This window comes from Bradyrhizobium sp. USDA 4510, assembly GCF_054059095.1.
In genome coordinates, this window is the sequence record NZ_JBSSBT010000001.1 from 9,275,096 (window position 1) to 9,319,514 (window position 44,419).

At 65.1% G+C, this 44,419-nt stretch carries 41 protein-coding genes and 1 pseudogene; 28 read left to right on the top strand and 14 right to left on the bottom strand.

Features of this window, described 5'->3' with window-relative positions; genetic code table 11:
- Positions 1 to 373 precede the first annotated feature (373 nt).
- The 8 genes from ACVMDN_RS43175 to ACVMDN_RS43210 all read left to right on the top strand — a co-directional run bounded on the left by ACVMDN_RS43175 (position 374) and on the right by ACVMDN_RS43210 (position 5,654).
- Entirely contained in the window at positions 374 to 1,039 is a 666-nt protein-coding gene (locus tag ACVMDN_RS43175) for a glutathione S-transferase family protein (protein WP_076827721.1), read from the top strand.
- Positions 1,040 to 1,183: 144 nt separating this feature from the next.
- Positions 1,184 to 1,555: a nuclear transport factor 2 family protein gene (locus tag ACVMDN_RS43180; protein WP_076827720.1), complete on the top strand. Its 372-nt coding sequence runs from the start codon at positions 1,184 to 1,186 to the stop codon at positions 1,553 to 1,555.
- A gap of 136 nt (positions 1,556 to 1,691) precedes the next feature.
- A complete protein-coding gene (locus ACVMDN_RS43185; protein ID WP_057016223.1) occupies positions 1,692 to 2,108 on the top strand; it encodes a YciI family protein in 417 nt (138 codons plus the stop codon).
- Between the two features lie 155 nt (positions 2,109 to 2,263).
- Positions 2,264 to 2,689, top strand: a complete 426-nt coding sequence (locus ACVMDN_RS43190; protein ID WP_028332843.1) for a YciI family protein — start codon at positions 2,264 to 2,266, stop codon at positions 2,687 to 2,689.
- A gap of 87 nt (positions 2,690 to 2,776) precedes the next feature.
- The gene (locus ACVMDN_RS43195) at positions 2,777 to 3,142 is read left to right on the top strand and encodes a YciI family protein (protein WP_057016224.1); all 366 of its coding nucleotides are present in this window, start codon (positions 2,777 to 2,779) and stop codon (positions 3,140 to 3,142) included.
- Positions 3,143 to 3,400: 258 nt separating this feature from the next.
- Entirely contained in the window at positions 3,401 to 4,114 is a 714-nt protein-coding gene (locus ACVMDN_RS43200; RefSeq protein WP_050385230.1) for a TetR/AcrR family transcriptional regulator, read from the top strand.
- A 130-nt stretch (positions 4,115 to 4,244) separates the two neighbouring features.
- Positions 4,245 to 4,736, top strand: a complete 492-nt coding sequence (locus ACVMDN_RS43205) for a DUF2852 domain-containing protein (RefSeq protein WP_076827785.1) — start codon at positions 4,245 to 4,247, stop codon at positions 4,734 to 4,736.
- Positions 4,737 to 4,889: 153 nt separating this feature from the next.
- Positions 4,890 to 5,654 carry a serine O-acetyltransferase gene (locus tag ACVMDN_RS43210; RefSeq protein ID WP_057016225.1) on the top strand — a complete coding sequence of 255 codons (765 nt, stop codon included), beginning with the start codon at positions 4,890 to 4,892 and terminating at the stop codon, positions 5,652 to 5,654.
- Positions 5,655 to 5,892: 238 nt separating this feature from the next.
- On the opposite strand, the gene ACVMDN_RS43215 is transcribed toward ACVMDN_RS43210, so the two are convergent.
- Positions 5,893 to 6,966, bottom strand: a complete 1,074-nt coding sequence (locus tag ACVMDN_RS43215) for a tartrate dehydrogenase (RefSeq protein ID WP_076827718.1) — start codon at positions 6,964 to 6,966, stop codon at positions 5,893 to 5,895.
- A gap of 21 nt (positions 6,967 to 6,987) precedes the next feature.
- On the bottom strand, positions 6,988 to 8,301 hold the full coding sequence (locus ACVMDN_RS43220; protein WP_076827716.1) for an MFS transporter: 1,314 nt from the start codon (positions 8,299 to 8,301) through the stop codon (positions 6,988 to 6,990).
- A 252-nt stretch (positions 8,302 to 8,553) separates the two neighbouring features.
- Between ACVMDN_RS43220 and ACVMDN_RS43225 the strand changes: the two genes are divergently transcribed.
- The 11 genes and pseudogenes from ACVMDN_RS43225 to ACVMDN_RS43275 all read left to right on the top strand — a co-directional run bounded on the left by ACVMDN_RS43225 (position 8,554) and on the right by ACVMDN_RS43275 (position 20,144).
- The gene (locus ACVMDN_RS43225) at positions 8,554 to 9,471 is read left to right on the top strand and encodes a LysR family transcriptional regulator (protein ID WP_076827714.1); all 918 of its coding nucleotides are present in this window, start codon (positions 8,554 to 8,556) and stop codon (positions 9,469 to 9,471) included.
- Between the two features lie 446 nt (positions 9,472 to 9,917).
- Positions 9,918 to 11,405 carry a glycoside hydrolase family 71/99 protein gene (locus tag ACVMDN_RS43230; protein WP_141343173.1) on the top strand — a complete coding sequence of 496 codons (1,488 nt, stop codon included), beginning with the start codon at positions 9,918 to 9,920 and terminating at the stop codon, positions 11,403 to 11,405.
- A 69-nt stretch (positions 11,406 to 11,474) separates the two neighbouring features.
- Complete coding sequence (locus ACVMDN_RS43235) at positions 11,475 to 12,170, top strand: class I SAM-dependent methyltransferase (RefSeq protein ID WP_456828479.1); 696 nt, start codon at positions 11,475 to 11,477, stop codon at positions 12,168 to 12,170.
- Between the two features lie 174 nt (positions 12,171 to 12,344).
- Positions 12,345 to 13,128 (top strand): annotated as a pseudogene (locus tag ACVMDN_RS43240) (LysR family transcriptional regulator).
- Positions 13,129 to 14,436: 1,308 nt separating this feature from the next.
- Positions 14,437 to 14,628: a hypothetical protein gene (locus ACVMDN_RS43245; protein WP_057016232.1), complete on the top strand. Its 192-nt coding sequence runs from the start codon at positions 14,437 to 14,439 to the stop codon at positions 14,626 to 14,628.
- Positions 14,629 to 14,633: 5 nt separating this feature from the next.
- On the top strand, positions 14,634 to 15,389 hold the full coding sequence (locus tag ACVMDN_RS43250; protein WP_028332852.1) for a metal ABC transporter ATP-binding protein: 756 nt from the start codon (positions 14,634 to 14,636) through the stop codon (positions 15,387 to 15,389).
- A gap of 5 nt (positions 15,390 to 15,394) precedes the next feature.
- The gene (locus ACVMDN_RS43255; protein WP_016842589.1) at positions 15,395 to 16,264 is read left to right on the top strand and encodes a metal ABC transporter permease; all 870 of its coding nucleotides are present in this window, start codon (positions 15,395 to 15,397) and stop codon (positions 16,262 to 16,264) included.
- A gap of 5 nt (positions 16,265 to 16,269) precedes the next feature.
- On the top strand, positions 16,270 to 17,142 hold the full coding sequence (locus tag ACVMDN_RS43260) for a metal ABC transporter substrate-binding protein (RefSeq protein WP_076827710.1): 873 nt from the start codon (positions 16,270 to 16,272) through the stop codon (positions 17,140 to 17,142).
- A gap of 109 nt (positions 17,143 to 17,251) precedes the next feature.
- Positions 17,252 to 18,310 carry a CobW family GTP-binding protein gene (locus ACVMDN_RS43265; RefSeq protein ID WP_076827709.1) on the top strand — a complete coding sequence of 353 codons (1,059 nt, stop codon included), beginning with the start codon at positions 17,252 to 17,254 and terminating at the stop codon, positions 18,308 to 18,310.
- A complete protein-coding gene (locus ACVMDN_RS43270; protein ID WP_076827707.1) occupies positions 18,310 to 19,329 on the top strand; it encodes a WD40 repeat domain-containing protein in 1,020 nt (339 codons plus the stop codon). The genes ACVMDN_RS43265 and ACVMDN_RS43270 overlap by 1 nt, the downstream gene beginning before the upstream one ends.
- Before the next feature lie 98 nt (positions 19,330 to 19,427).
- Positions 19,428 to 20,144, top strand: a complete 717-nt coding sequence (locus ACVMDN_RS43275) for an MgtC/SapB family protein (RefSeq protein WP_038384367.1) — start codon at positions 19,428 to 19,430, stop codon at positions 20,142 to 20,144.
- Between the two features lie 181 nt (positions 20,145 to 20,325).
- On the opposite strand, the gene ACVMDN_RS43280 is transcribed toward ACVMDN_RS43275, so the two are convergent.
- The gene (locus ACVMDN_RS43280) at positions 20,326 to 20,502 is read right to left on the bottom strand and encodes a hypothetical protein (RefSeq protein WP_456843681.1); all 177 of its coding nucleotides are present in this window, start codon (positions 20,500 to 20,502) and stop codon (positions 20,326 to 20,328) included.
- 177 nt (positions 20,503 to 20,679) lie between these two features.
- On the opposite strand from ACVMDN_RS43280, the gene ACVMDN_RS43285 reads away from it, so the two are divergent.
- A complete protein-coding gene (locus tag ACVMDN_RS43285) occupies positions 20,680 to 21,420 on the top strand; it encodes an acetoacetate decarboxylase (RefSeq protein WP_076827705.1) in 741 nt (246 codons plus the stop codon).
- Positions 21,421 to 21,546: 126 nt separating this feature from the next.
- On the opposite strand, the gene ACVMDN_RS43290 is transcribed toward ACVMDN_RS43285, so the two are convergent.
- The 6 genes from ACVMDN_RS43290 to ACVMDN_RS43315 all read right to left on the bottom strand — a co-directional run bounded on the left by ACVMDN_RS43290 (position 21,547) and on the right by ACVMDN_RS43315 (position 26,512).
- Positions 21,547 to 22,989: a homospermidine synthase gene (locus tag ACVMDN_RS43290; RefSeq protein ID WP_028341360.1), complete on the bottom strand. Its 1,443-nt coding sequence runs from the start codon at positions 22,987 to 22,989 to the stop codon at positions 21,547 to 21,549.
- Positions 22,990 to 23,029: 40 nt separating this feature from the next.
- Entirely contained in the window at positions 23,030 to 23,419 is a 390-nt protein-coding gene (locus tag ACVMDN_RS43295) for a RidA family protein (protein WP_076827703.1), read from the bottom strand.
- A gap of 91 nt (positions 23,420 to 23,510) precedes the next feature.
- Positions 23,511 to 23,678: a hypothetical protein gene (locus ACVMDN_RS43300; RefSeq protein WP_194295351.1), complete on the bottom strand. Its 168-nt coding sequence runs from the start codon at positions 23,676 to 23,678 to the stop codon at positions 23,511 to 23,513.
- A gap of 11 nt (positions 23,679 to 23,689) precedes the next feature.
- Positions 23,690 to 24,307 carry a GNAT family N-acetyltransferase gene (locus ACVMDN_RS43305; protein ID WP_076827701.1) on the bottom strand — a complete coding sequence of 206 codons (618 nt, stop codon included), beginning with the start codon at positions 24,305 to 24,307 and terminating at the stop codon, positions 23,690 to 23,692.
- A 130-nt stretch (positions 24,308 to 24,437) separates the two neighbouring features.
- Positions 24,438 to 25,580, bottom strand: coding sequence for a type III PLP-dependent enzyme (locus ACVMDN_RS43310; protein ID WP_057016239.1), 1,143 nt, complete (start codon positions 25,578 to 25,580; stop codon positions 24,438 to 24,440).
- 671 nt (positions 25,581 to 26,251) lie between these two features.
- On the bottom strand, positions 26,252 to 26,512 hold the full coding sequence (locus ACVMDN_RS43315; protein ID WP_028332864.1) for a hypothetical protein: 261 nt from the start codon (positions 26,510 to 26,512) through the stop codon (positions 26,252 to 26,254).
- Between the two features lie 130 nt (positions 26,513 to 26,642).
- Here ACVMDN_RS43315 and ACVMDN_RS43320 point away from each other — a divergent pair, with 130 nt between their 5' ends.
- From ACVMDN_RS43320 to ACVMDN_RS43330, 3 genes are read left to right on the top strand one after another with little or no spacing between them, the layout of a single operon-like run.
- Positions 26,643 to 28,730, top strand: coding sequence for a M3 family metallopeptidase (locus ACVMDN_RS43320; protein WP_076827699.1), 2,088 nt, complete (start codon positions 26,643 to 26,645; stop codon positions 28,728 to 28,730).
- Positions 28,731 to 28,743: 13 nt separating this feature from the next.
- Entirely contained in the window at positions 28,744 to 29,382 is a 639-nt protein-coding gene (locus ACVMDN_RS43325) for a DUF1007 family protein (protein ID WP_076827781.1), read from the top strand.
- Positions 29,379 to 30,494, top strand: coding sequence for a nickel/cobalt transporter (locus ACVMDN_RS43330; protein ID WP_194295350.1), 1,116 nt, complete (start codon positions 29,379 to 29,381; stop codon positions 30,492 to 30,494). The genes ACVMDN_RS43325 and ACVMDN_RS43330 overlap by 4 nt, the downstream gene beginning before the upstream one ends.
- A gap of 158 nt (positions 30,495 to 30,652) precedes the next feature.
- Here ACVMDN_RS43330 and ACVMDN_RS43335 read toward each other — a convergent pair whose 3' ends face one another.
- Positions 30,653 to 31,051 (bottom strand): MAPEG family protein, encoded by a 399-nt coding sequence (locus ACVMDN_RS43335; RefSeq protein ID WP_016842609.1) that lies wholly within the window; start codon positions 31,049 to 31,051, stop codon positions 30,653 to 30,655.
- A 114-nt stretch (positions 31,052 to 31,165) separates the two neighbouring features.
- Here ACVMDN_RS43335 and hemH point away from each other — a divergent pair, with 114 nt between their 5' ends.
- The 3 genes from hemH to ACVMDN_RS43350 all read left to right on the top strand — a co-directional run bounded on the left by hemH (position 31,166) and on the right by ACVMDN_RS43350 (position 33,894).
- On the top strand, positions 31,166 to 32,203 hold the full coding sequence (hemH, locus tag ACVMDN_RS43340) for a ferrochelatase (protein WP_057016241.1): 1,038 nt from the start codon (positions 31,166 to 31,168) through the stop codon (positions 32,201 to 32,203).
- Positions 32,204 to 32,401: 198 nt separating this feature from the next.
- Positions 32,402 to 33,406 (top strand): SPFH domain-containing protein, encoded by a 1,005-nt coding sequence (locus ACVMDN_RS43345; RefSeq protein ID WP_076827695.1) that lies wholly within the window; start codon positions 32,402 to 32,404, stop codon positions 33,404 to 33,406.
- A 41-nt stretch (positions 33,407 to 33,447) separates the two neighbouring features.
- The gene (locus tag ACVMDN_RS43350; RefSeq protein WP_057016243.1) at positions 33,448 to 33,894 is read left to right on the top strand and encodes an NfeD family protein; all 447 of its coding nucleotides are present in this window, start codon (positions 33,448 to 33,450) and stop codon (positions 33,892 to 33,894) included.
- Positions 33,895 to 34,083: 189 nt separating this feature from the next.
- On the opposite strand, the gene ACVMDN_RS43355 is transcribed toward ACVMDN_RS43350, so the two are convergent.
- Entirely contained in the window at positions 34,084 to 34,419 is a 336-nt protein-coding gene (locus ACVMDN_RS43355; protein ID WP_076827694.1) for a winged helix-turn-helix transcriptional regulator, read from the bottom strand.
- Positions 34,420 to 34,506: 87 nt separating this feature from the next.
- Between ACVMDN_RS43355 and ACVMDN_RS43360 the strand changes: the two genes are divergently transcribed.
- Positions 34,507 to 35,046 (top strand): carboxymuconolactone decarboxylase family protein, encoded by a 540-nt coding sequence (locus ACVMDN_RS43360; RefSeq protein WP_076827692.1) that lies wholly within the window; start codon positions 34,507 to 34,509, stop codon positions 35,044 to 35,046.
- Between the two features lie 100 nt (positions 35,047 to 35,146).
- Here ACVMDN_RS43360 and ACVMDN_RS43365 read toward each other — a convergent pair whose 3' ends face one another.
- Positions 35,147 to 36,154 (bottom strand): KpsF/GutQ family sugar-phosphate isomerase, encoded by a 1,008-nt coding sequence (locus ACVMDN_RS43365; protein ID WP_057016246.1) that lies wholly within the window; start codon positions 36,152 to 36,154, stop codon positions 35,147 to 35,149.
- Between the two features lie 260 nt (positions 36,155 to 36,414).
- Between ACVMDN_RS43365 and ACVMDN_RS43370 the strand changes: the two genes are divergently transcribed.
- A complete protein-coding gene (locus ACVMDN_RS43370) occupies positions 36,415 to 38,103 on the top strand; it encodes an outer membrane beta-barrel protein (protein ID WP_141342901.1) in 1,689 nt (562 codons plus the stop codon).
- Positions 38,104 to 38,279: 176 nt separating this feature from the next.
- Here the strand turns inward: ACVMDN_RS43370 and ACVMDN_RS43375 are convergent, their stop codons facing one another.
- Positions 38,280 to 39,737 carry a glutamate synthase subunit beta gene (locus tag ACVMDN_RS43375; RefSeq protein WP_076827688.1) on the bottom strand — a complete coding sequence of 486 codons (1,458 nt, stop codon included), beginning with the start codon at positions 39,735 to 39,737 and terminating at the stop codon, positions 38,280 to 38,282.
- A gap of 136 nt (positions 39,738 to 39,873) precedes the next feature.
- Positions 39,874 to 44,419: glutamate synthase large subunit (gltB, locus tag ACVMDN_RS43380; protein ID WP_456843682.1), on the bottom strand; the 4,546-nt coding region annotated here is incomplete at its 5' end.

Genomic DNA, 44,419 nt, shown 5'->3' on the forward strand with positions numbered 1-44,419 from the left:
TCCGCGCATGCATCCGCCTCAATTCGCAAAGGTTTTTTTCAGAGTGCACGTTATCATCCACGGGCAGCACGCGATGTTCACCGTAATCATACGGACGAAAATCGATGATGACTTTCGTCTGATGCGGGGTGATTGAAACGCGGCTAGTTCAGCGATGCTGATGGACCTATTACGAAGCCTGATATCGCCGGCCGCTTTTCACCGATCGATGCAGCGACGTGATTCGCGTGCTCGATGAATGTGCGTCGCGTTCGATGCTTGGTCCACGCCCGCCGACCGCAATAAGTATCGCCATAAAAATATCACGGCAAGAGATGTCGGAAGGGCGGTCCCGGCCTCGTCCTCCGGTCACTCATTCCATGATGGAGTTCCGATGTCGCTTACCCTGCATTACCATCCGCTGTCCTCGTTCTGCTGGAAGGCGCTGATTGCGCTCTACGAGAACGGCACGCCATTCACGCCGAACGTGGTCAATCTCGGCGATCCTGCCGAGCGCGCGGCGCTGCTCGCGCTGTCGCCGATCGGCCGCTTTCCCGTGCTCCGCGACGAGACGCGGGATGAGACGGTGCCGGAATCGAGCATCGTCATCGAATATCTCGACCGGCATTATCCCGGTGCCGTCAGGCTGATCCCCGAGGACCCGGACCTCGCGCTGCAAATCCGGCTGCGCGATCGCTTCCTCGATCTCTATGTCCACCTGCCGATGCAGAAGGTCGTCGGCGACCGGCTGCGGCCTGCGGACAGCAAGGATCCGCATGGCGTCGCCGAGGCGCGGGCGCAACTCCGCACCTCCTATGCGATCCTGGATCAGCAGCTCGATCCGCAACGCGCGCGTGGCGGCTGGATGATGGGCGAGCATTTCTCGTTGGCCGATTGCGCGGCCGCGCCGACGATGTTCTACGGCAACAAGGTCGAGCCGTTCGGAGATGGCCATCGGCATCTGGCCGCCTATCTCGAGCGGCTGATGGCGCGGCCGTCCTTCGCGCGCGTGCTGAGGGAGGCCGAGCCCTATTTCGGCATGTTCCCGCGGGAAACCTGACGCAAGCCGGCCTCCGACCCGGTTCCAAAAATAAATCGTGGCGGGATGTCGCTTTCGCGCCGCCCCGTTCGTCATCTCGCTGAGGCCCGGGTTTCCGGAGCGCCGGCCGCTCCGGGGCCCCGGGCGATACGTGTGGGAGACGACATGGCTGCAGCTGGCAACAGGGCGGAGATCATCCGCTCCCTCTTCGCCGCCTACCTCGCCAATGACCGCGCGAGCGTGGAGGCGGCGTTCGCCGAGGATTTCCGCTTCTCGACGCCCTATGGCGAGAACATCGACAAGCCGACCTATTTCGCCAAGTGCTGGCGCGACTCCGGCTGGATCGGCCGCCACGAGATCGAGCGCATCATGGTCGACGGCGTCGAGGCCTTCGTCACCTATCGCTGCGTCGCCCGCGACGGCAAGAGCTTTCGCAACACCGAGTTCTTCGTGTTCGACGGCGACAAGGTGTCGCGCATCGACGTCTATTTCGGCCCGTCGCACCAGGACGGCGAACTTGTCAGGCAAGACCGCTGAGGGCTGTGGCGAGCGATGCAATGACCTCCCAAATAATTTCGCTTGGCCTGTCGGCGTGGCAAGCCCCGCGTCGTCCTTGAGACGAGCACCGGAGATACCGGCAAAGCAGCTGAATACAAGACAACGGAGCAGGACGATGAAGTTCATGGTGATCGTGAAGGCGAACAGGGACACCGAGGCCGGCGTGATGCCGAGCACCGAGCTGCTCGCGGCGATGGGCAAGTTCAACGAGGAGATGGTCAAGGCCGGCGTTATGCAGGCCGGCGAGGGGCTGCATCCGACCAGCAAGGGTGCCCGCGTCAAATATGCCGGCGGGCAGAGCACGGTGTCGCGCGGCCCGTTCGGCCTGAGCAGCGATCTGGTCGCCGGCTTCTGGCTGATCGAGACCAAGTCGCTCGATGAAGCGATCGACTGGATGAAGCGCGCGCCGTTCGACGGCGGCTCCGAGATCGAAATCCGCCAGGTGTTTGCCGCGGAGGATTTCGGCGAGGCGCTGACGCCCGAGCTGCGCGAGCGGGGAGAGCGCCTGCGTGCGCAGGTGGGCAAGAAATGACACCCGACGTCATTCCGCGATATCGCACCGGCGATGCGCCCGGAATACATGATCATCGTCGCAAGTCGTGGATTCCGGGCCGGCGCCGCGTGGGGCTTCCCGGCATGACGAGGGTGAAGATTGCGAGTTACTCAACAGGCAAGGAAGTCCGACCAATGCGTTTCATGATGCTGATGATCCCGCTCGGCTACGAGTCCGCGCCGGCCAAGCTCGAGCTCGACCCCGAACGGGTCGCCGCGATGATGCGGTACAATCAGGCGCTGAAGGACGCCGGCGTGCTGATCACGCTGGAAGGCCTGCATCCGCCGGCCGCCGGCGCGCGCGTCAAGTTCGACACCGGCGTGCCGGTCGTGATCGACGGCCCGTTCACCGAGGCCAAGGAAGTGATCGGCGGCTTCTGGATGATCGAGGTCGCCTCGCGCGCCGAGGCAATCGAATGGGCCAGGAAGTGCCCGGCCACCGCGAACGAGATGATCGAGATCCGCCAGGTGCAGGAGATGGCCGATTTCTCCGAAGAGGTGCAGCAGGCGGCCGCCACCTTCGAGCATCCGCAGGGCGGCTGGGGCAAGGCGCTGCGCTGAACATTCAACGAGAAACGATGCCGCTTCAAAGCGTCACCGTATCACCGAACCATCGTCCACCAACAACGACCACAACGGAGACGCAACATGAGCACCAACACCTTCCTCGCCGTCTATCTCGGCGGCGGTAAAACCGGCTCGCGGATGGCAGCCTGGAACGCGCTGCCCGAGGCCGAACGCCGTGCCAAGGAGCAGCAGGGCATGGCGGCCTGGGGCGCCTGGGTCGAGAAGCATCATGACGTGATCGTCGAGATGGGCGGACCGCTCGGCAAGACCAAGCAGGTCGGGCAGGGCGGCGTCACCGACATCGCCAATCTGATGACCGGTTTCACCGTGGTGCGCGCGCCCTCGCATGAAGCGGCGGCAAAGCTGTTCGAGAACCACCCGCATTTCTCGATCTTCCCGGGCGAGGCCGTGGAGATCATGCCGGTGCTACCGATCCCGGGCCGCTAAGGCGGGAGAATTCACCTCCCCTTGAAAAGGGGGTCGCTTTGCTCGCCAGAGCAAAGCGGGTGGGATCTGCTCTCCCCGCATACAGCGTCGACTGCGGCTGACCCCCTTTCAGGGGGAAGGAGAAGATCGAGCCATGCTTGAGCCGGGCTACTGCCGTCAAGCGCGTGCAGCGAGGCCGCGTCACACCCGTTAATCTTGATTGACGCGGCGCCGCCCCGCTAGTGACCTTTACCGCGGGCTCATGTAAAAGCCGTTCACATGAGCTGGCGCAAGGACCAAGGCCGCGCCGAGCGCGGCTATCATCACGGCAATCTCAAAGAGGCGTTGCTGCAGGCCGCCCTCGACCTGATCTCGAAGAAGGGGCCGGCCGGCTTCACCTTCGCCGATGCCGCGCGGATGGCCGGCGTCAGCCCGGCCGCGCCGTACCGCCACTTCCGCGACCGCGACGAGTTGATCGCCAGCATCGCGCAGCGCGGCTTCGAGCAGTTCGAATCGCTGCTGACGCAGGCCTGGGACGACGGCCGCCCCGATACCGTCACGGCGTTCGAGCGGGTCGGCAAGGCCTATCTCGCCTTCGCCCGCGAGGAGCCCGCGTTCTATTCCGCGATGTTCGAATCCGGCCTGCCGGTCGATTCCAATCCGACCTTGATGGCCGCAAGCGAGCGCGCCTTCGCGATCATCCGCGCCGCCGCCGAGCGGCTCGCGGCACTGGCGCCGCCCGGCATGCCGCGTCCGCCGGCGATGATGATGGCGCTACACATCTGGGCGATGTCGCACGGCGTCGCTTCGCTGTTCGGCCGCGGCGATGCCGCGCGGCGCAAGCTGCCGATGTCGCCGGAGGATCTGCTCGAGGCCGAAGTGCTGATCTATCTGCGCGGCCTCGGCTTCCCGACCGACCGCCGGCCTGGAACCGCGGCCGCCGACGACAAGCCGGCCGGCGAAAGGTCTGGTCCCTGGGGCAAGCCGAAATAAGGTTCAACGGCCAAGCCAAAAATAATCCGAGGGGTGCGTCACCCGCGCTGCTTGACTTTCCCAAGGGATCGGCTACCTATGTAAATGTTATTTACATTCACAACGGCGTGATGCCGTGATGGAGAAGGAAATGGCCTACACCGCTGATGTCAATCGCTGGCGCGGCCCCGTCGAAGAGCCCTACCGTCCCTACTTCTACGCGACGCCGTGGCATCCCCTGAAGATCGCCGGGATCATCCTCGGCTTCATGATCTGGTGGCCGATCGGCCTCGCCCTTCTCTTTTTCACACTCGGGAGCAGAAAGATGGCCTGTTGGAGTCACAACGACATGGATCGCTGGCAGAACAAGATGGAGCGGATGCAGGACAAGATGGAGCGGATGAAGAGCCGCATGGAGCGCCGCGGCTTCCCGTTCGGCGGCTTCGGTCCGCCCTCCAGCGGCAACCGTGCCTTCGACGAGTACCGCCAGGACACGCTGCGCCGTCTCGAGGAGGAGCAGGTCGAGTTCAAGAACTTCCTCGATCGCCTGCGCCACGCCAAGGACAAGGAAGAGTTCGACGCCTTCATGGCGCAGCACAAGACCCGTCCGACCCCGCCGACCGACCAGCCGCCGCAGAGCTGATCGCGCGAGGCAAGCGCTAGCCTTCAGGCGATGTGCCCCCATAGAACCTGATGGCCCTGAGCCGCCCGTTTGCGATGAGCAAGCGGGCGGTTTGCATTTTGGGATGGTGACGCCCACTCTATCGTTTGGGATCCGGACGATGAGGTGAAGACTATGGCGGGATCAGCGACAGTGACGGCCGGCGAGCTCTGGCTTGCGATCCGGCGCGAGGCGGAGGCGGCGATCGCTGCCGATCCATTCCTCGAGGCGTCGGCCGCCTTCATTCTCGATCAGGGCGACCTCGGCGGGGCGCTCGCTTTTCTGATCGGCCGGCATATCAGCCGCGCGGAAGAGGATCGCGCACAGTTCGCGCGGACCGCCCGCGAAGCCTATGCGGCCGAGCCCGTGCTGGTCGATGCCGCGGCCACCGATCTCACGGCCATCGTGCGCCGTGATCCCGCGATCACGGGCTTCCTGCCGCCGCTGCTCAACTTCAAGGGCTTCGTCGCGCTGCAGGCCTGGCGGGTGTCGAACTGGCTGTGGCGCCAGGACCGCCCCGACCTTGCGCTCATGATGCAAAGCGCGACGGCGGACCAATTGCAGATCAGCATTCACCCGTCGGCCCGGATTGGAACGGCGGTTTTCCTCGATCACGGCACCGGCATCATCATCGGCGCGCTGGCCTCGGTCGGCGACGAGGTCACGATTTTGCAGAACGTCACCATCGCGCGGCATCAGGATGATCCGCGCCGCGCGCCGAAGATCGGCCACGGCGTGCTGCTCAGCGCCGGCGCCACGGTGATCGGACATCTCTCGATCGGCGATTTCGCCAGGATCGGCGCCGGCGCGCTGGTGACGACGGATGTGCCCGCCGGCTGCACCGCCATCGGCGTGCCCGCGCGGCTGACCAATTGCGCGGAGGCGGGCACGCTTTCGTGAGGTGAGCACCCCTCTCAGGCACCCTCTCCCCTTGTGGGAGAGGGTGGGGTGAGGGGTGGCCCCGGGCGAGACGGCGAGAGATAGGGCAATCGTTGATCAGCGTGCGCAGCGGGCGTCGCTAATCCTCATGGAGAGCGGAGCAAGCGGTACCCCTCTCCCCAACCCTCCCCCACAAGGGGGAAGGGAGTCCGACTAGCGCGCTCGCCTCACTGCGTGATGCGACGGGACCGTCGCCGCCTTACATATTCGACCCATGGATCGCGTCAGTCACCGCATCGGTGACTTCCTTCGTCGTCGCCTTGCCGCCGACGTCGGGCGTCAGCACGCCGGCCGCGCACACCTTCTCGACCGCGGCCATCAGGCGCGCCGCGGCGTCCTTCTCGCCGAGATGCTCCAGCATCTGTGCACCGGTCCAGAACGTCGCGACCGGGTTGGCGATGCCCTTGCCGGTGATGTCGAAGGCCGAGCCGTGGATCGGCTCGAACATCGAGGGATAGCGGCGCTGCGGGTCGATGTTGCCGGTCGGCGCCACGCCGAGGCTACCGGCCAGCGCGCCGGCGAGGTCGGAGAGGATATCGGCGTGCAGATTGGTTGCGACGATGGTGTCGAGGCTCTTCGGATTGAGCGTCATCCGCACCGTCATGGCGTCGACCAGCATCTTGTCCCAGGTGACGTCGGGGAAGTCCTTCGCTACCTCGGCCGCGATCTCGTCCCACATCACCATGCCGTGGCGCTGCGCGTTCGACTTGGTCACCACGGTGAGGAATTTGCGCGGCCGCGACTGCGCGAGCTGGAACGCATAGCGCATGATCCGCGTCACGCCGACCCGGGTGAAGACAGCGACTTCGGTGCCGACCTCTTCCGGCAGGCCCTTGTGCGCGCGGCCGCCCATGCCGGCATATTCGCCTTCGGAATTCTCGCGCACGATCACCCAGTCGAGATCGCCGACGCCGACATTGCGCAGCGGCGAGGCGACGCCGGGCAGGATCTTGGTCGGCCGCACATTGGCGTATTGGTCAAAGCCCTGGCAGATCGGCAGCCGCAGGCCCCACAGCGTGATGTGGTCGGGCACATCGGGTGCGCCGACCGCGCCGAAATAGATCGCGTCGAATTTCTTCAGCTCCGCGAGCCCGTCGGCCGGCATCATCACGCCGTGCTTCTTGTAATAGTCCGAGCCCCAGTCGAAGGTCTTGACGTTGAAGCTGATGTCGCCGCTGCGTTTTGCGAGAGCCTCCAGCACGCGGACGCCCGCGGAGATCACTTCGGGGCCGATGCCGTCGGCGGGGATGGCGGCGATGGAATGGGTACGCATGGGTTGTCTCCGGATGAGTGGTTAGCGGGTTCGCATGGGATTTGGTTGCGGTTCGGATTGTGCCGGCGCGCTCTGCGCGCGCGACAGCAGCAGCGTGAGCACGGCCGAGAGCACCAGGAGGCCGGCGACGAAATAAAGACCGCCGTCGAAACTGCCGGTGCGTTCCTTGATCCAGCCGATCATCGCCGGCCCGACGAAGCCGCCGAGATTGCCGATCGAGTTGATGGTGGCGATCCCGGCCGCGGCGGCCGAGCCGGACAAGAACATGGTCGGCATGCTCCATAGCGGCGGCTTCGACGAGGAGATGCCGATATTGACCAGGGTCAGCGCCGCGATCACGGCGGCAAGGCCGGTCCACAGCCCGGCGAGCGCAAGTCCCGCCGCGGCCATCAGGCAGGCCAGCACCACGTGCCAGGTGCGCTCGCCGGTGCGGTCGGAATGTCGCGCCCATAGCACCATTGCGATGACGGCAACCGTCGCCGGTACGGCGTTGAGGAAGCCGACCTGGATCGACGACAGGCCGAACGCCTTGATGATCTGCGGCGCCCACACCCCAAGTGTGTAGAGCCCGGCCGAGGTGCCGAAATAGACCAGAGCCAGCGCCAGCACCCGCGGGTCGGCGAGGCCGCGCCAGATGCTGTGGCTTGCGGTCGTGGCCTTGCCGTCGTTCTCGACCTTCATGGTCTTGACCAGCCAGGCGCGCTCGTCGTCGGCCAGCCATCTGGCCTGCTCCGGCCGGTCGGTCAGGAAGCCCAGCACGACGAAGCCGAGCAGCACGGCGGGCACGGCCTCCAGCACGAACAGCCATTGCCAGCCCTTGAAGCCGAGCAGTCCGTCCATCTCCAGCAGCGCACCGGAGAGCGGCGAGCCGAGCACGGTCGACAGCGGCGCCGCCGCCATGAACAGCGCGGTGACGGCGGCGCGCTGCCGCGCCGGGAACCAGTAGGAGAGATAGAGGATGATGCCGGGGAAGAAGCCTGCTTCGGCGGCGCCGAGCAGGAAGCGCAGCACGTAGAAGCTAGTCGCGCCCTGCACCAGCGCCATCGCCGCCGAGACCAGGCCCCAGGTGATCATCACCCGCGCGATCCAGATCCGCGCGCCGATCTTGTGCAGGATGATGTTGGAGGGCACTTCGAACAGGAAGTAGCCCCAGAAGAAGATACCGGCGCCGAAGCCATAGACGGTCGGCGACAGGCCGATGTCCTTGTTCATGGTCAGCGAGGCGAAGCCGATATTGACGCGGTCGATGAACGCCACGAAGTACAGCAGCATGATGAACGGCACGATGCGCAGTGAGATCTTGCGCAATACGCGCGCGCCAAGCTGGCTTTCCATGGGCTTCTTCCCCCGGGTTCGTCTTGTTTGTTGGGACGGCGCCTGTCGCGCGCCATCGGAAAGCCTAGAAGCTCGCGCCCTTCCGCTTCAACCCACGCCGGTTTATACAAAAAAATGATATAATCGGACCCGGTCTCACTTGGCGTCGTGCCCGGCCATGTGCGGGGCATCCACGTCTTGGCGGCAAAGAAAGACGTGGATGGCCGGGACAAGCCCGGCCATGACGAACGCGGGGCATAAGGAAGCGACATCTTGGAACTGCACCAGCTTCGCTGCTTCGTTGCGGCTGCCGAGGAACTGCATTTCGGCCGCGCGGCGCAGCGCCTGCAGATGATGCCGTCGGCGCTGGGCCGCCACATCAAGCTGCTGGAAGAGGATCTCGGGGTGCGGCTGTTCGCGCGCACCACGCGCGCGGTGTCGCTGACCGAGGACGGCGCTGTGCTGCTGCGCGAGGGCCGCGCGCTGCTCGGCCGCGCTGAGGCGATCGAGAACGGCTTTCGCCGTCGGCTGCGCAAGCCGCAGGCGCGCCGCTTCCGGATCGGCGCGATCGACAGCGCGGCGGCCGGCCTGCTGCCGCCGCTGCTGCGCGACCTCCGCGCCGCCCATCCTGATGTTGCCGTGCAACTGCTCGAGGAGAAGACCATCCGGTTGCTGCCGAAGCTGCTGTCGGGCGCGCTCGACCTTGCGTTCGTGCGCCCGCCGGAGCGGCCCGACCGCCGCATCGAGTTTGTCCCGCTGCTGCAGGAGACCGCCGTGGTGGCGCTGTCGCACAAGCACGCGCTGGCGCGGCGCAAGCAGATCGTGCTGCCCGACATCGCGGATCAGCCCCTGATCGTGCCGGAACGCCGCTCGCGGCCGCACAGCCACGATCTGACGACAAAACTGTTCGCCGAGGCCGGGCTGACGCCGCGTATCCAGGAGATCGCCGACGAGAAGCAGACCATCGTCAACATGGTCGCAGCAAGGCTCGGCGTTGCCATCGTGCCGCGCTGGACCGCACGGATGGCGATATCAGGCGTCCGCTTTGTGCCGCTCCGCCTGAAGCGCGGCAGCAGCGCCGGCCGCCTGCCGCTCGCCGCCGCCTGGCTGAAAGGCTCCCGCGATCCGGTACGCGACCAGGTGATCGCGGTGCTTGAGGCAAGGTTGAAGAGTTACGCGCGCGAGGCGTGAACACGTCTCTCTCTCTCTCTCTTCATTCCGGGGCGTGCGAAGCGCGAGCTCGGAATCCATTCCACCACGCGTTTTGCGGATCGATGGATTCGGGACCTGTGTTGCAAAACGCGGAGCCTCTGTCTTCAACCAATGGAAGGATCATTCGATTTTTCAACCGTGTCGTCGCGAGGCGTGGAGCGCGGTAGTGCCTGTGCCCATTTCGGCGGCAGAAAGTTCCTCGATCAACTGAAACGCATGGTGCGGAAAGTTCCACCACGATCCCGTTCTGTTTCGACCTAATGTGAATCGCGGCGCGATGCTTGCAAGAACCAAAGCAGTTTGATCTCACGCTGTTGCATCGATGTTCCGCTTCAACGGATACGATTGCAGTGCGCCGCCACATAAGCGCCCTTTGTTACTTCTTGAATGCATGTCGAGTAACAACCGAAATCCCGAGCCGCATCATGGCGGCTTTGGACCAAGGGAAAGTGATGATGTGGACAGCCCGACACTGCTCGATCCGTCTGCTTGTTGTGCTTGCGACGGCAGTCTCCTCACTCCCAGCCATGGCTCAGGTGAGCAAGGGCAGTCCTTCCGCCGTGGCACCCGCAGCGCCCGCCGCACCAACTGCGGCACCGGCCTCGTCGAGCAAGGTCTCATTAGGTGCCATTCGGTGGGACAATTGGAGTCTCGACAGTCCCTATGGGCAGGTCCTAGCCGACCCTGGATTGCGCGCGCGCGCTCCGTATTACACAGAGCGTCTGCCGAACGGAAATCTCGGTTTTCCCGGAAACACCGAACGAGCACTGAATGCGGACGTGCATTACGCGAAGTCCGCAGGCTTGGATTATTTCATCTTCGGCTACTACCTGGAGAGTTCGTCCTGGGGACGCGATCCCAGTCGAGCCGTGGCGCTCAATCGGGCGTTGGGAAATTTTCTTCGGCTTCCAGACAAGCTCGGCATCAAATACGCGCTGAATTTCAACCTGTCATTCCCCCCTCGTGATGTGCCGATGGTGAGTGATGCAATCAGCAAAGCGGTAGCCGGGCCGGATTACATGCGGGCGAGCGACGGCTCGGCGCCTGTGTTCTTCCTGCTTGGTACGATGACCCCGTGGATAAAGGGGCTTGGGGGTGAAGAGGGTACAAAGGCGGCCCTGAAGGATATGAGGGATCGGGTCAAGGCCGCGACCGGCCGAGATCTCTACCTGGTTGCCTTGCTCTTCAACCTGTCCGAGACGGAGCCCGTTGCTCACAGGATAGGATTTGATGCGGCGAGTACATATGCGACCGCCCTTGGGTCGAATGGAAAATCCCTGCCGTACGCCAGTTGCGCGGCTCTTGCACAGAAAGCCTGGCAAGCCGAAGCCCAGAATGGTTCTGGAGGCTTCCTGCCAACCGTGACGCTTGGCTGGGATTATCGACCGGCTTTGCGCGATCCTCAGGAACTGAAAACTCGCAAGCCGAATCCGGACTGGTGTCAACCTGCCACCGATGAGGAATGGACACGGCAAATCCGTGCTGCAATCAGTCAGGCGGCCAACAATCCGCGCAACGGTCGCTTCAAGAGCGTTGTGATCTATGCCTGGAACGAGAGCTCCGAAGGCGGCTGGATTCAGCCGACGCTGTCTGAAGGCGTGCGGCGTCTCAAAGTGATCGCCAACGCGGCGGGCCGACGCCCGACACTTCCGCCGTTCAAGCTGGTGTGGCCGACGCGGATCGATCCGAAGGCGTGTGCCGTCGGTTCGTCATCGATCTCAACTACAACGGCTGGCGCCGGATGCAAATCGGCCAGTGATTCGATGACAACTGCGTGGCCATGTCCGCCAGGCATGCAGATTGCAGGCGAGGAATTGCGCCAAGCACCGTCGGAGGATGGAGAAAAAATACCGCTTATCTGGCAGGAGAGGCTCTGCACGCCACAGGGCAAACAGCAGCGATCAGTTAATTGAGTCAATATCGACAGGGGGTTCCCAATGGATGAAGTCTGGAGTGATGAGAATACCTTCGTGATCAACAACATGAAGTTTGGCCTGATCAGGCAGAACTTCAATGATGCCAGGACGACGAAGGATTCCATCGCGATCATCAAGAACCGCGGGATGATTGATCGCTACAAAAGCCTCATTCGCGAGAACGGGGTTACCAATATCCTGGAATTCGGCATCTTCGAAGGTGGTTCGGCTTTGCTTCTTGCCGCGATCGAGGAACGTATCAAGTTCGTCGGGATCGATATCAGACCTGCGAGCCCAGCGGTGCTTGGCCTGATCCGCGACCACGGTCTGACGGACCGCGTCAAATTATACTACAATACGTCGCAAGGCGACACCGCGCGCGTCCAGACCATCATCAGGACGGAATTCCCCGGCCAGCGAATAGATATGATTATCGACGACGCCTCGCATCAATACGAGCTCTCGCGAGCAAGCTTCGAGGCGTCCTTCCATTATCTCAAGAGCGATGGTCTCTATCTGATCGAAGATTGGGCCTGGGCTCATTGGGAGGAGCCCTATCAGACGCAGCAATGGACCGATATGCCCGCCCTCACCAATCTGATCTTCGAGCTCGTCATGCTCTGTGGGAGCCGGCCCGATATCATTTCGGAAATGAGCGTTCAGAAGGCGATAGCCATTTTCCGCAAGGGCGAACAAGAGGTCGGAAACTTCAGCCTGTCAAAGCTCTACCGTCATCGCAACAGGTGGACCCCCGCACTGTGACGATGCGCCCGGCTCTTGCCGGAGAGCACACGAGCTCGATCGCTTCCCCCACAACGCGTTATGCCCGGCCTTGCGCCGGGCATTCACGTCTTGGCTGCATAAAAGGAAGACCTGGACGGCCGCCGGGACGAGCCCGGCCATGACGATGACTGAGCCGAAAGGAATCCCCGCGTCTTGGAACTGCACCAGCTTCGCTGCTTCGTGGCGGCTGCTGAGAACTGCGTTTCGGGCGCGCGGCGCTGCGCCTGCAGACGATGCCGTCGGCGCTCGGCCGCCACATCAAGCTGCTGGCGATCGAGAACGGCTTTCGCCGTCGGCTGCGCAAGCCACAGGCGCGCCGCTTCCGGATCGGCGCGATCGACAGCGCGGCGGCCGGCCTGCTGCCGCCGCTGCTGCGCGACCTCCGCGCCGCCCATCCTGATGTTGCCGTGCAACTGCTCGAGGAGAAGACCATCCGCCTGCTGCCGAAGCTGCTGTCTGGCGCGCTCGACCTCGCCTTCGTGCGCCCGCCGGAGCGGCCCGACCGCCGCATCGAGTTTGTCCCGCTGTTGCAGGAGACCGCCGTGGTGGCGCTGTCGCACCAGCACGCGCTGGCGCGGCGCAAGCAGATCGTGCTGCCCGACATCGCGGATCAGCCCCTGATCGTGCCGGAGCGCCGCTCGCGGCCGCACAGCCACGATCTGACGACAAAGCTGTTCGACGAGGCCGGGCTGACGCCGCGTATCCAGGAGATCGCCGACGAGAAGCAGACCATCGTCAACATGGTCGCAGCAAGGCTCGGCGTCGCCATCGTGCCGCGCTGGACCGCACGGATGGCGATCCCCGGCGTCCGCTTTGTGCCGCTCCGCCTGAAGCGCGGCAGCAGCGCCGGCCGCCTGCCGCTCGCCGCCGCCTGGCTGAAAGGCTCCCGATCGCTGTGCTCCAGGCACGGTTGAAGAGTTACGCGCGCGAGGCGTGAGGGCGCTTCGTTGCGTGATGCCTCGACGGCCGATGAATGATTTTGGCCGGTTGACCTAGGTCAACACGACCTGCGCTGGCCAGGGTGAGCGTGCCCGGCATGGCGAAGCGTCAGGACTGGGTCATGATCGCAGGGTGCGTCGCTACCGCTTTGGCGGTGGTGGCGCTCGTCGCCCTTTTCTCTGCCTGAGCTGTGTCGCCCCCGTAGTGTTACGGGGATGTCCAGCTAGGTCCCGGAGATAACTGGGTAATTCCCAAAGCTCGAACACCGCTGGCACAAACTGCACTGGCTTGCCGAGTTCCTCCCGGCATAGCTTCCCCTTCCAACGTAGGGCGGCGTTATGGGCAACCTACTTTACAGCGTGTTTGTCGTACTGATGGGGCTAAGCCCGGTCATCCTCGTGGCGATTGCCATGTTCATAAATTGAGGGCCAGGGCTGTGTCTTTCGGCGTGCCAACCACTGATCCATTCCGCTGGCGTGCTTAGTTAATAAATCCGCGATGCTTTAACCTGGTGAAAGGTTGGCGTCAGCGCGGGCGTGTACGCTCGCGCCCATGAATTGGGACCTGCTGTATTTCCGCCTCTCGCTCGTCTGGATGGCGATCACCGCTGCCATGCTGGTCTATGTGCTGGTCGCATAGGGCTGCCTCTTCGCATAGGGCAGCCTCTCCGTCGCCGAAGGCGTTCCGCCGGTATTTTCCCCACGCCAATCGGTGATTTGCCGACGGACAACTCAGCAAAACGTGTCAAGTCCCCGCACGGAGCCCATGGGGGCGATCGACACCCGGCTTTCCCGCGCCCTCAGTTCAAGAGAGGGCGGATTGAAAAGTCAAAGCTCGGGCAATTCATATCGCGAGAGCGCAGAAGTTCGTCTTACTCGCGGCTCCACACACTCAGTGTCGTCCCGGCGAAAGCCGGGACCCATAACCACAAATGCCGATTGTTACGCACCGTTGGAATAACGAGTCCCGTCAACAACACCCGCCGCGGCGCATGGGTCCCGGCCTGCGCCGGGACGACACTGAATTTGAGGCGCGCAGGCGGGCCTCGCAATCTGCACCACGGATTCGCCGTTGTCTCGGCCTTCGCCAGGACGACGCGGAGAGAACTGCGCACGGGTCTGCCTTCGCTCCGGCGCAGGTAGCCAACGGTTCCCATCCAGGCAGGTTTCCGGCAAAGCTGTTTCCGGCAAAGCTGTCGACCGGGACGTCACTCTGCCGGCGCGGCTCAAATCTCCCCGGTTTTGCGGGTCCGCCATGAGTTCCTCCTTTGTAGACTCGCGTTATGTTATAATATAACAGTCGTTCCATGGCGCATACGCATACCCACGAGGACCACCATCACGGCCACGCCCCCCACGGGCACAGCCACGCCCCGCACGCGCATCCGGCGCAGGCCGCGCACTGGTCGATCCTGCGCATGCCCGTGCCGGGCCGACTGCTCGCGGCGCTCGCGGTCAGTGCCTGCCTGTGGGCTGTCGTCTGGCTGGCGATGAGGTGAGACCGGTGGCTGCTCTTGTTACCTTCCGTGACGTCACGCTCGGCTATGACCGCCACCCGGCGGTGCATCATCTCAATGGCGCCGTCGAGGCCGGTGCGCTGCTCGCCGTGATCGGCCCGAACGGCGCCGGCAAGTCGACCCTGCTGCGCGGCATCGCCGGCGTGCTCAAGCCGCTGTCCGGCGTGATCGATCTCGACGGGCTGGATCATCGCGACATCGCCTATCTGCCGCAGTCTGCCGACATCGACCGCAGCTTCCCGATCTCGGTGTTCGATTTCGTCGGCACCGGGCTGTGGCGCTCCACCGGGTTCTTCGGCGGCATCGGCAAGGCCGCGCGCGAGAAGATTTTGGCGGCGCTCGCCGCCGTCGGCCTCAACGGATTCGAGAACCGCCCGATCGGCACGCTGTCCGGCGGCCAGACCCAGCGCATGCTGTTCGCGCGCGTGCTGTTGCAGGACGCCCGGCTGATCGTGCTCGACGAGCCGTTCAACGCCATCGACGCCAAGACCACCGCCGACCTGCTGGCGCTGGTGAAGCGGTGGAACGGCGAGGGGCGCACCGTGCTGGCGGCGCTGCATGACCTCGACATGGTGCGCAACAATTTCCCGGAGACGCTGCTGCTGGCGCGCGGCCCGGTCGAATGGGGACCGACCGCCGAGGCGCTGACGGCGGACAATCTGATGGTCGCGATGCGGATGTGCGAGGCGTTCGACGATAGCGCCGCGGCCTGCGCCGCTGATCCACGCTCGCGGGCCGCCTGACGCCGATGCTATCCGACGCGCTGGTCACGCCCTTCACCGAATTCGAATTCATGCGCCGCGCGCTGGCGGCGGTGATCGCGCTGTCGCTCGGCGGTGCGCCGATCGGCGTGTTCCTGATGCTGCGGCGGATGAGCCTGGTCGGCGACGCCATGGCGCATGCGATCCTGCCGGGGGCGGCGATCGGCTTCCTGCTGTCCGGGCTCAACCTGTTCGCGATGACGACCGGCGGCCTGATCGCGGGCTTTGCCGTGGCGCTGCTCGCCGGCCTCGTCGCCCGCACCACCGAATTGAAGGAGGACGCCTCGCTTGCGACCTTCTATCTGGTCTCGCTCGCGCTCGGCGTCACCATCGTGTCCATCAAGGGCACCAATATCGACCTGCTGCACGTGCTGTTCGGCAACATCCTGGCGATGGACGACCAGACGCTGCTGGTGATCGCGTTCAACGCCACCCTCACGCTCCTGGTGCTCGCGGTGATCTATCGCCCGCTGGTGATCGAATGCGTCGATCCGGTGTTTTTGCGCACCGTGAGCCGGGCCGGCGCGCCGGCGCATCTCGCCTTCCTCGCGCTGGTCGTGGTCAACCTCGTCAACGGCTTCCACGCGCTCGGCACGCTGCTCGGCGTCGGACTGATGATCCTGCCCGCGGGCATTGCGCGGTTCTGGTCGCGCGACATCACCACCATGATCTGCATCGCGGTGGCGAGCGCGATGCTGTCGGGCTATGCCGGACTCGTGCTGTCGTACCAGACCCGGATTCCCTCAGGCCCCGCGATCATCCTGGTTGCGGCGGGGCTCTATATTGTGTCGCTGCTGTTCGGCAATGTCAGCGGCCTGGTGCGGCAGCTGTTTCCCGGCCGCCATCTCGAGGCGTGAGTACGATGCGGCGATTGTTCGGTTTGATTGGTCTGGCGCTGCTGCTGGCGAGTGGACCGGCGCGCGCCGCCGAACGCATCAATGTCGTCGCGAGCTTCTCGATCCTCGCCGACATGGTGCGCAATGTCGGCGGCAATAATGTCGACGTGACGGCGCTGGTCGGGCCCGACGGCGACGCGCATGTCTACGCGCCGACGCCGGCGGATGCCAAGAAGGTCGCCGACGCCAAGCTCGTGGTGATTAATGGTCTCGGCTTCGAGGGCTGGATGCCGCGGCTGCTGCAGGCCTCGGGCAGCAAGGCACCGGTCGCGGTGGCGACCAAGGGGATCATGCCACGGAAGATGGGCGGCCATGACGATCCGCATGCCTGGCAATCCGTGGCCAATGCGAAGATCTACGTCGTCAATATTCGCGACGGGCTGATCGCCGCGGCCCCCGACCAGACAGCCATCTTCAAGGCCAATGCCGACGCCTATCTGGCCAAGCTCGAGGCGCTCGACCGCGAGGTGCATGAGGCGGTGGCGAAAGTGCCGGAGGCGCGGCGCAAGGTGATCTCGACCCATGGCGCCTTCGGCTATTTCGCTGACGCCTACGGCGTCACGTTCTTCTCGCCGCTCAGCGTGTCCACGGATTCCGAGCCCAGCGCGCGCGATATCGCCGCCATCATCGCCCAGATCAAGGTTGCGAAAATTCCGGCAGTTTTTCTCGAAAATATCAGCGATCCCCGCCTGATCGAGCGGATCGCGGCCGAGACCGGCGCCCGGGTCGGCGGCACCCTGTATTCGGACGGTTTGACGGCCGAAAAGGGCGATGCACCCACTTACATTGATATGGTCAGGCACAATATAAAGGCCCTGACCAGCGCGCTCGCCGAGTAGGGCAGGGGCCTCCCTGTCTGGGTTGAGCGCGGACCAGCATGATCCGGAAAAGTGGGGTCCGGTTTTCCGATAAGATCATGTTCAAACAAAGAGTTCCTTCGGAGTTGTTATGGCTGAAGCTTCGCAAAAAATTCCTGTGACCGTGCTGACGGGCTATCTCGGCGCCGGCAAGACCACGCTGTTGAACCGCATCCTGTCGGAAAACCACGGCAAGAAATACGCCGTCATCGTCAACGAATTCGGCGAGATCGGCATCGACAACGACCTCATCATCGGCGCCGATGAGGAAGTGTTCGAGATGAACAATGGCTGCGTGTGCTGCACGGTGCGCGGCGACCTCGTCCGCATCATGGACGGCCTGATGAAGCGCAAGGGCAAGTTCGACGCCATCATCGTCGAGACCACCGGCCTTGCCGATCCGGCGCCGGTCGCGCAGACCTTCTTCGTCGACGAGGACGTGCAGAAGAACGCCCGGCTCGACGCGGTCGTGACCGTCGCCGATGCCAAATGGCTGAGCGACCGCCTCAAGGACGCGCCGGAAGCCAAGAACCAGATCGCGTTCGCCGACGTCATCGTGCTGAACAAGACCGACCTGGTCTCAAAGCCCGAACTCGCCGAGGTCGAAGCCCGCATCCGCGGCATCAATCCCTATGCCAAGCTGCACCGCACCGAGCGTTGCCAGGTCGGGCTGACCGACGTGCTGGAGCGCGGCGCGTTCGATCTCGACCGCATCCTGGAGATCGAGCCCGATTTCCTCGAGGCCGGCGACGATCACGACCATGATCACGATCATCATCAGCATGACCATGATCACCACCACCATCATGATCACGACCATGGCCATGGCGGGTTGAAGCATTATCACGACGAGGACATGCAATCGCTGTCGCTGCGTTCCGAGAAGCCGCTCGACCCGACCAAGTTCATGCCCTGGCTGCAGCAGCTCGTCGCCACCGAGGGCCAGAAGATCCTGCGCTCGAAGGGCATCCTCGCCTTCACCGGCGATGACGACCGCTACGTGTTCCAGGGCGTCCACATGATGCTGGAGGGCGACCATCAGCGGAAATGGAAGGACGGCGAGAAGCGCGAGAGCCGCGTCGTGTTCATCGGTCGTGAACTGCCCGAGCAGGTGATCCGCGACGGCTTCGAGCAGTGCATCACCACGTGATGAAAGAGTTCGATCCGGGCGAGGCCCCTTCTTCCATCGTTTCGATCACCGACCGCGTCAAGCCGCTGCCGCTCGGCGCGGCGGTGAGCTCGGTACATTTCCTCGGCGACCGCGCGTTCTTCGTCGGCGCCGAGGAGGGTGTTGCGATCGCGACCGCCGAAGGCGAGATCACACGGACGCAGACGCATTTCGGCGCCATCCTGTGCGCCGCCTCCGACGGCAAGCGGCTCGTCACCGGCGGTGACGACGGCAAGCTGGTCGCGATCGACGCCAAGGGCGAGACCGCTGTCATTGCGACCGACGCCAAGCGGCGCTGGATCGACAACGTCGCCCTGCACAGCGAGGGCACGCTGGCATGGTCGGCGGGCAAGACCGCGTTCGTGCGCAATCCCAAGGGCGAGGAGAAAACCTTCGAGGTACCGTCGACCGTCGGCGGGCTTGCTTTTGCGCCGAAGGGCCTGCGGCTTGCGATCGCGCATTACAACGGCGTGACCTTGTGGTTTCCCAACATGGCGGCCAATCCGGAGTTTCTGGAATGGGCCGGCTCGCATCTCGCCGTCATGTTCAGCCCGGACAACAAATTCCTCGTCACCGCGATGCACGAGCCCGCGATGCATGGCTGGCGGCTCGCCGACAACCGGCATATGCGGATGAGCGGCTATCCTGGCCGGGTGCGCTCGATGTCATGGAGTGTCGGCGGCAAGGGGCTCGCGACCTCGGGCGCCGATACCGTGATCGTCTGGCCGTTCACCAGCAAGGACGGCCCGATGGGCAAGGAGCCGGCGATGCTGGCGCCGATGCCGGCGCGGGTCGCCGTGGTCGCCTGCCATCCGAAGAACGACATCATGGCGGTCGGCTATGCCGACGGCACCGTGCTGATGGTCCGGCTCGAGGACGGCGCCGAGATCCTGGTGCGCCGGAACGCCGGCACGGCGGTGTCGGCGCTCGGATGGAATGCCAAGGGCACGCTGCTCGCCTTCGGCACGGAAGATGGTGACGCGGGCATCGTGGAAATGTAAGAGATCGCGGCAGACGAAGCGTTTTCGAGCGAAGTGAGTACCGGATCGCATGAAGAAAACGCGTCAAAAGACGAAGCTCGCGCCGGGGCCGCAGCGTCATGCGATTTCTCACCACGTTCCAGCTCGCCGACTTCATCGACACGCTGGTCAGCCTGACCACGGCCTTTGTATTCGGCACCCTGATCGGCGCTGAGCGGCAGTACCGGCAGCGCACCGCGGGTCTGCGCACCAATGTGCTGGTCGCGGTCGGCGCTGCCGCCTTCGTCGACCTCGCGATGCATCTGGCCGGCGCCGACGGCGCGGTGCGGGTGATCGCCTATGTGGTGTCGGGAATCGGTTTCCTCGGCGCCGGCGTCATCATGAAGCAGGGCATGGATGTGCGCGGCCTCAACACCGCGGCCACGCTGTGGGCCTCGGCCGCGGTCGGCTCCTGCGCCGGTGCCGACCTCGTGGCGCAGGCGGCGGCGCTGACCGTGTTCGTGATCGCCGGCAACACGCTGCTGCGTCCGCTGGTCAACGCCATCAACCGCATCCCGCTGAACGAGAAGGCCTCGGAGGCGACCTACTACTTCAAGCTCGCGGTTACCCCGGAAGCGCTGCCAGACATGCGCGATCGCCTGGTCGAGAAGCTGGAGGCCGCGAACTACCCTGTTGCCGATGTCGACGTGGTCGAGGCCGGCGACGACTTCCTCGAGATCGTGGCGACGCTGGTCTCGACCGCGGTCGAGCCCAACGAGCTGAATGCCGTGGTGGTCGACCTGCAGCATCAGCCCGGCGTGCGGCACGCGACCTGGGAAGTCAGCACCACGGATTGAGCCGAGGTTCCCGCAGGCACCGCTTCGGAACCATGCCGTGGCGGGATCGTTGACCCCGTGGACAAGGCGCAGGTGAACGAGATGGCTGTGGATCGGACCAGGTTGCGAATCGACATGCTGATCGCCTCGACGCTGGTGGCAGCGGGCGTTGCGATCGCGGTGCTTTCGCGCTGCACGCGATCTATGCCGCTCCGCCGCAGGAGATCGCGCAGGCGACCCAGCCGCTGCAACCGACGCCGACGCCGGAGCCGCAGCAGACGGCGCCGCCGGCCGAGTCGAAGCCGGGCGGCGAGCGGCCGACCACGCCGGCGCCGCAGCCGGCGCGTCCCGACGATGAGGCACGGAAGGCCGGCGCCAAGCCGGTGCTGCCGCCCGCGCCCGCGGAGAAGACCGCGCCGCCGATCGAGAAAAAGTAAGCGCGCCGCGGCCCGCATTGTGACGCGGATTTGACGGACGCTGCCGATTATACGGTCTCGCCTCCGCCACCGGCACACTCCATAATCTGTCGTCTCGCCAACGACAGATGGGGCCTGCCATGAAGATCGAGGACGTCCGGCGCACCGCCTATTCGATGCCGCTCACCAACCCGTCGTTTCCGCCGGGGCCCTACCGGTTCTTCGACCGCGAATATTTCATCATCACCTACAAGACCGACCCGGAAGCGCTCGCCGCCGTGGTGCCGGAGCCGCTCGAGGTCGCCGAGCCGGTGGTGAAGTACGAGTTCATCCGCATGCCGGACTCGACCGGTTTCGGCGACTACACCGAGACCGGGCAGGTGATCCCGGTTCGCTTCAGGGGCGAGGAGGGCGCCTACACCCACGCGATGTATCTCGACGATGAAGGCCCGATCGCCGGCGGCCGCGAGCTGTGGGGATTTCCGAAGAAGCTGGCAAAGCCCAGGATCGAGGTCGAGAGCGACGTGCTGGTCGGCTCGCTGCATTACGGCTCGGTGCTCTGCGCCTCCGCCACCATGGGCTACAAGCATCGCAAGGTCGACCACGACACCGTCTTGAAGTCGATGACGGCGCCGAACTTCATTCTGAAGATCATCCCGCATGTCGACGGCAGCCCGCGGATCTGCGAGCTGGTGCGGTTTCATCTGGAAGACATCACGCTGAAGGAGGCCTGGACCGGCCCCGCCGCGCTCGGCCTGTTTCCGCACGCGCTATGCGATGTCGCCCGCCTGCCGGTGCGCGAGGTGGTCTCGGCGCTGCATTTCAAGGCAGACCTGACCCTCGGCCTTGGCTCGGTCGCGTTCGACTACATGGCGAGATGACGAAGTCATTCCGGGGCATCGCGTCGGCGATGGACCATGGTGCGCACTCGCGCACCTGCGAATCTCGCGCCACGATTTCGAGATCCCGGGTCTGCGCGCCTAAGCGCGCATCCCGGGATGACCCTGTCAGCGCACCAGAATATTCTTGAACTGCCAGGGATCGCTGGTGTCGATATCTTCCGGAAACAGTCCCGGACGATCCGTCAGCGGGGTCCAGTCGGTGTAGAAACCCTTCACGGGGCCGAGATAGGGTAGCTGGATTTCCAGCAGACGATCGAAGTCCATCTCGTCGGCCTCGACGATGCCTTCGTTCGGGTTTTCCAGCGCCCACACCATGCCGCCGAGCACGGCGGAGGTCACTTGCAGGCCGGTGGCGTTCTGATAGGGCGCGAGCTTGCGGGTCTCCTCGATGGAGAGCTGCGAGCCGTACCAGTAGGCATTGTTGTCATGGCCGAACAGCAGCACGCCGAGCTCGTCGATGCCGTCGACGATCTCGTTCTCGTCGAGGATGTGATGCTTTTCCTGCATCTTCGCTGCGCGGCCGAACATTTCATGCAGCGACAGCACGGCGTCGTCGGCCGGGTGATAGGCATAGTGGCAGGTCGGCCGATAGATCGCCGTGCCCGATGCGTCACGCACCGTGAAGTAATCGGCGATCGAGATCGACTCGTTGTGGGTGACGAGGAAGCCATACTGCGCGCCGCGGGTCGGGCACCAGGTGCGTACGCGCGTGTTGGCGCCGGGCTGCATCAGATAGATGGCGGCGCCGCAGCCGGCTTCGTGGGTATGCGCATTCTCGGGCATCCATTTCTCATGGGTGCCCCAGCCGAGTTCGGACGGCTGCACGCCTTCCGACAGGAAACCTTCCACCGACCAGGTGTTGACGAAGACGTCAGGCTCTTTCGGCGACTTGGAGCGCTGGGTGTCGCGTTCGGCGATGTGGATGCCCTTCACGCCGGCCTGCCGCATCAAGTCCGCCCATTCGGCCTTGGTCTTCGGCTTCGGGGCATTGAGCTTCAGATCGGCGGCGACGTTGAGCAGCGCCTGCTTGACGAAGAACGAGACCATGCCGGGATTGGCGCCACAGCAGGAGACGGCCGTCGTCGAGCCCGCGGGGCGCGCCTTCTTGGCGGCCAGCGTCACTTCGCGAAGGGCGTAGTTGGAGCGCGCTTCCGGGCCCTTCGAGGAATCGAAATAGAAGCCGAGCCAGGGCTCGTTGACGGTGTCGATGTAGAGAGCGCCGAGTTCGTTGCACAGCTCCATGATGTCGGTCGAGCCGGTATCGACCGACAGATTGACGCAAAAGCCCTGGCCGCCGCCTTCAGTGAGCAGCGGGCTCAGCAGGTCGCGATAATTGTCCTTGGTCACGGCCTTCTGGATGAATTTGACGTTGTGCTTCTCGCAATGCGCCTTGCGGCCCTCGTCCTTGGGGTCGATCACGGTGACGCGCGACTTGTCGTAATCGAGATGCCGCTCGATCAAAGGCAGCGTGCCTTTGCCGATCGAGCCGAAGCCGATCATAACAATGGGACCTGTGATCTTCGCGTAGATCTGCGAGGCGGGGCTCATCATTTTCTCCAGGAGAGTGCCTAGCGGCGGATAGGGTGGATCAGGGGTTGCGACGCTTCGCGGTGACTTCGATCTCGACCTTCATCTCGGGCTTGTAGAGCCCCGCGACGATCAGCATCGTTGCGGCCGGGCGGATGTCGCCGAGGACCTCGCCGCAGACCGCGAAATGGGCATCCACGTCACGGGCGTCGGTGAGGTAGTAGGTCGCGCGGACGATGTCGGCCATCGCAAAGCCTCCCTCTTTGAGGGCGGCCTCGATGGTCTTGAAGCAGTTCCGTGACTGGCTCGTGACATCTGCCGGCATGGTCATCGTGGCGTAGTCATAGCCGGTGGTTCCTGCGACGAAGGCGAAGTCGCCATCGATCACGGCACGGCTGTAGCCGGCGGTCTTCTCAAAGGGCGAGCCGGTAGAAATCAGGCGGCGGGACATGTTGGACCTCGACTGAAAATGGCTTTGGCGGGGTTTACGGACATTTTTGGCGCCCGCGCAACCCCTTGGTTCAGGCCTGGTGCGGCCGGCACTAGTGGGACTGCAGCGTGCTGTCCGGCGGCGATGGCGGCGTGCCGGTCCAGCGCCGGCCCAGGATATCCCTGACGATCATCACCGAGATCAGAATCAGCATGACCGTGGTGACGAGGCCGCGCCAACGCGGGCGCGCGCCATCGGTGATGGGAAGGTGCTCCGACATGGCGGCCCGCCTTACGCCGCGTGCGGCACGGCGAGCGGTGCCTTCCGGGTCCGGGATCGCGTCCGCGGTGCCTTGGCCTCGGGCAGCGGCGCGCCGGTCGGCGTGATCATGCCCCAGGCGCCATCCAACGCGCCTGCGACAAGCTCGACGCCGAGCAGCCGCTCGCGCTCGAACGTGCCCGGCAGCGACAGCTCGCCGGTCTTGGCCACCGTGAAGCCGAAGCGGGCGTAGTAGGGCGCATCGCCAAGCAGGATCACGGCGCCGTGGCCGCGCGCCTTGGCCACCGCCAGCGCACGCCGCATCAGCGCGGCGCCGACGCCGAGGCCGCGGCAGTCGTCATCGACTGCCAGCGGCCCCAGCATCAGCGCGCTGCGGCCCCCCGCGCTGACGTGCCACAACCGCACGGTTCCAACCAGCCGGCCGTCCTGGCGCACGGCCGCAAGGCTCAGGCCTTCGGCGGGCGCGCGTCCGTCGCGCAGGCGCTGGCAGGTGCGCGTATGGCGATTACAGCCAAAGCAGGCATCCAGCAGCGCTTCGCGTGCGACGACGTCCGAGCCACGCTCCGCACGGATCGCGAACGGGGCGGCATCTCGGATGAGGGCAACGGGGGTGTTCCGTTTTGCAGTCATGGCACGTCAGTCCCCGCTTGCAACGGCATGTCGTACGCCGCGGCAAGCGTCGTTCAGGAAAATCAAAAATGATCGGGGAGGAGCCGGCGGGGCCGGCTCCCGGTTTATCGGGCCTCGAAAACGAGGCGGGTCAGATGTGGTAGGTCTTCAGCGGCGGAATGCCGTTGAACGCCACCGACGAGTAGGTCGACGTATAGGCGCCGGTGCCTTCGATCAGCAGCTTGTCGCCGATCTCGAGCGTCACCGGGAGCGGATACGGCAGCTTCTCGTACAGCACGTCGGCGCTGTCGCAGGTCGGGCCCGCGAGCACGCACGGCGTCATGTCCGCCCCGTCATGCGGGGTGCGGATGGCGTAGCGGATCGACTCGTCCATCGTCTCGGCGAGACCGCCGAACTTGCCGATGTCGAGATAGACCCAGCGCACCTCGTCCTCGTCGCTCTTCTTCGAGATCAGAACGACTTCGGTCTCGATGATTCCAGCATTGCCGACCATGCCGCGGCCCGGCTCGATGATCGTCTCCGGAATCTGGTTGCCGAAATGCTTGCGCAGCGCGCGGAAGATCGACCGGCCATATTGCAGGACCGGAGGAACGTCCTTGAGGTACTTGGTCGGAAAGCCGCCGCCCATGTTGACCATGGTGAGGTTGATCCCGCGCTCGGCGCAGTCACGGAACACGGTCGACGCCATCGCGAGCGCGCGGTCCCACGCCTTCACCTTGCGCTGCTGCGAGCCGACATGGAACGAGATGCCGCACGGCTCCAGGCCCAGGCGCTTGGCGAGGTCGAGCACGTCGACCGCCATCTCCGGGTCGCAGCCGAACTTGCGCGACAGCGGCCACTCGGCGCCGGCGCAGTCATAGAGGATGCGGCAGAACACCTTGGCGCCGGGGGCGGCGCGGGCGATCTTCTCGACCTCGGCGGCGCAATCGACCGCGAACAGGCGAATGCCGAGCGCGAAGGCACGCGCGATGTCGCGCTCCTTCTTGATCGTGTTGCCATAGGAGATGCGGTCCGGCGTCGCACCGGCGGCCAGCGCCATCTCGATTTCCGCAACCGTCGCGGTGTCGAAGCAGGAGCCGAGCGAGGCCAGCAGCGACAGCACTTCGGGCGCCGGGTTGGCTTTCACCGCGTAGAACACGCGGCTGTCCGGCAGCACCTTCGCGAAGGTCTGGTAGTTGTCGCGCACGACTTCGAGGTCGACGACGAGGCACGGCTCGGTGTCGAGACCATCCTGGCGGCGGTGGCGCAGGAATTCCTGGATACGTTCAGTCATGGCACTCTCCAACGGCCCCAGCGACGGGATCCGCATCAACGTGACGTCGGGTAAGAGCGCTTCGGCCACATCGCGCGATGGAGGCGCGTTGAGGCCAAGAGACTCAAACCAGACTGTGCTGCCGTGGATTGGTTGGGAGAGTTTCCCGCCCGATCACCTGGCAATGAAGGACAAGCCTTTTCAGTAGCCCGGGCCGGCGTTGGACCGCCGGTAGAGACCAAAAAAGCCCGATCCGTCGTTGCTTTAAGTCGCGTCCCCCGTTGAGAGCGGGGTGCGCCGGTTCGCCTCCGGCTGCCAGTCACGGTTGCAAAGAGTGGTGAGACCTTCAACGGCATCCCTGGAGAGAGATGCTGGCCGCCTCGTGTCCTGATGGACGTAAGCGACCCTCGGTTCTTCCACCCCTTGGCGGCTGTCCGGCCTCTTGTCCGGATACCTACCGACTGACACACGACCACAGGCACGTGCGAAATTGGGCAAGGCAGGAAATAAGTCTTTTGACTTCGTGGCGCAAGATTTTTTTTGCGATAGCGGCAAATTTCCCTAACGCGTGCTTGCGATGTCGCGCGCAGCACGCGTCGGACGCGCTGAAGATGAACGGCTGTTAAGAATGACTAACGAAGCGTGTGTGCGTTTTAGCCTTGTGCCGCAGTGCTTTCTTGAATCGCTCAAACTCACGCGCGACGCGTGAACGGCTCGACGCGCTGAGCTGCGCGGATGAAGGCGATCATGATCAGCACGCCGATGCCGAACAGCACCGCCTGCAGGATGTGTGCGGCGACGTCGTCGAGCCCGAGCAGAATCGCGAGCGCCCAGCCGCCGGCGAACGCCGCGCCGAACACTTCCGCGCCGATCAGGATCGCCGCCGAGATCACGGTGATGACGCTTGGCCAGGCGATGGTGCGGTTGCCTGAGGTGGAGGGCTGCATGGTCATGAAATAGGTCCTGTTCAGGGGGCGCAATCTCTCCGAAAAGTGCCCATCTATCAAGCGCAAAAGGCCCAAAAATGCCGTATCGCGTGATATAGATTGGGCAGCATTTTCAAGGCGAAAAACGGGACATTCGATGTCAGAAACCAGCGCAGACGCCAAGGCTCAGGCTCTTGCCAACCCCCTCCTGAAGGCATGGCGGACGCCGCTCGAGACGCCGCCGTTCGCCGAGATCAAGCCGGAGCATTTCCTGCCCGCCTTCGAGCAGGCCTTCGCCGATCATTCCGCGGAAGTGACTGCGATCACCCACGATCCGGCGCTGCCCGACTTCGACAACACCATCACCGCGCTGGAGCGCTCCGGCAAACTGCTGTCGAAGGTCTCGGCGGTGTTCTACGACCTGGTCTCGGCGCATTCGAGCCCGGCGATCCTGGAGATCGACAAGGAGGTGTCGCCCCGGATGGCGCGGCACTGGAATCCGATCATGATGAACGCTGTGCTGTTTGGCCGCATCGCCATGCTGCACGAGAAGCGCGCCTCCCTCGGCCTGACTGGCGAGCAGATGCGGCTGCTGGAACGCACCTACACCCGCTTCCGCCGCTCCGGCGCCGGCCTCGACGATGCGGCAAAGGCCCGCATGGCCGAGATTAACGAGCGCCTCGCCCATCTCGGCACCTCGTTCAGCCACCATCTGCTCGGCGACGAGCAGGAGTGGTTCATGGAGCTCGGCGAGGACGACCGCGCCGGCCTCTCCGACACATTTGTGGCGGCCGCCACGGCTGCGGCGGAAGAGCGCGGCATGCCGGGCAAGGCGATCGTGACGCTGTCGCGCTCCTCGGTCGAGCCGTTCCTGCAAAGCTCGTCGCGGCGCGACCTGCGCGAGAAGGTCTACAAGGCCTTCACGGCGCGCGGCGACAATGGCAACGCCAACGACAACAACGCCACCATCGTGGAGATCCTCAGGCTCCGCGAGGAGACCGCCAAGATCCTGGGCTTCCCGACCTACGCCGCCTACCGCCTCGAGGATTCCATGGCCAAGACGCCGGAGGCCGTACGCGGCCTCCTAGAGCGGGTCTGGAAGCCGGCGCGAGCGCGGGCGCTCGCCGACCGCGACGCGCTGCAGGCGCTGATCGCGGAGGAGGGCGGCAATTTCACCCTCGCGTCCTGGGACTGGCGCTACTACGCCGAGAAGCTGCGCCAGCGCCGCGCCAATTTCGACGATTCCGCGATCAAGCCCTATCTGGTGCTCGACCACATGATCGAGGCCGCGTTCGACTGCGCCACCCGCCTGTTCGGCGTCACCTTCGAGGAGCGCAAGGATATCCCGGTGTGGCATCCGGACGTCCGGGTCTGGGAGGTCAAGGGCCGCGATGGCCAGCACAAGGCGCTGTTCTACGGCGACTACTTCGCGCGACCCTCGAAGCGCTCCGGCGCCTGGATGACCTCGCTGCGCGACCAGCAGAAGCTCGACGGTGCCGTCGCGCCGCTGGTCATCAATGTCTGCAACTTCGCCAAGGGCGCCGATGGCGCGCCGTCGCTGCTGTCGCCCGACGACGCGCGGACCCTGTTCCACGAGTTTGGCCATGGCCTGCACGGCATGCTGTCCAACGTGACCTATCCGTCACTGTCCGGAACCAGCGTGTTCACCGACTTCGTCGAGCTGCCCTCGCAGCTCTATGAGCACTGGCAGGAGCGGCCCGAGGTGCTGCAGCGCTTCGCCCGCCACTACCAGACCGGGGAGGCACTGCCGGACGACCTGCTCAAGCGCTTCCTCGCCGCGCGCAAGTTCAACCAGGGCTTTGCCACCGTGGAGTTCGTCTCCTCGGCGCTGGTCGACCTCGAATTCCACACCCAGCCGGCAGCGGCGAGCTGGGATGTCCGCGCCTTCGAACAGAAGGAGCTGGAGAAGATCGGCATGCCCGCCGAGATATCGCTGCGGCACCGGCCGACCCAGTTCGGCCACATCTTCTCCGGCGACCACTATGCCTCCGGCTACTACAGCTACATGTGGTCGGAGGTGATGGATGCTGACGCCTTCGGCGCCTTCGAGGAGGCCGGCGACATCTTCGATCCCGCGACCGCCAAGCGGCTGCATGACGACATCTATTCGTCGGGCGGCTCGCGCGATCCGGAGGAGGCCTATGTCGCCTTCCGCGGCCGCGAGCCCGAGCCGGACGCGCTGCTGCGCCGTCGCGGCCTGCTCGAAACGCCCGAGGCGGCCTGAGGTGCGGCCGTCGTTGAACCGGCTGATCGGCTGGCTCGTGCTTGCGGCGTCCGTCGTGCTCGGCACGGCGGCCGCCGAGGCTCATCCGCATGTCTGGATCGTCGCCAGGAGCGAGCTGATCTACGCGCCCGACGGCACCATCACCGGAGTCCGCCACGCCTGGACGTTTGACGACATGTTCTCGACCTACGCGCTGCAGGGCATCGAGACCAAGGTGAAGGGCGCCTACAGCCGCGAGGAGCTGGCGCCGCTGGCGCAGACCAATGTCGAGTCGCTGAAGGAATACGCCTACTTCACCTTCGCCAAGGGCGACGGCAAGAAGCAGAAGTTCACCGAACCGGTCGACTACTTCCTCGAATACAAGGATTCGGCGCTGACGCTGCACTTCACCTTGCCGGTGAAGACGCCGTTCAAGGCCCGGCAGCTCGCGCTCGAAGTGTTCGACCCGACCTATTTCATCGACTTTCAGTATGCCGAGAAGGAGCCGGTCAAGCTGGTCGGCGCCGCGGCGGGCTGCAAGATGCAGTTCGAGCGGCCGAATAGCGACGGCACCGCCGCCGCGCAGAAGCTCGGCGAGCAGACCTTTCTCGACGGCGGCAACGGCAATTTCGGCATGATGTTCGCCAACAAGGTCTCGGTGGAGTGCCCATGACGCCAATCGTCTCGCGCGTGACGCGCGGCCTCGCCGTGGCCGCGGCCGTGCTGGCGGCGTTTGCGCTGCTCGATGGCGCCGTTCATGCGCTGCTGGCGCAAAATCCGTTCGGTGCGCCGCGCGCGGCGGAGTCGCAGGGCGGGCTGGTCGGCTGGCTGTTGGCGAAACAGTCGGAGTTCTATCGCGAGATTTCGCAGGCGATCCGCGCCGCGAAATCCGACGGTTCGGCGGTCTGGACCCTGCTTGCGATCTCCTTTGCCTACGGAATCTTCCATGCCGCCGGCCCCGGCCACGGCAAGGCGGTGATCTCGTCCTACATGGTCGCCAATCGCGAGACCGCGCGGCGCGGCATCGTGCTGTCGTTCGCCTCGGCGCTGATGCAGTCGGTGGTCGCCGTTCTCATCGTGGGCATCTGTGCCTGGCTGCTCAACGCGACCGCGAAGACGATGTGCGGGGCGGAGAAGGCGATCGAGATCGCAAGCTACGCGCTGATCGCGGCGTTTGGCGCCCGGCTGGTCTGGGTCAAGGGCGGCAGCTTCTTCCGCGCCCTGCAGGCGCCGCGGCCGGCGCTGGCGATGGCCGGCGCGCATCATCACGACCACCATGATCACGATCACCACGACCACCGCCATGATCACCATCACCGTCACGCGCATGACGATCACGGGCATCATCATGATCACGGTCACGATCACGGGCATGACGCGCAGCACGTCCATGACGAGCATTGCGGCCATTCGCACGGGCCGACGCCGGCCGAGCTCGCCGGTCCTGGCGGCTGGCGGCGGGGGCTCGGCGCGATCCTCACGGTCGGGATCCGGCCCTGCTCGGGCGCGATCCTGGTGCTGGTGTTCGCGCTGGCGCAGGGCCTGTTCTGGGCCGGCATTGCCGCGACCTTCGTGATGGGGCTCGGCACCGCCATCACGGTGGCGGCGATCGCGCTGGTCGCGGTGTCGGCGCGCGGCGTGGCGGAGCGGCTGAGCGCGGCGCGCGACGGCGGCGGCATGGTCATCATGCGCGGCCTGGAGTTCGCCGCCGCGGGCCTTGTGCTGCTGTTCGGGCTCGGGCTGCTGTTCGGCTACATCGCGGCCGAGCGCGCGACGTGCCTTTGAAGTCACCTCGCCCCGCTTGCGGGGAGAGGTCGAAATTCGCGTGCGCGAATTTCGGGTGAGGGGGAGTCTCCGCACGCTCGCTTCCATCGAATTTGCGGAGACGGTCCCTCACCCCAGCCCTCTCCCCGTAAGAACGGGGAGAGGGAGAAGAAACAGGCTCAACTCGTCAGATAGCCCCTGATCGCCGGCAGCAGGAAGATCGCGATGTTGATCGCGAAACCGATGCTCCAGAGGATCGAGCGCAGCGTCGGGCGATTGCCGATATAGGTGAAGACGTAGGCGATCCGCACGATCAGGAACAGCACGGCGAGCTCGTCGATCAGCCGCAGCGGGCCGACGCGGAATTCGGCGAGCAGCACGGCGAAGGCGAAGAACGGGAAGGCCTCGATGCCGTTCTGGTGCGCGCCGAGCGCCCGCGAGCGGATCGGGTCGTCGTAGAAGTCGGGATCGCGCGGCCTGGCATTGTCGAAGCTGCGGAAGCCGGTCCACTTCACCGACACGATCGTCAGCAGCGAGAGCATCAGCGTCCCGAAGACGCACCATTCGGCGATCGTCATGGTTCCCCCTTATTCCGCAGGGGAACGTAGCCAACCCGCACTCGGCTTGACAAGGTTGGAGCAACGCGCGAAGCCCAAAGCTCCCAGGCGAAGGATATCAAGCGCAAGGCCATCATGAGCACGGTGATCCCCTTCGAGAGCGCGAAGTCTGCCGCGGCGCCGAAGCCGGAACGCGTCGGCGTGCTGCTGGTCAATCTCGGCACGCCCGATACGGCGGATGCCGCCGGCGTGCGGGTCTATCTCAAGGAATTTCTGTCCGATCCGCGGGTGATCGAGGATCAGGGCCTGCTCTGGAAGCTGATCCTCAACGGCATCATCCTGCGGGTCCGTCCGGCCCGCAAGGCGCGCGACTATCTGAAGATCTGGAACACCGAGAAGAACGAGTCGCCGCTGAAGACCATCACGCGCTCGCAGGCCGACAAGCTGGCGGAGGCGATCGCCGATCACGACCACGTCGTGGTCGACTGGGCGATGCGCTACGGCAACCCCTCGATCAAGCAGCGCATCGAGGCGCTGGCGGCGCAGGGCTGCGGCCGGCTGCTGGTGGTGCCGCTCTATCCGCAATATTCCGCCGCGACGTCGGCGACGGTCTGCGATGAGGCGTTTCGCGTGCTGGCCGGCATGCGCGCGCAGCCGATCCTGCGGGTGACGCCGCCTTACTACGACGATCCCGACTACATCGAGGCGCTTGCGGTCTCGATCAATGCGCACCTCGCGACATTGCCGTTCCACCCCGAGATCATCGTCGCGTCGTTCCACGGCATGCCGAAGGAGTATGTCGACAAGGGCGATCCGTATCAGGCGCAATGCATCGCCACGACCAATGCGCTGCGCAAGCGGCTCGGGCTCGATGCCAACCGGCTGATCCTCACCTTCCAGTCGCGCTTCGGCAAGGCCGAGTGGCTGCAGCCCTATACCGACAAGACGGTCGAGAAACTCGCCAAGGACGGCGTGCGGCGCATTGCCGTGGTCACGCCCGGCTTCTCCGCCGATTGCCTGGAGACGCTGGAGGAGATCGCGCAGGAGAATGCCGAGATCTTCCGGCACAATGGCGGCGAGCAATTCGCGGCGATCCCCTGCCTCAACGACAGCGACGGCGGCATGGACGTGATCCGCCAGCTCGTGCTGCGCGAGCTGCAAGGCTGGATCTAACAAGGCTGGATTTAACAAGGCTGGATTTGATTGTTAACGATCCGTGACACCGGGCACGGGCATTCGTTGGCATCTGGTCATCCGACAGCAGCTTCCTATGTGCTAGGGAGAACAACAGCCGGCTGAACCGGCGGAGCGGTCCTGCCGACCAATGCACGACCGTGACTGGCGACGGTCTCGCCGGCCCTGGAGGACTTTATGACTGGCTTCGACGTTTTCGCGATCGCGTTTGTTCTTCTCGTCATCGTTACGCTGTTCGCCGGGATCAAGACCGTTCCGCAGGGTTTTGACTGGACCATCGAGCGGTTCGGCAAATACACCCGCACGCTGTCGCCCGGCCTCAATTTGATCGTGCCCTATTTCGATCGCATCGGGCGCAAGATCAACATGATGGAGCAGGTGATCGACATCCCCGAGCAGGAGGTGATCACCAAGGACAACGCCACCGTGACCGTGGACGGCGTCGCGTTTTACCAGGTGTTCGATGCCGCCAAGGCGAGCTACGAGGTCGCCAATCTCAACCAGGCGATCACCGTCCTGACGATGACCAATATCCGCTCGGTGATGGGCTCGATGGATCTCGATCAGGTGCTGTCGCATCGCGACGAGATCAACGAGCGGCTGCTGCGCGTGGTCGACGCCGCGGTGTCGCCCTGGGGCGTCAAGGTCAACCGCATCGAGATCAAGGACATCGTGCCGCCGGCCGACCTCGTCGAGGCGATGGGCCGGCAGATGAAGGCCGAGCGCGTCAAGCGCGCCGACATTTTGCAGGCCGAGGGCCAGCGGCAATCCGAAATCCTGCGCGCCGAGGGCGCCAAGCAGGGTCAGATCCTGCAGGCCGAGGGCCGCCGCGAGGCCGCCTTCCGCGACGCCGAGGCGCGCGAACGGCTTGCCGAGGCCGAGGCCAAGGCTACCCAGATGGTGTCGGAATCGATCGCCAAGGGCGACGTCGCCGCGCTGAACTATTTCATCGCCGACAAGTATATCAAGGCGTTCGGCCAACTCGCGGAATCGCCGAACCAGAAGGTCTTGATGCTGCCGATCGAGACCTCGAGTGTGCTGGGCTCGCTGGCCGGCATCGGCGAGATCGCCCGCGCTACCTTCGGCGAGAGTGCGGCGTCCGCTACGGCCGCAGCACGGCGCGGCGGCTCAGTGCCGCCGGCCGGCCCGACGGCGCCGCCTCCGGTGCCGCCGCAGCGGTAAGGGCGTGACGGCGTCGCGCCCGCAATGGTAGAGGTCACGTCATGGCCGAGATGTTTTCGACATTGGGTACCTGGAACTGGCTGATCTTCGGCTTCATCCTGATGGCGCTGGAGCTTGTGGCGCCCGGGGTGTTCCTGTTCTGGCTCGGGCTCGCGGCACTGCTGGTCGGCCTGCTGTCGTTCGCCTTCACGCCGTCCTGGCAGATACAGCTCTTGATGTTCGCAGTGTTCGCCGCCCTGGCGGTGCCGGCGTGGCGGCATTTCGCGAAGGGCGCGACGGCGGCAAGCAAGACCAATCCCTTCCTCAACCGCCGCAACGAAGCCCTGGTCGGCCGCGAATTCACGCTGGAGAAGCCGATCGTTGACGGATCAGGCACGGTGCGGATCGACGATACGGTGTGGCGCGTCGCCGGCCCCGATGCGCCGGCCGGCAGCCGGGTGAAGGTCGTCCGCGCCGACGGCGCCAGCCTGACGGTGGCGATCGCTTAGTCTGGCCTGAGCCATCGACGACGACTCGGCCCCGAGCGTCGGATGCTGCTTCGGGCGAGTAATCCGTAGCCCGGGTGAGCCAACGGGTCGCGCGTATGCGCGCCCGATGACAGGCTCCGCGATACCCGGGGAAACCGATCCCGCATGTCGCTCCGCTCATGCGGGCTACACACTGACGGCCGCCGAGGTCTAGCTGCCGCCCTGCTTGCTCCAGCGCTCGGCGAAGCGGTTGAGCGGCGTGAATGTCGCAAATAGCTCGCGGCCGAGCGCGGTGAGGCCGTAACCATCCTCCGTCAGCTCGACGAAGCCGGCCTCGCGCAGCTCCGTCAATCGCGTCTGCAGGATCGTCGGCGAGGCCTCGTCGCAGGCCGTGCGCAGCGCGCGCGAGGTCAGCGCGCCCTCGCGCAGCTCCCAGATGATGCGCAAGGTCCAGCGCCGTCCCAAGAGATCGAGCAGCGCCATGATGGGGCGGCCGGACCGCGAGCCGCGGACGCCGGGTCTTGTGACTGGGCCCTGCTTCGGCATGCCGCGAAATCCTTTCGAATCCCTCTTGCGAGTCGCTACAGATATTGTAGCGTATCGCTACATTAAATGTAGCAACGGGATCAGGCCATGTCACGCCTCGCGCCGCTCGATCCGCCCTATCCGGCGGACGTTCAACAGCATTTCGACCGCATCATGCGCGGCAAGCCGCCGCTGATGCTGTTCCGCGTGATGGCGGGCCATCCGCGCGCCTGGGAGAAGTTTCGCGGCGGCAGCCTGTTGGACCGCGGGCCGTTGTCGCTCAGGGAGCGGGAGATCGTGATCGACCGCACCTGCGCACTCAATGCCTGCGAATACGAATGGGGCGTCCACGTCACAGCGTTCGGCGCAGCCGCCGAACTGACGGAGCAGCAGGTCCACGCCACCGTGCGCGGTGCGGCCGATGCCGGCTGCTGGTCGCAGGCCGAACAAGCAATGATCGCGGCAGTCGACGCGCTGCATGTCCGCGCGACGCTGGATGACGCGGAATTCGCGGCGCTGTTGGCGCATTACGATGAGGACCAGATCCTGGAGATCATCCTCTTGTGCGGCTTCTACCGCACGGTCTCCTACCTCGCCAACGCGCTGGCCCTGCCGCTGGAAGAAACCGCGGCAAGATTTCCAGCATAGTTGTCATTGCGAGGAGCAAAGCGACGAAGCAATCCACGTCTCCGCGCGGGGAGAGATGGATTGCTTCGCTTCGCTCGCAATGACGGAAGAAAGCGCGGCTCTACGCCACGCCCGCCCGCAGCAGATCGTGCAGATGGATGATGCCGACCGGCTTCTTGGCGTCGGTCACGATCAGCGTCGTGATCTTCGAGGCGTTGAGCAGCTCCAGCACTTCGCCGGCCAGCGTGTCGCGGCTGATCGTCTTCGGCGTCCTGGTCATGACCTCGTCGACCGACAGCGTCAAAAGGTCGGGACGCATCTGCCGGCGCAGATCGCCGTCGGTGACGATGCCGACGAGATGGCCGTGGCGGTCGACGATGCCGACGCAGCCAAAACCCTTTGAGGTCATCTCGACCAGCGCATCCGACATCTTGGTGCCGAGCGGCTTCAGCGGCAGCGCGTCGCCGCCATGCATCAGGTCGCGGGCATATTTCAGGAGCGCGCCGAGCTTGCCGCCCGGATGCAGCACGCTGAAATCGGTCGAGGTGAAGCCGCGGCCCTCGAGCAGCGCGATCGCCAGCGCATCGCCGAGCGCCAGCATCATCAGCGAGGACGTGGTCGGCGCCAGATTGTGCGGGCAGGCCTCCCGGGCCTTCGGCAGTGTCAGCTGCACGTCGGCGGCCTTGCTCAGCGTCGAGTCCTTGTCGGCCGTCATCGCGATCAGCGGAATGCCGAAGCGGGCGGCATAGGCGATCAGGTTGCGCATCTCCGGCTGCTCGCCGGACCATGACAGCGCCAGGATCACGTCATCGATCGTGATCATGCCGAGGTCGCCATGGCTCGCTTCCGCTGCGTGCACGAAGAACGCCGGCGTGCCGGTCGAGGCAAAGGTCGCCGCGATCTTGCGCCCGATATGGCCGGACTTGCCGAGCCCGGTGACGATCAGCCGTCCCTTGGCATTGCCGATCAACTCGGACGCGGCGGCGAACGGCGCGCCGAGGTCGGACTTCAGTGCCGCGGAGAGGGCTGCGACGCCGCTTGCTTCGGCATCGAGGGTGCGGAGCGCCGATTGAACGGCGCCGTCATCGGGGCCGGATGATTTGGTCATCAGCGGTTTCGGTTTGGCCATTTAGGATTCCAAGGGAGGGTTTTGCACCCGGGCGTCTCCCTTAGCACGTTCGATTCCGCGATGCGACGCGCGGCGGCCGATCCTCAACGGCTCATTAACCATAATTGTTTTAACTCCATTAACGACGTTTTCCGCCGCCCGGTGGAGTTCGTCCGACAAGTATGTGAATTCGTTGGAGTTTTTCCATCGTGTTGCGGCGGCCAGCAAGCGGCCAAGACCGGCGTGGACGCCTCGTCCGCGCGGTTTTGCCATGCCCTGCCGTGACCGTCCTGGCGCTGACCGTGACCACCGGGTTCGCCGCGGCCCAGACCGTGACGCCCGATCTGTTCAGCCCCAATCGCCAGAGCCAGGTGATCACGCAGGATTCGCCGCTGCGCCGGACCACGGCCGACGCCATGGATCCGCTCAACGGCCTGAGGCTGCCCGACGCCGATCGCGAACGCCGTTCCTCCCCGTCTTCATCGACATCAACATCGACGACGCGGATCGGGCAGGTCCCGACCTACGGGCTCCCCGCGGCGAACGGCGCCTCGACGTCGGGCTATGACTCGCTCAACCGCAAGCGCCAGAAGCCGAAATACTATCCGGGTCAGGCCAAACCGAAGCCGCCGGCGGGACCCGGCTCGCCGCCGCCGACGTCGGCGCCATTGAACGCCACGGGGCAGCTGCGGCTGTCGATCCCGCCCTCGGAGACCGCCAACAAGACGCCGCTGCCGCCGGCGATGGCCGGCACCATCGTCGGCCAGCCGCCGCGCAAGCGGCTCAAGATCGACGACGATCCGTTCGGCGCGGTCGGCGATTATGCCGGCTCGTTCATGGTCAAGACCGCGGTCGAGGTGATGGCCGGCTACGACACCAACCCCGGTCGGCTCTACTCGCCGCAGGGCAGGGCGTTCTACATGGTCGCGCCGGAATTCCTCGCGGTCTCCGACTGGGAGCGTCACGCCGTCGTCGCCGATTTGCGCGGCTCCTTCAACGGCTATGGCTCCGGGCTGACGCCGAACGCCGACGGCACGCCGCTGTCGGCGCCGCTCGACATCGACCGTCCGAATTTCACCGGCCATATCGACGGCCGTGTCGACGTCACCAAGGACACGCATCTGCTGGGGCAGGCCCGCCTGCTGGTCTCGACCGACAATCCCGGCAGCCCGAACGTGCAGGCCGGCCTCGCCAGATATCCGATCTACACCACGGTCGGCGGCACCTTCGGCATCGACCAGCATTTCAACCGCATGCAGGTTTCGCTCGGCGGCACCATCGACCGCACCGACTACCAATGGTCGAAGCTCACCGACGGCACCTCTTCGTCGAACGACGACCGCAACTTCACCCAATACGGTGGCGTCGGCCGTGTCAGCTATGAGCTCAATCCAGCCGTGAAGCCCTTTGTCGAAGTCGAGGGCGACAGTCGCTTCCACGATCTCTATCTCGACCGCAACGGTTACGCGCGCAATTCGTCGGGCGGTTATGCCAAGGTCGGTACGTCGTTCGAGTTCACCCGGCTGTTGTTCGGTGAGATCTCGATCGGCTATGCGATGCGCGACTATGTCGACCCGCGGCTTAGCCGACTCGAAGGCCTGCTCACCACGGCCTCGCTGACCTGGACCGCGACGCCGCTGACCACCGCAAAGTTCTATTCCGACACCCAGATCGGCGAGACCACGCTGCCCGGCACCTCGGGCGTGCTGTCACGCACCTACACCGTCGAGGTCGATCACGACTTCCGTCGCTGGCTGACCGGCATCGGCAAGTTCACCTACGGCACGCTCGATTACCAGGGCGATAACCGCACCGACACGGTCTACTCGGTGTCAGGCGACCTGATCTACAAGATGACCCGCAGCCTCTGGATCAAGGGCACGCTGCGCCGCGACTGGCTGGATTCCAACCAGCCGGGACAGAGCTCGGCGTCGACGGTGGTGATGCTCGGCGTGCGGGTGCAGAATTAGCGGTGAGGATGCGCGAGTCGCATCTCAAATGAGGTGTCGTGCTCCGCGAAGGCGGGGCACCCAGTACGCCGCGGCCTGTCCGTTCAAGCCTTGACGTCTCTGGAATACTGGATCGCCCGCTTTCGCGGGCGATGACAGTTCAGTGTGTGGGTGCAGTGGCGTGGCGGCTGACGCGCTTACCCCGGCAGATCGGTCTTCCCCATCAGGAAGGTGTCGATCGAGCGCGCGCACAGGCGGCCTTCTCGGATCGCCCAGACCACGAGCGACTGGCCGCGGCGCATGTCGCCGGCGGAGAAGATCTTCGCGCGCGAGGTCTGGTAGTCCTGCAGGGAGGCGCGGACGTTGCCGCGCTGGTCGAGCTCGACGCCCAGCGTCTTGAGCAGGCCCTCGTGAACCGGATGGACGAAGCCCATCGCCAGCAGCACGAGCTCGGCGTCGAGCGTGAACTCGGTGCCGGGCAGCGGCTTGAACTTATCGTCGACCTTGACGCAATGCAGCTTCGTCACCTTGCCGTCGACGCCTTCGAACTTGGTCGTCAGCACGGCGAATTCGCGCACCGCGCCTTCGGCCTGGCTCGACGACGTGCGCATCTTCAGCGGCCAGTTCGGCCAGGTCACGCCCTTGTTCTCGTGCTCGGGCGGCGCCGGCATGATCTCGAGCTGGGTCACCGACTTTGCGCCTTGCCGGAAGGAGGTGCCGATGCAGTCCGAGCCGGTATCGCCGCCGCCGATCACGACGACATGCTTGCCGCCGGCGAGGATGTCGGCGGCACCGTTCAGCGGCTCGCCGGAGACGCGGCGGTTCTGCTGCGGCAGGAAGTCCATCGCGAAGTGGATGCCGGAAAGCTCGCGGCCGGGAATCGGCAGGTCGCGCGGGGCTTCCGCGCCGCCGGTCAGCGCCACGGCGTCATACTGCTTGGCGAGCTCTTGCGGATCGATCGCACCGGGCGTCGAGCCGCCCACGGCCTTGCCGTAGTGGAAGGTGACGCCCTCGGCTTCCATCTGCGCCACGCGGCGATCGATGATGCCCTTCTCCATCTTGAAGTCGGGAATGCCGTAGCGCAGCAGGCCGCCGGCCTTGGCGAACTTCTCGTAGACGTGCACCTCGTGGCCGGCGCGCGCGAGCTGCTGCGCGGCGGCCATGCCGGCGGGACCCGAGCCGATCACGGCGACCTTCTTGCCAGTCTTAACGGCAGCGATCTCCGGCTTCAGCCAGCCATTGTCCCACGCGCGGTCGACGATCGCGCATTCGATGGTCTTGATGGTGACCGGGTTGTCGTCGATGTTGAGCGTGCAGGACGCCTCGCACGGCGCCGGGCAGATGCGGCCGGTGAATTCGGGGAAATTGTTGGTCGAGTGCAAATTGCGCGAGGCTTCTTCCCAGTTGCCCTGATAGACGAGATCGTTGAAATCGGGAATCTGGTTGTTGACCGGGCAGCCCGGCGTGCCCGGCGCGGTCGAGCCGGTGCCGTGGCAATAGGGGATGCCGCAATTCATGCAGCGCGCAGCCTGGTCGCGCGTGTCCTTCTCGCTCAGCGGAATGACGAATTCCCTGAAGTTCTTGAGTCGATCGGCGACCGGCTCGTACTTGCGGTCATGCCGCTCGATCTCGAGAAAACCTGTGATCTTACCCATTGAAACCCGATGCCCCTGCATCTCAGTTGTTCCGTCATTCCGGGCTGCGCCGAAGGCGCGGACCCGGAATCTTGAAGTTGCCTTGCGAGATTCCGGGTTCGCGCCTTGCGCGCCCCGGAATGACGCGTGATGAACCCTACGCGCCGATCGCGATCTTCGGCTCGGCGTCGGCGTTGGCCTTCATTTCCTTCAGCGCGCGGCGGTACTCCACCGGCATCACCTTGCGGAATTTCGGCAGCCAGCTCTTCCAGTCGGCGAGGATCTCCGCCGCCTTCTTCGAGCCGGTCAGCTTGGCGTGACGCGTGATCAGGACGTGCAGCCGCTCCACATCGGAGTCGAGCAGGTTCTGGAACACGTCGACCCGGCCATGCGCCTCGAGATCGCCGGAGTGGTGGTAGGTGTCGGCGTTGATCATCTCCTCCGACAGCACCGGCTCGAGCTCGACCATCGAAAGATTGCAGAGCTTGTCGAAGTCGCCGGCCTCGTCCAGCACATAGGCGATGCCGCCGGACATGCCGGCCGCGAAGTTGCGTCCGGTCTTGCCGAGCACCACGACGATGCCGCCGGTCATGTACTCGCAGCAATGATCGCCGGCGCCCTCGACGACGGCGACCGCGCCGGAGTTGCGCACCGCGAAGCGCTCGCCGGCGATGCCGCGGAAGTAGCACTCACCCGCGATCGCGCCGTACATCACGGTGTTGCCGACGATGATCGACTCTTCCGGCACAATGCCGGAGATCTTCGGCGGCTTGACGATGATGCAGCCGCCCGAGAGGCCCTTGCCGACATAGTCGTTGCCTTCACCCTCGAGCTCGAAGGTGACGCCCTTGGCGAGCCAGGCGCCGAACGCCTGTCCCGCCGTGCCCTTCAGGCCGACATGGATGGTGTCGAGCGGCAGGCCGGCATGGCCGTAGATCTTGGCCACCGCGCCCGACAGCATCGCGCCGGCGGAGCGGTCGGTGTTGTTGATCTCTTCCTCGATCTTGACCGGGGCGCCGCGATCGAGCGCGGCCTGCGCCTTCTCGATCAGCCGGCGGTCGAGCACGGCTTCCAGATGGTGGTTCTGGCTCTCCGAGTGATAGATCGTCTGGCCCTTCTCCTCCTTCTGCCGCACGAACAGCTTGGAGAAATCGAGGCCCTTGGCCTTCCAATGCGAGACCAGCGCGGTCTGGTCCAGCATCTGGACCTGGCCGACCATCTCGTCGAACGTCTTGTAGCCGAGCTGCGCCATGATCTCGCGGACTTCCTCGGCGACGAAGAAGAAGTAGTTGATGACGTGCTCGGGCTGGCCGGTGAAGCGCTTGCGCAGCACCGGATCCTGGGTCGCGACGCCGACCGGGCAGGTGTTGAGGTGGCACTTGCGCATCATGATGCAGCCCGCCGCGATCAGGGGGGCGGTGGCGAAGCCGAACTCGTCGGCCCCGAGCAGCGCGCCGATCACGACGTCACGGCCGGTGCGGAAGCCGCCGTCGACCTGAACCGCGATGCGGCTGCGCAGCTGCTGGCGCACCAGCGTCTGATGGGTCTCGGCAAGACCGATCTCCCACGGCGAGCCGGCATGCTTGATCGAGGTCAGCGGCGAGGCACCGGTGCCGCCCTCGAAGCCCGCGATCGTGACATGGTCGGCGCGCGCCTTGGCGACGCCTGCGGCAACCGTGCCGACGCCGACTTCCGACACCAGCTTGACCGAGACCTGGCCGTCCGGATTGACGTTCTTGAGGTCGTAGATCAGCTGGGCGAGGTCTTCGATCGAGTAGATGTCGTGATGCGGCGGCGGCGAGATCAGGCCGACGCCCGGCGTCGAATGCCGGACGCGGGCGATCGTGGCATCGACCTTGTGGCCGGGCAGCTGGCCGCCTTCGCCGGGCTTGGCGCCCTGCGCCATCTTGATCTGCATCATGTCGGAGTTGACGAGGTATTCCGTCGTCACGCCGAACCGGCCCGAGGCGACCTGCTTGATCGCCGAGCGCATGCTGTCGCCGTTGGGCATCGGCTTGAAGCGGTCGGACTCCTCGCCGCCTTCGCCGGTGTTCGACTTGCCGCCGATCCGGTTCATCGCGATCGCGAGCGTGGTGTGCGCCTCGCGCGAGATCGAGCCGAACGACATCGCGCCGGTCGAGAACCGCTTGACGATGTCCTTGGCCGGCTCGACGTCCTCGAGCTTGACCGGCTTGCGCTTGTCGTCCTCGGCGCTCTTGATCCGGAACAGGCCGCGCAGCGTCAAGAGACGCTCGGACTGCTCGTTGAGGATCTTGGCGAACGCCCGGTAGCGCTCCTGCGAATTGCCACGCACGGCATGCTGCAGCGTCGAGACCGATTCCGCGGTCCAGGCATGGTCCTCGCCGCGAGTGCGGTAGGCATATTCGCCGCCGACATCGAGCGCGCTCTTGTAGATCTGGCCGTCGCCGAACGCGTCGGTATGACGCCGCACGGTCTCCTCGGCGATTTCGCCGAGGCCGACGCCCTCGATTCGGGTGTGGGTGCCGGCGAAATACTTGGCGACGAAGTCGGCCTTCAGGCCGACCGCGTCGAAGATCTGCGCGCCGCAATAGGACTGGTAGGTCGAGATGCCCATCTTGGACATCACCTTGAGCAGGCCCTTGCCGATCGACTTGATGTAGCGCTTGACGATCTCGTAGTCGTCGAGCGCGCCGGGCAGCCGGTCCTTCATCGCGAGGATGGTTTCGAACGCGAGATAGGGATTGATCGCTTCGGCGCCGTAGCCGGCGAGGCAGGCGAAGTGATGCACCTCGCGCGGCTCACCGGATTCCACGACGAGGCCGACCGAGGTGCGCAGGCCGGTGCGGATCAGGTGATGATGCACGGCGGCGCAGGCCAGCAGCGACGGGATCGGAATCCGGTCGGTGCCGGTCATGCGGTCCGACAGGATGATGATGTTGATGCCCTCGCGCACCGCGCCCTCGGCGCGTGCGCAGAGCTCGTCGAGCACCTGCTCCATGCCCGCCGCGCCGAACCCGGCGTGGAAGGTGGTGTCGAGCGTGCGCGACTTGAAATGGGTCTCGGCGACGTCGGAGATCGAACGGATCTTTTCCAGATCGGCGTCGGTCAGGATCGGCTGCCGCACCTCGAGGCGCTTTGTCGAGGCGACGCCCTGCAGGTCGAACAGGTTCGGCCGCGGCCCGATGATCGAGACGAGGCTCATGACGATTTCCTCGCGGATCGGGTCGATCGGCGGGTTCGTCACCTGCGCGAAGTTCTGCTTGAAGTAGGTGAACAGCTGCTTCGGTTTGTCCGACAGCGCCGAGATCGGCGTGTCGTTGCCCATCGAGCCCGCGGCTTCCTCGCCGGTGGCCGCCATCGGCGTCATCAGGATCGCGATGTCTTCCTGGCTGTAGCCGAACGCCTGCTGCCGATCGAGCAGCGGCAGGTTGGAGCGCACGCCCTTGGCCGGCGCATCCGGCAGCTCCTCGAGCTGGATCTGGGTGCGATGCAGCCAGTCGCTGTAGGGATGGCTCTTGGCGAGGTCGGCCTTGATCTCGTCGTCGGGAATCAGGCGGCCCTGCTCGAGGTCGACGAGCAGCATCTTGCCGGGTTGCAGCCGCCACTTGGTGACGATCTGGTCCTCCGGAATCTTCAGCACGCCCATTTCGGACGCCATCACGATGCGGTCGTCCTTGGTGACGAGATAGCGCGCCGGGCGCAGGCCGTTGCGATCGAGCGTCGCGCCGATCTTGCGGCCGTCGGTGAAGGCGATCGCGGCCGGGCCGTCCCACGGCTCCATCAGCGCGGCATGATATTCGTAGAACGCGCGGCGCTGCTCATCCATCAGGGGATTGCCGGCCCACGCTTCCGGAATCATCATCATCACGGCGTGCGGCAGCGAGTAGCCGCCCTGCACTAGGAATTCGAGCGCGTTGTCGAAGCAGGCGGTGTCGCTCTGGCCCTCATAGGAGATCGGCCACAGGCGGCTGATGTCCTTGCCGTAGAGCTCCGAATGCACGGAAGCCTGTCGCGCCGCCATCCAGTTGACGTTGCCGCGCAGCGTGTTGATCTCGCCGTTATGGGCGATCATCCGGTAGGGATGCGCCAGCGACCAGGTCGGGAAGGTGTTGGTCGAGAAGCGTTGATGCACCAGCGCCAGCGCGCTGTCGAAGTCGGCCTCATGCAGGTCGGGATAGTACTTGCCGAGCTGGTCGGCGAGGAACATGCCCTTGTAGATCACGGTGCGGCACGACAGCGAGCACGGATAGTAGCCCGCCATGCCGCGGTCGCGGCGCTGATAGATCGCCTGCGAGATCGACTTGCGCAGGATGTAGAGGTGGCGCTCGAAATCGTCCTCGGTCTTGGCCGCACCATTGCGGCCGATGAAGACCTGCATGTGGTAGGGCTCGGTCGGCTTCACGGTGACGCCGAGCGATGAATTGTCGCTGGGCACGTCGCGCCAGCCGAGCAGCTTGAAGCCCTCGTTCTTGATCTCGTCGGCGATGATGCTCTTGATCACGTTCCGCCACGCGGCATCGCGCGGCATGAACAGCGCGCCGATGGCGTATTCGCCGGGCTGCGGCAGCTTGAAGCCGAGCTCCGCGGTCTTGCGCGCGAAGAAGGCGTGCGGGATCTGCACCAGGATGCCGGCGCCGTCACCGGCGCGCGGGTCGGCGCCGACGGCGCCGCGATGCTCGAGGTTGCACAGGATGTTTAGCGCGTCGGAGACGATCTGGTGC

Excerpts from the sequence above, each read along its gene's own strand:
- ACVMDN_RS43260 (WP_076827710.1), top strand. The coding sequence starts at position 16,270 with ATGCGGCGATTGTTCGGTTTGATTGGTCTGGCGCTGCTGCTGGCGAGT.
- ACVMDN_RS43215 (WP_076827718.1), bottom strand. The coding sequence starts at position 6,966 with ATGCGTACCCATTCCATCGCCGCCATCCCCGCCGACGGCATCGGCCCC.
- ACVMDN_RS43265 (WP_076827709.1), top strand. The coding sequence starts at position 17,252 with ATGGCTGAAGCTTCGCAAAAAATTCCTGTGACCGTGCTGACGGGCTAT.
- hemH (WP_057016241.1), top strand. The coding sequence starts at position 31,166 with ATGAGCACGGTGATCCCCTTCGAGAGCGCGAAGTCTGCCGCGGCGCCG.
- ACVMDN_RS43275 (WP_038384367.1), top strand. The coding sequence starts at position 19,428 with ATGCGATTTCTCACCACGTTCCAGCTCGCCGACTTCATCGACACGCTG.
- ACVMDN_RS43365 (WP_057016246.1), bottom strand. The coding sequence starts at position 36,154 with ATGGCCAAACCGAAACCGCTGATGACCAAATCATCCGGCCCCGATGAC.
- ACVMDN_RS43220 (WP_076827716.1), bottom strand. The coding sequence starts at position 8,301 with ATGGAAAGCCAGCTTGGCGCGCGCGTATTGCGCAAGATCTCACTGCGC.
- ACVMDN_RS43175 (WP_076827721.1), top strand. The coding sequence starts at position 374 with ATGTCGCTTACCCTGCATTACCATCCGCTGTCCTCGTTCTGCTGGAAG.
- ACVMDN_RS43335 (WP_016842609.1), bottom strand. The coding sequence starts at position 31,051 with ATGACGATCGCCGAATGGTGCGTCTTCGGGACGCTGATGCTCTCGCTG.
- ACVMDN_RS43355 (WP_076827694.1), bottom strand. The coding sequence starts at position 34,419 with ATGCCGAAGCAGGGCCCAGTCACAAGACCCGGCGTCCGCGGCTCGCGG.
- ACVMDN_RS43255 (WP_016842589.1), top strand. The coding sequence starts at position 15,395 with ATGCTATCCGACGCGCTGGTCACGCCCTTCACCGAATTCGAATTCATG.
- ACVMDN_RS43300 (WP_194295351.1), bottom strand. The coding sequence starts at position 23,678 with ATGTCGGAGCACCTTCCCATCACCGATGGCGCGCGCCCGCGTTGGCGC.
- ACVMDN_RS43290 (WP_028341360.1), bottom strand. The coding sequence starts at position 22,989 with ATGAGCCCCGCCTCGCAGATCTACGCGAAGATCACAGGTCCCATTGTT.
- ACVMDN_RS43200 (WP_050385230.1), top strand. The coding sequence starts at position 3,401 with ATGAGCTGGCGCAAGGACCAAGGCCGCGCCGAGCGCGGCTATCATCAC.
- ACVMDN_RS43190 (WP_028332843.1), top strand. The coding sequence starts at position 2,264 with ATGCGTTTCATGATGCTGATGATCCCGCTCGGCTACGAGTCCGCGCCG.
- ACVMDN_RS43375 (WP_076827688.1), bottom strand. The coding sequence starts at position 39,737 with ATGGGTAAGATCACAGGTTTTCTCGAGATCGAGCGGCATGACCGCAAG.
- ACVMDN_RS43320 (WP_076827699.1), top strand. The coding sequence starts at position 26,643 with ATGTCAGAAACCAGCGCAGACGCCAAGGCTCAGGCTCTTGCCAACCCC.
- ACVMDN_RS43195 (WP_057016224.1), top strand. The coding sequence starts at position 2,777 with ATGAGCACCAACACCTTCCTCGCCGTCTATCTCGGCGGCGGTAAAACC.
- ACVMDN_RS43305 (WP_076827701.1), bottom strand. The coding sequence starts at position 24,307 with ATGACTGCAAAACGGAACACCCCCGTTGCCCTCATCCGAGATGCCGCC.
- ACVMDN_RS43205 (WP_076827785.1), top strand. The coding sequence starts at position 4,245 with ATGGCCTACACCGCTGATGTCAATCGCTGGCGCGGCCCCGTCGAAGAG.
- ACVMDN_RS43310 (WP_057016239.1), bottom strand. The coding sequence starts at position 25,580 with ATGACTGAACGTATCCAGGAATTCCTGCGCCACCGCCGCCAGGATGGT.
- ACVMDN_RS43330 (WP_194295350.1), top strand. The coding sequence starts at position 29,379 with ATGACGCCAATCGTCTCGCGCGTGACGCGCGGCCTCGCCGTGGCCGCG.
- ACVMDN_RS43230 (WP_141343173.1), top strand. The coding sequence starts at position 9,918 with ATGGCGGCTTTGGACCAAGGGAAAGTGATGATGTGGACAGCCCGACAC.
- ACVMDN_RS43345 (WP_076827695.1), top strand. The coding sequence starts at position 32,402 with ATGACTGGCTTCGACGTTTTCGCGATCGCGTTTGTTCTTCTCGTCATC.
- ACVMDN_RS43245 (WP_057016232.1), top strand. The coding sequence starts at position 14,437 with ATGGCGCATACGCATACCCACGAGGACCACCATCACGGCCACGCCCCC.
- ACVMDN_RS43295 (WP_076827703.1), bottom strand. The coding sequence starts at position 23,419 with ATGTCCCGCCGCCTGATTTCTACCGGCTCGCCCTTTGAGAAGACCGCC.
- ACVMDN_RS43350 (WP_057016243.1), top strand. The coding sequence starts at position 33,448 with ATGGCCGAGATGTTTTCGACATTGGGTACCTGGAACTGGCTGATCTTC.
- ACVMDN_RS43185 (WP_057016223.1), top strand. The coding sequence starts at position 1,692 with ATGAAGTTCATGGTGATCGTGAAGGCGAACAGGGACACCGAGGCCGGC.
- ACVMDN_RS43285 (WP_076827705.1), top strand. The coding sequence starts at position 20,680 with ATGAAGATCGAGGACGTCCGGCGCACCGCCTATTCGATGCCGCTCACC.
- ACVMDN_RS43360 (WP_076827692.1), top strand. The coding sequence starts at position 34,507 with ATGTCACGCCTCGCGCCGCTCGATCCGCCCTATCCGGCGGACGTTCAA.
- ACVMDN_RS43210 (WP_057016225.1), top strand. The coding sequence starts at position 4,890 with ATGGCGGGATCAGCGACAGTGACGGCCGGCGAGCTCTGGCTTGCGATC.
- ACVMDN_RS43270 (WP_076827707.1), top strand. The coding sequence starts at position 18,310 with ATGAAAGAGTTCGATCCGGGCGAGGCCCCTTCTTCCATCGTTTCGATC.
- ACVMDN_RS43180 (WP_076827720.1), top strand. The coding sequence starts at position 1,184 with ATGGCTGCAGCTGGCAACAGGGCGGAGATCATCCGCTCCCTCTTCGCC.
- ACVMDN_RS43315 (WP_028332864.1), bottom strand. The coding sequence starts at position 26,512 with ATGACCATGCAGCCCTCCACCTCAGGCAACCGCACCATCGCCTGGCCA.
- ACVMDN_RS43235 (WP_456828479.1), top strand. The coding sequence starts at position 11,475 with ATGAAGTTTGGCCTGATCAGGCAGAACTTCAATGATGCCAGGACGACG.